This is a genomic window from Candidatus Binatia bacterium (genome assembly GCA_036382395.1).
Taxonomy (GTDB): domain Bacteria; phylum Desulfobacterota; class Binatia; order HRBIN30; family HRBIN30; genus JAGDMS01.
Genome location: DASVHW010000426.1, coordinates 1 through 42,319 on the forward strand (window position 1 = coordinate 1; position 42,319 = coordinate 42,319).

Annotated in this window: 42 protein-coding genes; 30 read left to right on the forward strand and 12 right to left on the reverse strand. The window is 64.9% G+C overall.

The features are described 5' to 3' along the window. Positions 1-480, reverse strand: a 480-nt coding sequence (locus VF515_20975) for an isocitrate/isopropylmalate family dehydrogenase (GenBank protein HEX7410101.1), incomplete at its 3' end; no start/stop codon positions are given. Between the two features lie 169 nt (positions 481-649). Here VF515_20975 and VF515_20980 point away from each other — a divergent pair. From VF515_20980 to tnpA, 6 genes are all read left to right on the forward strand, one after another. Next, positions 650-2,023, forward strand: a complete 1,374-nt coding sequence (locus VF515_20980) for a cation:proton antiporter (GenBank protein ID HEX7410102.1) — start codon at positions 650-652, stop codon at positions 2,021-2,023. Between the two features lie 97 nt (positions 2,024-2,120). Continuing rightward, positions 2,121-3,128, forward strand: coding sequence for a PIG-L family deacetylase (locus VF515_20985; GenBank protein ID HEX7410103.1), 1,008 nt, complete (start codon positions 2,121-2,123; stop codon positions 3,126-3,128). A 10-nt stretch (positions 3,129-3,138) separates the two neighbouring features. Beyond that, positions 3,139-3,678 carry a DUF488 domain-containing protein gene (locus VF515_20990; GenBank protein HEX7410104.1) on the forward strand — a complete coding sequence of 180 codons (540 nt, stop codon included), beginning with the start codon at positions 3,139-3,141 and terminating at the stop codon, positions 3,676-3,678. Between the two features lie 98 nt (positions 3,679-3,776). Continuing rightward, positions 3,777-4,013, forward strand: a complete 237-nt coding sequence (locus VF515_20995) for a type II toxin-antitoxin system prevent-host-death family antitoxin (GenBank protein HEX7410105.1) — start codon at positions 3,777-3,779, stop codon at positions 4,011-4,013. Then, positions 4,010-4,390, forward strand: a complete 381-nt coding sequence (locus VF515_21000) for a type II toxin-antitoxin system VapC family toxin (protein HEX7410106.1) — start codon at positions 4,010-4,012, stop codon at positions 4,388-4,390. The genes VF515_20995 and VF515_21000 overlap by 4 nt, the downstream gene beginning before the upstream one ends. 208 nt (positions 4,391-4,598) lie before the next feature. Beyond that, positions 4,599-5,030, forward strand: coding sequence for an IS200/IS605 family transposase (gene tnpA, locus VF515_21005; GenBank protein HEX7410107.1), 432 nt, complete (start codon positions 4,599-4,601; stop codon positions 5,028-5,030). 354 nt (positions 5,031-5,384) lie between these two features. On the opposite strand, the gene hemG is transcribed toward tnpA, so the two are convergent. From hemG to VF515_21030, 5 genes are all read right to left on the reverse strand, one after another. Then, positions 5,385-6,827, reverse strand: coding sequence for a protoporphyrinogen oxidase (gene hemG / locus VF515_21010; GenBank protein ID HEX7410108.1), 1,443 nt, complete (start codon positions 6,825-6,827; stop codon positions 5,385-5,387). Between the two features lie 3 nt (positions 6,828-6,830). Beyond that, the gene (hemH, locus tag VF515_21015) at positions 6,831-7,823 is read right to left on the reverse strand and encodes a ferrochelatase (GenBank protein HEX7410109.1); all 993 of its coding nucleotides are present in this window, start codon (positions 7,821-7,823) and stop codon (positions 6,831-6,833) included. Between the two features lie 28 nt (positions 7,824-7,851). Then, positions 7,852-8,874: a uroporphyrinogen decarboxylase gene (hemE, locus tag VF515_21020; protein ID HEX7410110.1), complete on the reverse strand. Its 1,023-nt coding sequence runs from the start codon at positions 8,872-8,874 to the stop codon at positions 7,852-7,854. 79 nt (positions 8,875-8,953) lie between these two features. After that, positions 8,954-9,958, reverse strand: a complete 1,005-nt coding sequence (locus VF515_21025) for an MBL fold metallo-hydrolase (GenBank protein ID HEX7410111.1) — start codon at positions 9,956-9,958, stop codon at positions 8,954-8,956. A gap of 96 nt (positions 9,959-10,054) precedes the next feature. Continuing rightward, on the reverse strand, positions 10,055-10,753 hold the full coding sequence (locus tag VF515_21030; GenBank protein ID HEX7410112.1) for a TetR/AcrR family transcriptional regulator: 699 nt from the start codon (positions 10,751-10,753) through the stop codon (positions 10,055-10,057). Positions 10,754-10,868: 115 nt separating this feature from the next. Between VF515_21030 and VF515_21035 the strand changes: the two genes are divergently transcribed. The 4 genes from VF515_21035 to VF515_21050 all read left to right on the forward strand — a co-directional run bounded on the left by VF515_21035 (position 10,869) and on the right by VF515_21050 (position 16,408). Continuing rightward, positions 10,869-12,608, forward strand: a complete 1,740-nt coding sequence (locus VF515_21035) for an NAD(P)/FAD-dependent oxidoreductase (protein HEX7410113.1) — start codon at positions 10,869-10,871, stop codon at positions 12,606-12,608. After that, positions 12,605-14,140, forward strand: coding sequence for an NAD(P)/FAD-dependent oxidoreductase (locus tag VF515_21040; GenBank protein HEX7410114.1), 1,536 nt, complete (start codon positions 12,605-12,607; stop codon positions 14,138-14,140). Before VF515_21035 ends, VF515_21040 begins: the two co-directional genes overlap by 4 nt. A 106-nt stretch (positions 14,141-14,246) precedes the next feature. Beyond that, entirely contained in the window at positions 14,247-15,110 is an 864-nt protein-coding gene (locus VF515_21045; GenBank protein ID HEX7410115.1) for an SDR family NAD(P)-dependent oxidoreductase, read from the forward strand. 35 nt (positions 15,111-15,145) lie between these two features. Continuing rightward, entirely contained in the window at positions 15,146-16,408 is a 1,263-nt protein-coding gene (locus VF515_21050) for a sulfotransferase (GenBank protein HEX7410116.1), read from the forward strand. Between the two features lie 32 nt (positions 16,409-16,440). On the opposite strand, the gene VF515_21055 is transcribed toward VF515_21050, so the two are convergent. Continuing rightward, a complete protein-coding gene (locus VF515_21055) occupies positions 16,441-16,905 on the reverse strand; it encodes a PTS sugar transporter subunit IIA (protein ID HEX7410117.1) in 465 nt (154 codons plus the stop codon). A 151-nt stretch (positions 16,906-17,056) separates the two neighbouring features. Between VF515_21055 and ribB the strand changes: the two genes are divergently transcribed. Continuing rightward, positions 17,057-18,298 (forward strand): 3,4-dihydroxy-2-butanone-4-phosphate synthase, encoded by a 1,242-nt coding sequence (gene ribB / locus VF515_21060; protein HEX7410118.1) that lies wholly within the window; start codon positions 17,057-17,059, stop codon positions 18,296-18,298. A gap of 27 nt (positions 18,299-18,325) precedes the next feature. On the opposite strand, the gene VF515_21065 is transcribed toward ribB, so the two are convergent. Further along, on the reverse strand, positions 18,326-19,177 hold the full coding sequence (locus VF515_21065; protein ID HEX7410119.1) for a hypothetical protein: 852 nt from the start codon (positions 19,175-19,177) through the stop codon (positions 18,326-18,328). 116 nt (positions 19,178-19,293) lie between these two features. Between VF515_21065 and VF515_21070 the strand changes: the two genes are divergently transcribed. The 4 genes from VF515_21070 to lnt all read left to right on the forward strand — a co-directional run bounded on the left by VF515_21070 (position 19,294) and on the right by lnt (position 24,265). Beyond that, the gene (locus VF515_21070) at positions 19,294-21,033 is read left to right on the forward strand and encodes a cytochrome c biogenesis protein CcdA (protein HEX7410120.1); all 1,740 of its coding nucleotides are present in this window, start codon (positions 19,294-19,296) and stop codon (positions 21,031-21,033) included. Between the two features lie 98 nt (positions 21,034-21,131). Beyond that, a complete protein-coding gene (locus VF515_21075) occupies positions 21,132-22,406 on the forward strand; it encodes a DEAD/DEAH box helicase (GenBank protein ID HEX7410121.1) in 1,275 nt (424 codons plus the stop codon). Between the two features lie 55 nt (positions 22,407-22,461). Then, entirely contained in the window at positions 22,462-22,665 is a 204-nt protein-coding gene (locus VF515_21080; protein HEX7410122.1) for a cold shock domain-containing protein, read from the forward strand. 25 nt (positions 22,666-22,690) lie between these two features. Continuing rightward, a complete protein-coding gene (gene lnt, locus VF515_21085; protein HEX7410123.1) occupies positions 22,691-24,265 on the forward strand; it encodes an apolipoprotein N-acyltransferase in 1,575 nt (524 codons plus the stop codon). Here lnt and VF515_21090 read toward each other — a convergent pair. Continuing rightward, the gene (locus VF515_21090) at positions 24,169-25,518 is read right to left on the reverse strand and encodes a serine hydrolase domain-containing protein (GenBank protein ID HEX7410124.1); all 1,350 of its coding nucleotides are present in this window, start codon (positions 25,516-25,518) and stop codon (positions 24,169-24,171) included. The two genes, lnt and VF515_21090, sit on opposite strands and share 97 nt — an antisense overlap. A 174-nt stretch (positions 25,519-25,692) precedes the next feature. Between VF515_21090 and VF515_21095 the strand changes: the two genes are divergently transcribed. The 12 genes from VF515_21095 (at position 25,693) to VF515_21150 (ending at position 39,808) form a co-directional block, all read left to right on the forward strand. After that, positions 25,693-26,760 carry a YCF48-related protein gene (locus tag VF515_21095; protein HEX7410125.1) on the forward strand — a complete coding sequence of 356 codons (1,068 nt, stop codon included), beginning with the start codon at positions 25,693-25,695 and terminating at the stop codon, positions 26,758-26,760. Continuing rightward, complete coding sequence (locus tag VF515_21100) at positions 26,738-29,131, forward strand: MMPL family transporter (GenBank protein HEX7410126.1); 2,394 nt, start codon at positions 26,738-26,740, stop codon at positions 29,129-29,131. The genes VF515_21095 and VF515_21100 overlap by 23 nt, the downstream gene beginning before the upstream one ends. 198 nt (positions 29,132-29,329) lie before the next feature. Continuing rightward, complete coding sequence (locus tag VF515_21105; GenBank protein ID HEX7410127.1) at positions 29,330-30,076, forward strand: MerR family transcriptional regulator; 747 nt, start codon at positions 29,330-29,332, stop codon at positions 30,074-30,076. After that, positions 30,067-30,765 carry a ubiquinone/menaquinone biosynthesis methyltransferase gene (locus VF515_21110; protein HEX7410128.1) on the forward strand — a complete coding sequence of 233 codons (699 nt, stop codon included), beginning with the start codon at positions 30,067-30,069 and terminating at the stop codon, positions 30,763-30,765. Before VF515_21105 ends, VF515_21110 begins: the two co-directional genes overlap by 10 nt. 5 nt (positions 30,766-30,770) lie before the next feature. After that, positions 30,771-32,183 carry an isochorismate synthase gene (locus tag VF515_21115; GenBank protein HEX7410129.1) on the forward strand — a complete coding sequence of 471 codons (1,413 nt, stop codon included), beginning with the start codon at positions 30,771-30,773 and terminating at the stop codon, positions 32,181-32,183. Next, positions 32,183-33,955: a 2-succinyl-5-enolpyruvyl-6-hydroxy-3-cyclohexene-1-carboxylic-acid synthase gene (menD, locus tag VF515_21120; GenBank protein HEX7410130.1), complete on the forward strand. Its 1,773-nt coding sequence runs from the start codon at positions 32,183-32,185 to the stop codon at positions 33,953-33,955. Before VF515_21115 ends, menD begins: the two co-directional genes overlap by 1 nt. Before the next feature lie 4 nt (positions 33,956-33,959). Beyond that, entirely contained in the window at positions 33,960-34,814 is an 855-nt protein-coding gene (gene menH, locus VF515_21125; GenBank protein HEX7410131.1) for a 2-succinyl-6-hydroxy-2,4-cyclohexadiene-1-carboxylate synthase, read from the forward strand. Positions 34,815-34,841: 27 nt separating this feature from the next. Beyond that, positions 34,842-35,660 (forward strand): 1,4-dihydroxy-2-naphthoyl-CoA synthase, encoded by an 819-nt coding sequence (gene menB / locus VF515_21130; GenBank protein ID HEX7410132.1) that lies wholly within the window; start codon positions 34,842-34,844, stop codon positions 35,658-35,660. Positions 35,661-35,723: 63 nt separating this feature from the next. Beyond that, positions 35,724-36,623, forward strand: coding sequence for a 1,4-dihydroxy-2-naphthoate polyprenyltransferase (locus tag VF515_21135; protein HEX7410133.1), 900 nt, complete (start codon positions 35,724-35,726; stop codon positions 36,621-36,623). Continuing rightward, complete coding sequence (menC, locus tag VF515_21140) at positions 36,620-37,714, forward strand: o-succinylbenzoate synthase (GenBank protein ID HEX7410134.1); 1,095 nt, start codon at positions 36,620-36,622, stop codon at positions 37,712-37,714. Before VF515_21135 ends, menC begins: the two co-directional genes overlap by 4 nt. Beyond that, positions 37,701-39,230 (forward strand): o-succinylbenzoate--CoA ligase, encoded by a 1,530-nt coding sequence (gene menE, locus VF515_21145; GenBank protein HEX7410135.1) that lies wholly within the window; start codon positions 37,701-37,703, stop codon positions 39,228-39,230. Before menC ends, menE begins: the two co-directional genes overlap by 14 nt. A 107-nt stretch (positions 39,231-39,337) precedes the next feature. After that, a complete protein-coding gene (locus VF515_21150) occupies positions 39,338-39,808 on the forward strand; it encodes an MgtC/SapB family protein (protein HEX7410136.1) in 471 nt (156 codons plus the stop codon). A gap of 19 nt (positions 39,809-39,827) precedes the next feature. Here the strand turns inward: VF515_21150 and VF515_21155 are convergent, their stop codons facing one another. From VF515_21155 to VF515_21165, 3 genes are read right to left on the reverse strand one after another with little or no spacing between them, the layout of a single operon-like run. Then, positions 39,828-40,013 (reverse strand): hypothetical protein, encoded by a 186-nt coding sequence (locus VF515_21155; protein ID HEX7410137.1) that lies wholly within the window; start codon positions 40,011-40,013, stop codon positions 39,828-39,830. A gap of 18 nt (positions 40,014-40,031) precedes the next feature. Next, positions 40,032-40,760, reverse strand: a complete 729-nt coding sequence (gene pdxH / locus VF515_21160) for a pyridoxamine 5'-phosphate oxidase (protein HEX7410138.1) — start codon at positions 40,758-40,760, stop codon at positions 40,032-40,034. Then, positions 40,696-40,881 carry a hypothetical protein gene (locus VF515_21165; protein ID HEX7410139.1) on the reverse strand — a complete coding sequence of 62 codons (186 nt, stop codon included), beginning with the start codon at positions 40,879-40,881 and terminating at the stop codon, positions 40,696-40,698. The genes pdxH and VF515_21165 overlap by 65 nt, the downstream gene beginning before the upstream one ends. A 40-nt stretch (positions 40,882-40,921) precedes the next feature. Here VF515_21165 and VF515_21170 point away from each other — a divergent pair, with 40 nt between their 5' ends. The 3 genes from VF515_21170 to VF515_21180 all read left to right on the forward strand — a co-directional run bounded on the left by VF515_21170 (position 40,922) and on the right by VF515_21180 (position 42,309). Then, entirely contained in the window at positions 40,922-41,395 is a 474-nt protein-coding gene (locus tag VF515_21170) for a hypothetical protein (protein ID HEX7410140.1), read from the forward strand. A 252-nt stretch (positions 41,396-41,647) separates the two neighbouring features. After that, positions 41,648-41,893 carry a type II toxin-antitoxin system Phd/YefM family antitoxin gene (locus VF515_21175; protein ID HEX7410141.1) on the forward strand — a complete coding sequence of 82 codons (246 nt, stop codon included), beginning with the start codon at positions 41,648-41,650 and terminating at the stop codon, positions 41,891-41,893. Then, entirely contained in the window at positions 41,890-42,309 is a 420-nt protein-coding gene (locus VF515_21180; protein ID HEX7410142.1) for a type II toxin-antitoxin system VapC family toxin, read from the forward strand. The genes VF515_21175 and VF515_21180 overlap by 4 nt, the downstream gene beginning before the upstream one ends. Positions 42,310-42,319: the final 10 nt, after the last annotated feature.

Genomic DNA, 42,319 nt, shown 5'->3' on the forward strand with positions numbered 1-42,319 from the left:
TTCGATACCCACGTAAATGTCCTCGGTGTTCTCGCGGAAGATGACCACGTCGATCAACTCCGGATGACGCACCGGGCTCGGGACGCCGCTGAAGTAACGCACCGGCCGCAGGCAGACGTAGAGGTCCAGGGTTTGTCGCAAGGCCACGTTGAGCGAGCGGATGCCACCGCCGATCGGCGTCGTCAGAGGCCCTTTAATGCCGACCAGATGGTCCCTGAAGGCCGCAATGGTCTCATCGGGCAGCCAGTTGCCTGTCTGATTGAATGCCTTTTCGCCGGCCAGCACTTCCTTCCAAACGATGCTGCGCTTGCCGCCGTAGGCCTTCTGGACCGCGGCATCAAACACCATCTGGCTAGCGCGCCAGATATCCGGGCCGGTGCCGTCGCCTTCGATGAAGGGGATGATCGGATGATCGGGAACCTTGAGTTTCCCGTCCACGCTGCGGATGGATTCACCTGTGTGTGTCTTTGCCTCTGCCATAAGTGATCGCCTCGATCCTGTAGTAGTGACCGCGCCGTCCCGCCAGGGCGGGCGCGCAGCCCGCCGCACCGTATCTCAAATGCGAACCAAAGTGTAGTTGCGCCGAAGCAGCTCCGGAGCTGCGTTTGCTCAGGCCGCCGGGAATCGATAAGCAAGGATCGCTAGCGTAGTGGTAGTGGTTTCCGATCGCGAGGTCGTGGTCTTGAAAGTGATGCTCCCGCCGAAGGGCGTTCTGGCCATCGGGCTGGCCGTCGCCATGTCCGTCGTGACACCTGCGTTTGCCGAGCCTGCGGGTAGTGCGCACGCCAATCCGGTTGCACCAGTCCTGGTCACACTCATCGTTCTCCTGCTCGCCGCCAAATTGGGAGGCGACGTTTTTGAGCGGCTGGGCCAACCGGCAGTTCTTGGCGAGCTTCTGTTCGGGGTGGTGCTGGGGAATCTCAACTTGGTGGGTTACGAGCACCTGACGTATCTCAAGCACGATCAAGCGCTGCAAGTGTTTGCCGAGCTGGGGGTCATCCTCTTGCTCTTCGAGATCGGTCTCGAAACGAACGTACGGGATATGCTTTCCGTCGGGCCGTCGTCGGCGCTCGTTGCCCTCCTGGGCGTGATTGTCCCCATCATTCTCGGTCTCGGTACCAGCTTCATGTTCCATCCGGAGCAATCGATTTACCTGCACGTTTTCATCGGTGCCACCTTGTGCGCGACCAGCGTCGGCGTGACGGCGCGCGTCTTGCGAGATCTCGGTTGCATTCAGAGGCGGGAGTCACGGATCGTGCTGGGCGCGGCGGTGATCGACGATGTGCTGGGGTTGATCGTTCTGGCCACGTTGACCGGCGTCATTGCGGCGGCCCAGGGCGACGGGCCGGGGCTCTCGCTTGGCATGCTGGCGGCCATCGCCGGCAAGGCGCTGGCCTTTGTCTTCGGCGCGGTCACCATCGGTTATTTCCTTTCGCCGCGACTGCTGGCAGTGGCGGCACGTTTTCGGGTACAGGGCATGCTCCTCACGACGGCGCTGTTGATATGCTTCCTGCTCTCGTATCTCGCCGATCGGCTTGGCCTCGCACCCATCGTCGGCGCGTTCGCTGCCGGCCTGATCATCGAGCCACGGCACGCAGAAGTCTTCCGCGAACGCGGTGTGCCCGCGCTGCATCAGCTGTTCAATCCGCTGGTGGCTTTTCTAGCCCCGCTCTTTTTCGTGCGCATGGGGTTGCTGGTCGATCTGCGGGTTCTCGGCGATGTGTCGGTACTGGGATTCGCCGCGGTGCTCACCGCCGCGGCCATCATCGGCAAGCAGGCGTGCGCGCTGGGAGTGCTGGAACATGGCCTCGACCGACTCTCCGTTGGCCTCGGGATGATTCCCCGTGGCGAGGTGGGGTTGATTTTCGCCAACATCGGTGCGGCCATGACACTCAGCGGGGCACCGGTCATCGGTGCAGAGCAGTTGTCCGCCGTGGTGATCATGGTCATGGTCACGACGCTGGTCACGCCGCCGCTGCTGCGTTGGTCGCTGAGCCGCCAAGGCTCAGCTGCCGGTCACTGAAGGGCTTTGGATGCTTGATCGAACCGGTTCGTCGGACACGCCACCACACACGGCAGCACCGTCCCTACGGTTCAAGTGCGTCGGATGGTTGGCGGGGATGTTAGCGGCATTCGCCGGAGTGGGAGTGAGCTTGGCGGCGACCGTTCCGGCTGCTCTCGCTGTGGCTGCGGGCGAACGCCTTCTCGTTGTCGCGCCGCATCCCGATGACGAGACCCTTGGGGCGGGCGGTCTCATCCAGCGCGTCCTTGAGCGTAATGGTACGGTGCGTGTCGTGCTCGTGACGGCCGGTGACGGATACGTCGAGGCGGTGGCGCATGAGACCGGGTTGCCGCGGCCACGGCCATCGCAGTACATCGCTTACGGTGAACGGCGCCTGCGGGAAGCGCGCGCCGCCGTGAGGGAGCTCGGCACCGACCGGATGCGCCTGCAGGTGTTGGGGTTCCCCGACGGCGGGCTCGCATCGCTTCTACACGCGCACTGGCGGCGGACCCACTCGGAGCGTTCGAGCACGACCGGTGTCTCTGAACCGCCCTATCCCGAGGCACTCGACCCCGACGTTGCCTATGATGGCGCCGACCTGCGCCGGGAGTTGCTGCGCCTGGTGCGCGAGACCCATCCCACGATGGTGGCGTTGCCGCATCCGTTCGACAGGCATCCGGACCACCGCGCCACCGGGCTGTTCACGCTCCTAGCCATTGGCGATTGGGCGGGTGAGGCCGCAAAACCGCGGGCGCCGCTCCCGCGCCTGCTGGCCTACCTCGTACACTGGCCTGATTGGCCGCCTGGTTGGAACGCTGCGACACCGCTGCCCGATGCGGCCAAGGCGGCGCTCGAGCTCCCGCCGACTCTCCCGGTGCGCGACGGCACGCGAACGGATCTGGCGCTCTCGGACGCGGAGGTCGCGGCGAAACGTGCCGCCCTCGCCAGGCATGAGAGTCAGCAGGAGCAAACGGCCAGGTTTCTGGCGGCGTTCGTGCGGCATACCGAGCCGTTCGTGCTGCTCACGGCAGCCACGCTTCGGGAAGTCGGGCATATGATCGAGCAATCCGCGGGCACCGAACAGAGCTTGTACAGGCCGCAGGATCGCGGCACGCCGAGCCCCTGAGGTGGTCTTGATGACGCTCTACACTGTCGGCCACTCCAACCGGGCTCTCGATGCGTTCATCGAACTCGTGGAAGCGCACGCAGTGCGGTGTATTGCCGACGTGCGTGCCTTCCCATCCTCCCGCCGCTGGCCGCACTTCAACCGGGAGCCGCTGGCGGCGGCGTTGGGCGCACACGGGGTTGCCTATGAATGGATTCCGCTGCTCGGGGGCCGGCGGCACGGCCTGCCGCGGGCAGATTCGCCGCATACGGCGTGGACCGTCGCGGGCTTCCGTCATTACGCCGATTACATGGACACCGCACAGTTTTCCCAGGGACTCGACCAGTTGCTGGCACTCGCACAGGCGCAACGCACCGCGTGCATGTGCGCCGAGGCGCTCTACTGGCGTTGCCACCGCCGCCTGATCGCCGACGCCGTCGTCGTCCGCGGGCACCAGGTCCTGCACATCGAGAGTTCGACCCGTCTCGTCGAGCATCGCCTGCCCGACTTCGCCCGCATGGTGGAGGGGCGGCTCATCTATAATGGCGGCACGCAGTTGGAGATGGGGTGAGGGGCGGGGCGACAGATCTGACCGCCTCGCCGCAGCGCATTGATTGCACTCAGGACGCCAGATTGACTAATGTTAGCTAAGGCAATATGCGTATGCTTATGGACATGGTGAACGTCCACGAGGCCAAGACGCACCTGTCGCGGCTGCTCGCTCGTGTCTCGCGCGGCGAGGAGATCGTGATCGCCAAAGATGGTCAACCGGTGGCCAAGCTCATCGCGGTCTCAGCGCGTGAACGAAAGCCCGGCCGACTGAAAGGGCGCATCCGCATCGGCAAGGACTTCGACGCGCCTCTGCCGAATGCGATCGCGAAAGCATTCGGCATCAGGACGAAGTGAGGTTGTTGCTGGACACGCACGCGTTCCTGTGGTGGCTCAGCGACGACCGCAAGCTGTCCATAGCAGCGCGCGACGCGATTCGCGATCCGCACGTGATCGTACACGTGAGCGCGGCAAGCATCTGGGAGATCGCCATCAAGGCGAAGCTCGGACGGCTTGGCGTACGAGACGGCGACCTGGCGGCCGAGATTGAGGCGAATGGGTTTGCCGAGTTGGCGATCACCTCGCGTCACGCGCAGAGTGCAGGCGCATTGCCCCGACATCACGATGATCCGTTCGACCGCATGCTCATCGCGCAAGCGCAGATGGAGGATCTGGTCGTCGTCACGCACGACCGCAGGTTTCGTTGCTACGACGTGCAGCTCCTGGCGACATGACGGCGAAGCACCTCGGCCGAGGTGCGGCAGGGGCGCCGGTGAAACGGCCTTCATCGCGGCAGCACGGTGGGACAGCGAGAACACGGTTGAGACAGATGGAACCTACGGTAATACGTGTGAGTCAGGAATGTTGCCCAGCGGTTGAAACCGCGGCTACGAGAAGCGCAAAGTCCGCCTCCGCGGACTCCGCACGGAGAAGGGAGACAGGATGCGTAGCCGCTTCACCCAACTTTACTTGCACAGCGTCTGGGCAACGTGGGACCGGATGCCGTTGCTGGTCCCCGCGATCGAACAGACGGTGTACGCCGCAGTCCTCGCGAAATGTCGTCAACTCGACTGTGAGCCCCTGGCCATCGGTGGCATGGCGGACCACGTGCATCTGTTGGTCCGCTTCCCCACGACGTTGACCGTGGCAGACCTCGTTAAGGAGGTGAAGGGGGCTACTTCGCATCTGGTGACTCACGAAATGCCGGGAGAGCTTTTCAAGTGGCAAGGGTCCTACGGTGCATTCACGGTCAGCAAGGAGTTGGTGCCCCAGCTCAGAGCCTACATAGAAGGCCAGAAACAACATCACGGTAGCGGTGGAATCGTGGAGGAGTGGGAGCGCACCGCCGCCACGGTGAACGGACGATTGAAATGAATCGTGAGGGCCTTGCAAAGTCCGCGGAGGCGGACTTCGTGCCTCTCGTAGCCGCGGTTTCAACCGCCGGGCTACTTATTCTCAGCGGCGATCTCTTCCAAGAAACGCCATTTGCCTCGGCGGCGCAATAAGCTGGGATGATACGCACGAAAACTGAGCGTAGGAAGGCCGCCGTCTACAATCCGGGTCCGCGGAACCACCGAACTGGCGAGCTGGATTCTCAGCCTCGGGCCGTATGTGAAGGTGCTGCGGCCGCTCGATCTGCGGTAGCAGGTCGCCGAGTTGCTGGCGAACGCGGCAGAGATCTACCGCGGGCGGCAGCGGTGAAGACGGCGACCAGCGACGGCCGCCCTGCTAACCTGGGAACAGCCGAGCGAACACCAACTCCGCCGCCAGCTCGCCGCTGTGGATGCAGTCGGGGATGCCGACGCCGCGGTAGGCGTTGCCGGCAACCGCCAGGCCCGGGTGCTGCGCCAGAGACGTATCGATGCGGGCCATGCGTTCGAGATGGCCGACGCGGTACTGCGGCATCGCCTGTGCGTGCCGGTGAATGCGCCTCAGCAGCGGCTCGCTGGTGATGTGAAGCAATTCGCGTAGCTCGCGGCGCACGCTCTCGACCATGGCCGTATCGTCCTGCTCGAACAGGTTCTGCTGCATGGCGCCGCCGACAAAGCAGCGCACCAACGCGTGACCCTCGGGCGCGCGACCCGGGTACTTCATGCTGCTGTACGTGCAGGCTACGATGGAACGTGCTTCCACCAGCGGCACCACGAAGCCGAACCCATCGAGCCTGCCGGGAATGTGGTCATTGCGATATGCCAGGCTCACGGTTGCCGAGGACGCGTACGGGATGCCGCGCAGTTCGTCCGCCAGACGCGGATCGAGGTCGGCCACGAAACGCGCGCTCTGATGCGCCGGGGTAGCCAACACTACCGCATCGGCCTCGACCGTATCGCCTTGGGAGGTCGTAAGTTTCCAGGTTTGTTCTCGCCGCAGCGAGGAGACCGCTGATCCCAGCCGCACCGCGCCTTCCGGCAAGCGTTGCGCCAGCGCATCGACGAGGCTCTGCATGCCGTCGTCGACGCTGACGAACAAGCTCCAGCGCGCGCCGCTCATGGCACGGGCCGCGGCGGGAGCGCGCCGCTGCGCCGTCCACATCGCCCAGATCACGCTGCGCGACTTGCGTTCCATCTCCAGAAAGCGCGGCATGGTGGCGGCCAGGCTCAGATCGTCCGGGTCCGCCGTGTAGATGCCGCCGACCAGCGGCTGCGCCACGCGTTCCAACGCCTGGCGGCCGAGCCGGCGGCTTACGAAAGAACCCAGGCTCTCATCGCTGCGTTGCGGGCCACGCGGTAGCAACAGGTCCATCGCCATGCGCAACTTGCCGGGCCAGGTAAACAGGCGCGTCACCACCAGCGGCCAGAACTGCGTCGGGGCCAGTAGCAAGAATCCATCCGGCAGCGAATGCAGCCTGCCGTTGTGCACCACGTAAGTGCGCCGGTTCTCGTCCCGTGTCCGCACCAGCCGCGGCGTGAAGCCGATGCGCTCGCAGAGCTTGATCCCCCAGGGCTTCTCCGAGATGAACGAATCCGGGCCCGCCTCGATGACGAAGCCGTCCGTACGTTCGGTGCCGATGGCGCCCCCGAGACGCCGGCCCGCATCGAGAAGCGTCAGCTGCATCGGTTGCTGGCGCTCGCGCTGGCGTTCGCGGCTCAGCTCCATCAGTCGGTGCGCGGCAGCCAGACCGGCAATGCCGCCACCAACAACCGCAATGCGTCGTGTGTGTTCGCTTGCCATGCGCTACGAATGCGTGTGAGTCGGGGAGGCAATTCGTCGCCGGACGACATCCGCGAGCATGCGGATGAATGCCGGGTGGTCGCTCACCGTGGCCGCGCGCACGAAACGGATCCCGACCTGCTCCGCGATCTGCCGGGCCTCGATGTCCAGGTCGTACAGCACCTCGACATGATCGCAAACAAAACCGATCGGCGCCACGACCACGTCGCGGCAGCCCTCACCGACGAGTTGCCGAATGACCTCATTGATATCCGGCCCCAGCCACGGTTCACGTGGACTGCCGCTACGGCTCTGGTAGGCAATCGACCAGCGGGTGTGACCGAGCCGTTCCACTACCAAGCGCGCAGACTCGGCTATCTGCTCCACGTATGGCGAGGCTGCCGCCATGGCAGTGGGCACGCTGTGCGCGGTAAATAGCACCAGCACCGACGCTCGACGCTCCGCGGGAATCTCTTTCAACGCCGCGCTGACGTTATCGCTGGCTGCTTCAATGAACGAGGGATGGGCGTGCCATTCGTCCACGTAGTCGATCTGCGGTGCTCCTGCTCCCACCTGCTCTCGCGCCGCCGTGACCTCACGCTCGTAGCGTCCCCAGCTCGCATCCGTCTGCTGTGGCGCCATGATCACACCGACCGCTCGGCGCACACCGTCGTCCATCATGCGTTGCAGCGTCTCGTACAGGTACGGCGTCCAGCAGCGCATGCCAACGTAGACCGGCAGCGCCTGGCCCTCTGCCCGTAACCGCGCTTCGAGCCCCCGCGCCTGGAGGAAGGTGAGTTCGTTGAACGGTGACTTTCCGCCAATGCGCGCGTAATGATGCACCACGATTTCGATACGTTCCGGTGGAACGGGGCGCCCGCGCAAGACGTTGTCCAGGAACGGCCGCACCTCGCTCATGTTGGTCGGGCCCCCGAAGCCGATGAGGAGGACGGCGTCGTAGGAACCCGGGGCCGGAGATTGGGCACTGGGGGCTGGGCTTTCAGGCTCCTCATGCATTGCCAGCCGCTAGCCTCCAGTCTCGGAACTACCTGCTGCTGAGCTCGTGCACCATGTCGACCAAGGCGATGGCATGATCGACCGGCGTATCGGGAAGAATCCCGTGCCCGAGATTGAAGATGTGGCCACGATGACCGCGTGCCTGCTCCAGAATGCGCTTGGTGCGGTTACGAATTTCGTCCAGCGGCGCGAACAGCACTACGGGGTCGAGATTCCCTTGCACGCCGACATCATAACCGACTTGCCGCCAGCCGGTGTCCAGATCGATGCGCCAATCGAGCCCGATCACATCGCCACCACCCTCACGCATCAGTTCCAGCAAGCCACAGGTGCCGGTCCCAAAGTGAATCACCGGGACACCTGGTGTGATACCGCCGATGAGGGTGCGCATGTGCGGTAGAACGAACTGCCGATAGTCGTCCGGCGCCAGGCACCCGACCCAGCTATCGAAGAGTTGGACCGCATCCGCGCCCGCCGCGATCTGGGCGTTGAGATAGCCGACTACGGCGGTGGTCAATCGGCGCAGTAACGCGTGCCAGGCCTCGGGCTCGCGGTACATCATTGATTTGGTGTGCACGTAATTGCGCGACCCGCCGCCCTCGATGACATAGGATGCGAGCGTAAATGGGGCGCCGGAAAAACCAATCAGCGGCACCTTCAGAGCGGCTTTGGCCTTGCGTACGGCGTCGTAGACGAACGACACAGCGGCCGGCGCGTCGACATCCGGCATCCGCGCCACGTCCGCCGAGCTGCGCACGGGATTATGCAAGACCGGCCCGTCGCCTTTAGAGAACTCGAGCCCCACGCCCATGGGTTCGACGATCAGCAGGATATCCGCGAAAATGATGGCGGCATCGACCCCGAGGCGTTCCACCGCCGTCACCGTAACCTCCGCTGCCGCGTCCGCATCTTTGCACAGATCGAGGAAGCTGTACTGTTCACGCACCGCGCGGTACTCGGGCATGTAGCGGCCCGCTTGCCGCATCAACCAGATGGGCGTGAAAGATGTCGGTTCGCGACGGCAGGCTTTGAGAAAGGGAGCGTCGTTCAAGATTGCCAGTAGCTACGTCAGGGCCAGCCGTAGGTCAAGTAACGGGTCAGTTCGAGGCCATTCCCTCGTACGGTCGACCTCACCAGTCGCGACTTTCCCCGACGTTCAGTGTCCAGGCCCGATCGCTTCCGAAGCCACGTCGCGCTGCGGCACGCCGGAAGCGGCGTGGCGGTTCGCTGGGCGGCTCCTCGGTGAGATCGAAGGTGCCGTAGTGCATCGCCACGACGCGATGGGCGCCGAGATCCACAGCCGCCTGGATCGCTTCTTCCGGATTGAGATGGACGAAGTGCATGATGGAGCGTGGCCGATAGGCGCCGATGGGAAGGGCGGCAAGATCGATCGGCCCCAGTCGCTTGCCGATCTCAGCGAAGCCCGCGAAGTAGCCGCTATCGCCGGCGTGATAGAAGCGGCGCGTTGGGCCGGCGACAACCCAGCCAGCCCACAGCCGCTGGTTGGCGCCGCCGACGGCGGAGCGCCCCGAAAAGTGTTGGGCCGGTACGCAGGATACACGCACGCGGCCCATCTGCGCGTCTTGCCACCAATCGAGCTCGACCGCTTGTCCGCCGGCGCTCCGCACCAACTCACCCATCCCCAGCGGCACGATGAAACGTGCGCCACGCTTGGCCAGGGCTTCGATCGACGGAACGTCGGTATGGTCGTAGTGGTCGTGGGAGAGGAGCACGAAGTCGATCGGCGGCAATTCCTCCAGCGGCACGCCCGGTGGCACGAGCCGCTTCGGACCGGCAAAGGCAATCGGGCTGGCCCGCTCGGAGAAGATCGGGTCGGTGAGAAACGTGACGCCATCCATCCGCACCAGCATCGTCGAGTGGCCGATCCACGTGACACTCGGGTTACGTTCCATGGCCTGGCGGTCGAACGGCACCAGGCGCGCCCCGCCGGGCGGCGACACCATCGACCTCCAGGTCTTGCGCAGGAAGAAGCCGAGCATGGTGCGAAACCCGGGCAGGTCCCGCGGGCCCACCAGATTCACGAAGCGGTCTCCGTCCCGCGGCGCACCGGCTTTGGCCATGGCGGGTACCATAGCAGAAAAGAGGATGATGAGAGTTGCCAGGGTTACTCGCATACGCCTGGCGTATCCTAGGAGCAGCGCATCGAGTCAGCAACCAGGCCGTCAGCCATGGCCGGCTAGACAAGTATCTTCCACGGCGCCAGCCGGGAATCAGGTCTTGCCCTCCGACCAGCCGGCGCGTGGTCGTCGTGAAGGTCTCGGTCCGTCCGCCGCGAAGGCCTGCAACAGGGCACTGACCCCGCGCGTGGTGGCGCGCGCCGCTTCCTCACGGCTGAGGACGCCGCTGTACCACTGCTCGAGCGCGGCGCGGCCGGCGGCAACGATCATGGCGGTAACGACGGCGGCCTCGCGCGCGCTGGCACCGATGGTCTCGGCGATGCGCGGCCGCTGGGGGTCCACCAGCCGGTTCTGGATCTTCTGCCCGAGCCGCGCCACCTCGCGGTCGGGGCCCTTCGAGTCGAGCACGTGCCACGGCCCGGCGCCCTTTGCCTCGATCGTGTCGCACACCGCTTCGACGAACATCCGCGTCGCCTCATCGAGGTTGCGGGGGATGCTGCGCCAGGCCCCTTGGCCCAAGCGCCGCGTGAGATCATCCGCGAAGTCTTCCAGCACCGCCATGATGAGCGCCTGCCGGCTGGGGAAGAAGCGGTACACCAGCTGTCGCGTGACGCCGGCGGCGGCCGCGACCTCGGGGAAGTGCACCGCGTCGACCCCGCGCCTGGTCATCAAGTCTGCGGCCACCTGCAGCAGATGGCGGCGGCGCTCGTCCGGCGAGAGACGCTGTCGCGGGGCGGGAGCGCTGATCCGCCGCCGTGCCCGTGTCCTCGCTCGCGTCTTCGTGGTTGACATATGTCTCTTAGTAATTTACCATCTGTAACATAAGGACTGGGGGTTCCGCAATGGCGATGCAGCGGAGGGTCTATGCCCTGGTTTGTCCGCAGCGGCGCGGCATAGGAATGGAAACGTGAAAGACTACGACGTCATTGTCATCGGCGGCGGCATCAACGGCCTCACCGCCGCCGCCTATCTCGCCAAGGCCGGGCTCTCCGTCGGCGTGTTCGAGGCACGCGGTCAGTGCGGCGCGCACTGTGACACGGTGGAGCTCGGGTTGCCCGGCTTTCTCCACAACACGCACGCCGCCTGGCTCGTACCCGCCTTGAGCCCGGCGATGGCCGACCTCGAGCTCGAGCAGTTCGGCCTGGAGCTGCGGGGGACGGACGTCCTCTTTGCCAAGACGTTCCGCGACGGCACGAACCTCGTGCAGGGCCTTGATCCGTCCGTGACGCAGGCAAGCGTGGCGCGTGCCTCCGAGCGCGACGCCGCGGTCCAAGGGCGCATCGCCCAGTACCTGATGGAGCACACCCCCGAGGCGCTGGGGCTCGGCCAGCAGATCATCTTCGGCGCGCCCAGCGCCGATCTCTTCCGCCGCCGCGCCGCCTTTCACGACGGCCTCCTGAAGGCCATCGGCGCGCCGATGAGCGGCGAGGACGTGCAGCGGATGAATGGCTTCGAAGTGCTGGAGAGGTTGTATGAAACCGAAGCGGTTCGTACGCTGCCCGCCGCCTTAGGCGAGTACACCGGGCAGTGGCCGCTGCACCGGGGCATGGGGACGCAGGGCATGGATCTCGCCGGCATGGCGCCCACGGCCGTGCACACCGCCCGCGGCGGATCGCACGCGCTCACCCACGCGCTGGTGAAGTGCCTCGTGTCCCACGGCGGCGAGATCTGGACGACATGCCCGGTCGACCGGATCCTGGTCCGCGAGGGACGTGCTGGCGGCATCCGCCTCTCACCGGACGCGCTGCTGCCGGGCGAGGAGATCAGCGCGCCGACGGTGATCTCGAACATCACGCTGGTTCCAACCTTCGTCCACCTCCTGGGCGCCGAGGCGATCGGCAGCGACTGGATCGAGAAGATCAAGCGGTTCAACTACGACGACCCGCAGCTGATCGCCGTCTACTACGCGCTCAGAGGCGATATCGAGTTCGCCTCGGCGGCGTACGACCCGGCCATCCAACGCGCCTGGGTCGGCTATTTCGGCGGAGAAACCCTGGCGGAGATCCGCGCCGGGATGGCCGATTGTCTCGCCGGGAAGATTCCCGACGAGATGATGGGCGGCTGGTTCCTCCCCACGCGCGCCGACCCCAGCCAGGCCCCGCCCGGCTGCCACACGCTGCTCGCCTGGGTGAGCATGCCACCGTGCCCACAGACCTGGCGTGGACGGAAGCTGCGTGGCTGGGATGCCTGGCGCGAGGTCGCGGACCCCCTCGCCGATGCCATCACCGAGCGCCTGGAGCAATACGCCCCCGGCTTGCAGGACCTGATCCTCGAACGGCACACGAATACCCCGTTCGATCAGGAGCACAACAACCCCTCGGCCATCCGCGGCAACATGATCGGCGGCAGCGCCATACCCGAGCAGTACGGCGCGAACCGCCCGCTGCCCGGTATTATCACCAAGGGCGTCTCGCGCACCTTCCTGCCCGGACTCTACCTGTCGAACTCCACGTACCCGTACGGCGCCACCCATCTCGCCAGCGGATACCTGGCGGCGTGTGAGGTGGCCGAGGACGCGGGTTGCCGCGAGGCGCCGTGGTGGCGGGCTGAGCCGTTTCTCTGGTTCCTGGAGAACATGTGGAGCATCCCGATGAACCTCGGCGTAGGCACCAGCGGCGCACGAGGAGCGGCGGAGGGGCGGCGATGACGACCACCGGCAGGTACGACGCGATCGTGATCGGCGGCGGGCCGAACGGCCTGGTCTGCGCCGCGTACCTGGCCCGGGCGGGGCAGAAGGTTCTTCTGCTCGAGCGCCGTCACGAGACGGGTGGCGGACTGAACACCGACGAGTACCACGGCTTCCGGCTGAACCTCCACGCCATCTACCACATGATGGGCGAGCGCATGCCCGCGCATCGGGATCTCGATCTGCCCGGCTTCGGACTGCGATACATTTATCCACCCGTCGTGGCCGCCTTCCCGTTTCGCGATGGGAGGTCCCTGATCTTCGCCCGCGACCCGCATGAGACGGCGGGCTCGATCGAGGAGTTCAGTCCGCAGGACGCCGTGGCCTTCATGCGGATGTGGGACGAGTTCCAGCCCATGCTGGAGCAGTACCTGATTCCGATGACGTATCAGTTGCCCGAGGGGGCGCTGGATCAGCTCAGCCAGTTCGGCGCGACCCCGGTCGGCGCGCGCCTGGCTGAGATCTCGGAGCTCAGCTGCATCGAAATGCTCGACGCCTACGGGTTCACCGACCCGCGCGTGCGCCTGGCGTTGCTGTCGTTCCCCGCCATGTGGGGTCTGCATCTCGAAGACCCGCTGGGATTTCTGTATCCGCTGTACCTGTGCCGGATGCTGTCGGCTGGGCTCGTCAAGGGCGGGTCGCACCGTCTCTCGTCGGCGATCTACCGCGCCTTCTTGCGCCGCGGCGGCACGGTGCTCGAGCAGTGCGAAGCCACGCGCATCGTCATGGAGAACGGCGTCGCCGTCGGCGTCCAGGTCGCCGGCGGCCCGCGGTTTGCTGCGCGTGCGATCATCTCGACGTTGAACCCGGAGCAAACCTTTTTGCAGCTCGTGGGCGAGCCAGCGCTCCCCGGCAACCTGCGTGACGCGGTACAGTCGTGGCAGTGGGAGGATCGGACGATGTTCGGCCTCCACCTCGGCGTGCGCGGGGATATCGCGCACCGGAGTAGAGATCCCAGAGTGAATGACGCGATGATCGTGTTCTGCGGTCTGGAAACCGAGGACGATCTGCGCGCCCACCTGCGCCGTGTCGACGCCGGCGAAGAGCCCGAATGTCAGTGGCTCCACGTCACGGTTCCGACTCGGTTCGATGCAACCATGGCCCCGCCGGGCCATCAGTTGCTGCGCGCTGAGGCGGTGGTGCAATACGGCGCGTCGTGGAAGACGGCGGGCAACGCCTTCGGCGACAGTTGCATCAAGCTGCTGCAGCAGTACACCGACCTCGGCGAGATCGTCTTGCGCCGGCAGCACACCCCGCTGGACATCGAGGCGAAGCTCACCACGATGAAGCGGGGTTCCATCAAGCACGGTGCCTATACGACACTGCAGCTGGGCTATCTGCGACCGAACGAGTTGTGCTCGCGCAGTGAGACGCCGATCCCGGGCCTGTTCGTAGGCGGCGCATCGGTGTACCCCGGCGGCATGATCCTCGGCGGCCCCGGCTTTCTCGCGGCCGGCGTGGTCCGGAACTTCCTCGCGGCCGGCCTGCCGTAGATCCCGGCCCGTCGCCGCGGTACGACCGCGTTCATTTCCGGCGCGCCTAGCGCTTGTGCTAGCCCTGGACCCGCCGAGATCGACACGGCGAAGGAGAACATCAGCAATGACAGAGAACTCGGTGTTCATCACGGGCGCGGCGACGGGAATTGGCATGGCGATCGCCAAGAGGCTCGATCGGCTCGGGTGGACGGTGTTCGCCGGGGTCAACAAGACGGCGCCGACGGAATTGCTGCGCGGAGTCAGCGCTCGCTTGACCGTCATCGGCGTGAATGTCGCCGATGACGAGCAGGTCAAGCGAGCGGCGGAGACCGTTGGTCAGGCTGTGGGCGGGCGTGGGCTCAAGCTGCTCATCAACAACGCGGCCATGACCGGCGCCGGCGGTCCGGTCGAGACCGTGAACATCGCGGACTTCAAGTATCTGATGGAAGTGAACTTCTGGGGACCGCTTCGCGTCACGCAGGCGTTCTTGCCCCTGCTGCGCCAGTACGGCCACGCCCGCATCATCATGGTGACCTCGGCGTCGTTGTACCTCACCATTCCGATGGGCTGCAGTTACCCGGTTTCGAAGCACGCGCTCGCCGCGCTCACGGACCACCTGCGCATGGAAATGGCCCCCTTCGATATTGAAGTGACGGCGCTGGAACCGGGCGGAGTGGAAACCCCGATGACGGCATTTCGATCGGAAGAGGAGACGGCACTGTGGAACGCCATCCCGCCTCCGCTGCGGCAGCAGTACGATGCCGCGTTCACATACCCGGGGAAGGGGCTACAAGAAGGATTCGAATTCGAATCGCCAGAAACGTACGCCGAGAAGGTATACCAGCGGATCATCAGCGCCAGGACGCTCAAGCCGCGCTATACGCTCGGCAAGGGCGTGGCGGTGCTGCCGTGGATGCATCGCCTGCTCTCACGGCGCGCACTGGAGAAAGTTTTCCGAAGGCTGATGCGGGTGAAAGCACGCGCCTGAGCGGTGCGAGCCGCGGGGCGTACTGAGGAGGAGTCATGACAGACGAACGACCGGCGAGGGTCCGCATCGAGGATTTCGCCAACCCACAGTTTTCCCCGGAGATGGCGCAGCTGCGCGCCTCGGTCGCGCCCCTCGCCGACCAACTACGCCTGGAGGTGGATGTGCTGCTCGCCGACGCGGCGGCGCAGACCGGGCTCGACGACTTCGGCGCCCCCGATTTCAAGGAGCGGCTCGGGGCGCTTCTCAACGGGCTGCGGGAGGAGGCGGGTCTGTCACCCTTCGGCGTGGTGACCAGCTACACGCAAGTGCTGCAGCTACTGAAAAACCGGCTGCTGATCCAGGACCTGCTCAAGCGGCATCCCGAGATCCACGAGGTGCGCATCGAGCGGCCGATCATCATCGGCGGGCTGCCCCGCACCGGAACCACGCATCTGCACAACCTGATGTCGACCGACCCGGGGCTGCGCTCGCTGCCCTACTGGGAGAGCCTCGAACCAGTGCTGGCGGAGTCGGAGCGTCCCGCCCCCGGCGCGCCGGACCCGCGCCTCGCCCGTACGGCGGCCGGGCTGGACGTGCTGGATGCCATGCTGCCCTATTTCAAGCGCATGCACGAGATGACCGTCGAGCACGCGCACGAGGAGATCCAGCTCCTGGCCATCGACTTCTCGACCATGCTGTTCGAAACCATGGCGGTCATGCCGACCTGGTTGGACTACTACCGAGCCCACGACCAGACGCCGCACTACGCCTACCTGAAGACCGTGCTTCAGGTGCTGCAGTGGCTGCGCGGCGGTAGACGCTGGGTATTGAAGTCGCCGCAGCATCTCGAGCAGTTCGGCCCGCTGCAGACGGTGTTCCCCGACGCCACCTTCGTGGTGACCCACCGTGATCCGGTCGCCGTGACGGCCTCGATGGTGACCATGGCGGCTTACTGCGCCCGCATGTACGTCGAACGGCCTGACCCGCTCGCCTTCGGCCGGCACTGGTCGGCGCGCATCGTGGACCTGCTCTCCGCCTGCGTCCGCGATCGCCACCTGCTGCCCGCCGAGGGCTCGATCGACGTCCGCTTCCACGAGTTCATGGCCGACGACTTCGCCATGGTGCAGCGGATTTACACGCTTGCCGGCCAGCCGATGACCGCGGATGCCCGCACGGCCATGGACGCCTTTATGGCTGCGCACCCGCGCGGCAAGTACGGCGCCGTCGTCTACGACCTCACCACCTTCGGGCTCGACCCCGGCGAGCGCCGCGCGGCGTTGCGTTTCTACGTCGACCGCTTTGGCGTGAAGGACGAGTGATGAGCGACCTTTTGACAGCGGCGGCTGGGCGCCTATTCGTTTGTGCGGATCAAGTGCTGCACCTCTTCTGGCGTCGCGGCGTTGCGTACGCTCTGGCGAAAACGAGCCGACTGCAACAGCATCGACAAGCTGGCGAGGAAGTTGAGATGTTCTCCGGCGGACGCGGGTGACGACAGCACCATCACCACGATCGAGATCGGCAGGCCGTTGCCTGCTTGGTATACCGCCTGCGGTGAGACCGCCATGGCCGCCAGGATACTGCTGATGCCCTCCAGACGCGCGTGGGGTATGCTGACGCCGATGTCGACCATCGCCGTGCTCGCCATGGCTTCACGCTCGTGAATGCGTTGGACGGCCTCGGGCGCCAAATGACTGGGTAAGCGGCCCGATGCAACCAGCCGTTCCACCAGGCCGCTGATCGTCTCACCGAAATCCTCCCAGGCCGGACGGACCATCACGCTTCCGGCCACCAATGCCTCGCTGACGCGAATTACCATACCTGCGCTTTCCTTACCGTGTCGGCAGCCTGGATGGGAAGTGCTGGCTGCAACCGCCTGGCTCATATGCCCGCATCTGGCGGACGGCAAGCCCCCGGAGCCAGCAAAACGCTTTTGCGGAGGCGTCCACGGCGCGCTATAAGTTTGGAGCATGTTCACGACCTTTCGCCGGCCGCCGAAGCGACCCCGGCTAATCAGCCCCATTGAAGACGCCATCGCCGACATCCGCAACGGCAAGATGGTCATCCTCATGGACGACGAGAGTCGTGAGAACGAGGGCGATCTCTGCCTGGCGGCAGAGAAGGTGACGCCTGAGGCCATCAACTTCATGGCCAAGTACGGGCGCGGCCTCATCTGCCTGACCCTGACCGAAGAGCGCATCCACGAGCTCGGCCTCAACATGATGGTGGCGGAGAACCGCGCGCCGCTGGGTACGGCGTTCACCGTGTCCATCGATGCGCGGCACGGCATCACCCATGGCATCTCGGCCCCTGATCGGGCGACGACGATTCTCGCTGCGATTGACGGCCGCACGCGCCCCAGCGACCTGGTGATTCCCGGCCATGTCTTTCCCCTGCGGGCACGCCGTGGCGGCGTTCTCGTGCGCACCGGTCAGACGGAAGGCTCGGTCGATCTCTCGCGGCTGGCCGGCCTGAAGGCGGCCGGGGTCATTTGCGAGATCATGAAAGAGGACGGCAGCATGGCGCGGCTGCCGGACCTGCAACGCTTTGCCGCCACCCATGGACTGAGAATCTGCACGGTGGCCGATCTCGTCCACTATCGGCTGCGCTGCGACTCGTTGGTGCATCGTGTCGCCGAAGCGCGCCTCAACAGCCGCTACGGCGGCGAGTTCCGCATCTTCGTCTACCACACCGATGTGGATGACGGCGAGCATGTGGTGCTGCTGAAAGGCGACATCCGCCCCGACGAGCCTGTCCTGGTGCGGGCGCACGCTGAGTTCCTGCCTGGGGATGTCTTCCGCATGGCAGAGCGAAACACCGCGGCCTTGTTGCACGAAGCCATGCGGGTCATCGCCCGGGAAGGCAAAGGCGTGGTGCTGTATCTGCGCCGTGAAGGGCGGGGCCCCGAGATTCTGGAATCTTCCGGCAAGCCGGGCGGGTCGCAGCGCCAAGCGGCACGCACGCCGAGCACGGACCCGGTGACACGGCAGCGTGATTTTCGTGAGTACGGTATCGGCGCGCAAATCTTGCGCGATGTGGGTGTCGGCAAGATACGGCTGTTGAGCAATTCCCCGCGCAACCTCGTCAGTCTGCCGGGTTACGGGCTCGAGATCCTCGACTGCGTCCCGCTGCGACTGGACACCCCGCGCAAGTCGGCACGCAAGGCCAGCCAGACGCGGCCGCAGCGCACCCGCACCGTGCGCCCCGGCTAGCCCCGGGCGAGGCCATCCAAAGCCGTCCTACTCTTGGTTGAAAAGCTTGCTCGGCTCGAAGGTGTAGATGAACCCGGCGCGGGCGCCAACGTCTTCACTGCCGGCGATCAGGCCAACGCTGGCGCCCAGGTAGAGCGTGCCGGCGCCCCGCTGCGCTTGCAGTCCCGCTCGGAATGCCGACTGCGCGTTGTCGTTATGGGTGAATGCCAGCCCGACGAGCTCACCAACTAATCTCACGGTGACGGAACCGGCCTCGACAAGACCGAGCGGCTGCGAGGCCACCGCCACATCATAGTGGAAGGTATCGTCTTGCCCCCCGGCTTTGAACGCATTGCTGTTCGGAATGGTAGGTCCGGAGTTGCCGAGCAGAAGGATTCCCAGGTTGACGTGGGCGGTCACTGGCCCCAGATTCTTGGAGGCCAATACGTCGGCTCCGAAATCGGTATCGTCGGTGCCCAGACGGTCGTTGCGGTTGGCGTCTGGCAGCTTCGCGCCGAAGCGGATGCCGAAAGCGGGAAGCCTCTCTCCCTCGTGCGCCAGGCGCACCTTGGTGAACATGCGCAGGTCACCCGAACCAAACTGCCGGTTGGTCTTGCCGTTGGTGGCTTCCTCATTCAGATAAAGCGTCTCGTAGCTCGCTTGAATCTCCGCCCATCCGCCGGCTCCCATGTGAAAGCTGAACTGCGGAATCGCAACGAGGTCTTGCCGCCGCAACGCCCCGGGCGGCGTGAACGGCGGGAAGCGCAGATTCCTGAAATACTCCACGCCCACAACGGCCTCGGCAATGCCGTGAGGAAGCGTGTCCACCTGCTCGGCAGCCAGCGGCAGGAGCGAATAGCCGCGGGCGGCGGCCGGGAACCAGGCGCCGAGAAGCGCCATGGCCCCCGTCACCGTCCAGTATCTCCAAGAGAATCGCCAGCACATTGCCATCGTTGGACTTTCGCCTACTCTGCGGCAGAATTGCAAGAGTCGAGCTCGTATGCTTGCATTTCGTTGTGCGTCCAGCGCATCGGGTAATCGTCGCGCTCATCTTCATCGTGAGTACTGCGAGCGGTGTCGCGGCAAGGGATCGGGTTACGTTGCGCCTCCTGCTTGACAGCGAGGAGGCGGTGCGTGGCGGCCAGACCGGCCTGGAAATCCTCCCCGAAATCGAGCCGGGCTGGCACATCAACGCGCACCAGCCAACGGAGCCATACCTGATACCCACCGAGGTGCGATTGACTCTGCCACTAGGCGTCTCCACCGACACGTTGACCTATCCACTCCCGGATCGGAAGCCGTTCGCGTTCGCCCAAGGCAAGGAGCTTCTGGTGTACGAAGGGCGGCCGGGCGTCCGCACGGCGCTGAACGTCCCGGCGGATTTCGATGGCGCACGTCTCCGCATCGAAGCCGCCTTACGCTACCAGGCCTGCAACAATGTCACGTGCCTGCCACCGGCGACGGTCTCGGCCGAACTCGTCGTGCCGGTAAGTGCGACCGTTGCGGCACCACGAGCGACGCCGGTGGCGAGGACGATACCGGAGCAGACCGAAGCCGTCTTCGATGCGGGCACCTGGCTTGCGCGTCACGGTCTCGGGACCACCCTGCTGCTGGTTGCGCTGCTGGGTTTGGGCCTGAACCTGACGCCGTGCGTGTATCCGTTGATTTCGGTCACCGTCGCGTATTTCGGCTCACAAGGCCGGCGCCGCGATGCGCACGTGGCGGCGCTGGCGGCGATCTACGTGCTGGGAATCACGCTCAGCTTCTCCCTGGCCGGCGTGGCCGCCTCGCTGTCGGGCGGCCTATTCGGAGCGGCGCTGCAGAAGCCGCCCGTGCTCTTCTTCATCGCAGCGGTTTTGGTCGCGCTGGCGTTGAGTTCCTTCGGCCTCTACCAGCTGCAGCCACCGGCGTGGGCCCTGCGCCGCGTGAGCGGCTCGGTGCACGGCGCCTTCGGAGCCTTCTTCATGGGACTGACGATGGGGGTTGTCGCGGCACCATGCGTTGGGCCGGTCGTGCTGGGGTTGCTGCTCTTCGTTGGCAGCCGGCAGGACGGATTGTTGGGTTTCGAACTGTTTGCCGCGCTTGGCCTGGGCATGGGACTGCCGTATCTGGCCCTCGCCATGGCGGCGGGATCGATCAAAGCCTTGCCGCGCTCGGGCGAATGGCTGGTGTGGGTCGAGCGAGTCTTTGGTGTCGTGCTGCTGGCTCTGGCAGCATACTTGGTAGAGCCGCTGCTGCCGAAGACCATCAGCCGCTTCTTGCTTCCTGGGCTGGCCGCCGCCGGCGGCATCCACCTGGGCTTCATCGACCGGTCTGGCCTGGGCATGCGCTACTTCCCATCGTTCAAGCGACTCACGGGCATTGCTGCGGTTGTCATCGCGGCCTGGGCCGTGATGCCGCAGCGTCCTGAAAGCGCGATTTCCTGGCAGCCGTTCGAAGCCGCGAGCCTGGAGGGGGCACGCAACAGCGGCAGGCCCGCGGTCGTCGATTTTCTCGCCGATTGGTGCGTCCCGTGCCGGGAAATGGACCATACAACATTTCGCGATTCCCAAGTGCGGCAGCAAGCCGAACGCTTCGCCATGTTCAAAGCCGACATCACCCAGGATTCGGAGGGGACAGACGAAATCGTCGGTCGCTACCGCGTACGCGGTGTACCGACCGTGCTTGTGTTCGACAGCTCCGGACGCGAGGTGCAGCGGCTGATCGGCTATATCGGGCCCGAGGAAATGGCGAAGGCCATGCATGGCGTGCAGTGAGCGCCCTTGGCTTGTGGCGCAAGCCGCGCTACACTGCCACCGTAGTGAATGACCCGTCGTCGCCCGCCGGCAGTTCTCCTACACTCAACGAACCTATCGTGAGCTTCCGTTCGTTCGCGCTGCCCGAGGTCGTGCAGCAAGGCATTGATGCCGCGGGCTTCACGACCTGTACGCCGATTCAACAGCGCGCGCTGCCGCCGGCGCTGGCGGGCAAAGACGTGGCCGGGCAGGCGCAGACCGGCACCGGCAAGACGGCGACGTTCTTGATCACGGCGTTCACCAAGCTGCTGCAGCACCGTCCCCCGGCGCTTCCGGATCCCGCCCCGCGCGCGCTCGTTATCGCCCCGACGCGTGAGTTGGTCGTGCAGATCTTGCACGACGCCGAGCAACTGGGCCGCTTCACCGGTCTCTCGATGCAGGCGGTGTTCGGGGGTATCGATTACCGCAAGCAACGCGATCTGCTGCGGCAAGGGTGCGACATCCTCGTCGGCACCCCTGGCCGGCTCATCGACTACTTCAAGCAGCAGGTGTACAGCCTACGGCGTATCGAGCTGCTGGTGATCGATGAAGCCGATCGGCTGTTCGATATGGGATTCATTGCCGATCTCCGCTTTCTTCTGCGCCGCCTGCCGCCGTACAACAAGCGACAATCGATGCTGTTCTCGGCGACGTTGTCCTACACCGTGATGGAGCTGGCCTACGAGCACATGAACGATCCGGTCAGGGTCGCCGTCAGCCCCGAGCAGGTAACGGCGGCTAACGTGGAACACGTGCTGTATCACGTCGGGTCTCACGAGAAACTCCCCCTCCTGCTGGGCCTGTTTCGGCGCGAGCAGCCGACGCGGGTGCTGATCTTCGTGAACACCAAACGTGCCGGCGAATGGCTGGCGCGCCGGCTGAGCGAGAATGGTCTCGCCGCCAAGGCGATCACCGGCGATCTCGATCAGCGGGCGCGTCTTCGCCTGATGCACGACTTCAAATCCGGTGGTTTGCTGATCCTGGTGGCCACCGACGTCGCTTCCCGCGGCCTGCACATCGATGACGTGAGCCACGTCATCAACTACGACCTGCCACAGGACGCCGAGAATTACGTCCACCGTGTCGGTCGTACGGCACGCGCCGGCGCGTCAGGAAAGGCGATCACTCTTGCCTGCGAGGAGTACGTCGAATCGCTCGAGAGCATCGAACAGCTCACGGGCTTCAAGATTCCGGTAGAAGACACGCGCGATGAGTTGTTCGTACGCCCGCTGCCGCCGCACGGTGGCGCGCGCCATCAAGGGCATGCGCGCCCCTCGCCGCCCACGCCCCGTCGCCAGAGCCGGCGCCGTGCCCGGGGCAACGGGCGCCACGGCGTCGGCGCAGACGCATCCTAGGGCCGCAGTGCAAGATCGAAAAGCGCTTCCAGTGTAGAGTACAGAGGAGGGAATCATGTTCGGCACAATCAAGAAGGTCGTCCGGGATAAAGGATTCGGTTTTGTCGTTCCCGACGACGGCAGCGACGATGTCTTCTTCCACCGCTCGCGCCTCGCTCCCAAAGTCGTCTTCGAAGACCTGCGCGAAGGTGACGAGGTGGAGTTCCAGGTGACCCAGGGCGAGAAGGGGCCGCAGGCGAACAATCTGAAGGTCCGCTAGGCGGCTTCCAACAAGGCGTGTGAGCGTGCAAGCGTGGGAGTCTGACGGCGCCAGAGCAGGCCAGCATTCCCCCGCCACAACGTTCCCACGTTGGCACAGATCCACGCTCCCACAGCTTACTGCCGCTGGGCTCAGCGGCGTACTGATCGCAGCGTGCTTTTTGTGGTTCGAGCTGTTTCCGCTCGCGTGGGTGGCGTTCGTCCCATTCTTGTGGGCGATCCGCCGGGTCGCCACGGCCCGTGAAGCAGCCCGGGTCGGTTTGGTCGCGGGGGTGGCGACCAACCTGCCGGCCTTCTACTGGCTCGTCTACACCATCCACGTATTCGGTGGCTTCAGCTACCCCGTCGCCCTCTTCTTCTACGCCTGCCTGACGCTGTTCGCCGCCCTCGAGTTCGTGGTGTTCGCGCTCGCCTTGGCGCGAACGGGACCGGGTCCGTTTGGGCTGGCGGTGCCGATTCTCTGGGTGACGCTGGAGTTTTTCTACCCCAACGTGTTCCCCTGGCGCATGGCCAACTGCCAATTGCACGCGCCGGTGCTGATGCAGATCGGTGATCTCACCGGGCCGTTCGGCTTGAGCTTCGTGATGCTGTGGAGTTCAGCTGCGCTGGCGCTGTTGTTCGATCGCCCCCGCCGGTTTGGTCCGTTGCTCGGAGCGGCGACGGCGGCACTGGCCGTGGCGCTGTACGGCATGATGCGGCTGCCGGCCATCGATCGCGCCATGGCGGCGGCCCCAACGGTCCGTGTCGGCTTGGTGCAAGGCAACGTGGGGATCAAGCAGAAGGGCGATGTCCGCTACTTCGAAATCAATCTGGAGACCTACCAGCAGCTGTCGGAAGACCAGCAAGAACACCTCGACGTCATCGTCTGGCCGGAAACGGTTTCGCAGCGTTGGGTGGAGGTTGGCACGACGCGACTCGAGGCCAAGGACAACCCGTTTGCCGATCTGCAGACCCACCTCATCTTCGGCGGTCTTGCCTTTCGTGGGCGCGGACGCAACCAGGCCGACGAGTTCAACAGTGCGTTTCTCATGGGTCCGGGCGGCGTGGTGCTCGACCGCTACGACAAGCACATCCTGATGCCGTTCGGGGAGTACATCCCCCTGGCGTCGTACTTCCCGGCGATTTATTCGCTCAGCCCGGAGACCGGAAGTTTCACCGCCGGCACAGGCGTTGCTGTCTTCGATGTTCCGGGCAAGGTGCGGATCGGCCAGTTGATCTGCTACGAAGATCTTCTGGCGTCGATGTCGCGCCATGCCACGGCAGCGGGTGCGGAGGTGCTACTGAACATTCTGAATGATGCGTGGTACGGCAACACGGCGGCCCCGTATCAGCATCAAGCCTTGGCCCTCTGGCGGGCAATCGAAAATCGCCGCTACCTGCTGCGCGGATCGAACTCTGGCGTGACCAGTATCATAGATGCGGCGGGCCGGGTGGTTGCGGAAGGGGGCTTGTTCCACGCTGAAGTCGTCACCGGTACGGTGCGCCGTTTGCAGGTGCAGACCTTTTACACGCGATTCGGTGATGCTTTCGCCTGGTTGGTGACGGTGGCAGCGGTGGCGCTGCTGTGGCGTGGCCGGCGTCGCTTGATCGCTGGTGGTTGACCGGTCGGCAAACGTTCCTTCGGGCACGCGCGCCCGATCTCCCGCAAGATATTATAAACGTAATACAACTCCGGATAGACCAAGGGTTTGCCGCTGGTCATGAGGGCGGCGGCCACTTGGCGCTCCGGGTCAGCCCATGACAGGATGTTGGTGAACCCGAGATGGCCGAAGGCATGCTCGGTGTCGGGGCCGTACAAGCTGAACCACTTCGTCCCCAGCATGAACCCCATGGCGTATCGGATGGGCAGGCCGAGGGTGAAGTCCAGCTCGAAATACGACTGCTCCGCCGTCGCGCGTTGGATCGTTCGCGGGTCCAAGATGCGCACGCCGTCGAGCTCCCCGCCGTTGAGCAGGAGCTGATAGAAACGGCTCGCCTCGTTGGCCGTCGCCACGATGTTGGCGGACGGAATGATGCTGGTCAGAAACCGCGGATCGTTGGAGAGCTCTACCGCAGCGCGGAATTCGACGCCAAAGGCTCGTCGCAGCAGCGTGGAGAGTGGGGGCAACGGTGGCGGCCCGGTGAAGTAGTTGGTGGCAACTTGTTTGGCGTCGCGGCGCCGCACGCCGTAATTCATCCAGCGGAAGCCGAGCGGCCGCAGGATCGTTTCGCCGAGCACGGTACGAATGTCCTTCCCGGTGACCCGCCGTACGACTTCGCCGAGGATGAAGCCGCCGGAGATGGCGTGGTACGCGAGCTGGCGCCCGGCCCGTGACGTCGGTTGCGCGTCGCAGAAAATCTGCACGATCCTTTCGGGATGATCGAGCCGATCCAACTCCATGACCTCGGGCGACAGGTTTGGGATCCCGGCACGGTGCGTGAGCACGTGACGGATGGTGATCCATTCCTTGTGGTGCCCAGCAAACTCCGGGATGTACTCGCACACCCGATCGTCGAGGCGGATGAGATTCCGCTCGTCGAGCAGATGGACGACCATCGCCGTCACCGCCTTGGCTGCCGAGAAGATGGTGAATGGGGTGGCCGGTGTGGCCAGCACCTTTGGGGCGTCCGGCGCATCGTGAGGACCGTTCCCAGAGGCATGGCCGATGGCGCGATCGATGAGGATCTGGCCGCGTCGGCGGACACACAGCTGGATAGCGGGGTGCACACCGCTCTCATACAGGCGCTCGACCGCCCTCCAAATCTGTGCCACCGCTGGCGGCTTGACACCCACCTCGCGTGGTTTGATCTCGGCCTGCTTGGAGGTGACCGCCTCCAACGATGAGGGCACGCGGCAGGTCGTGATGAACGGCATCCGCACGGGTTCGTTTTAGCCGATCGATGGCTGAATCGCGAATCCCACATTTTCTTCTTGTCGGGCACTGACTGCGCACAGTATGATCCGCCCTTAGTACGCGGGTACCATCTGCCCTAGGCAGTAAGATTGACATGAATCGCTTGCCTGACTTATAAAGCGCGAGGTTTTCCGGTGAGTGGAGGCGACCTGAAAAAGTCGATGATTGAGAATTACGCGCTAAGGGTGGCAAGTCGTGTCGCCGTGGTTCTTGTTCTGACCGTCATGGCGGTCTCCCGGGCTGGCGCCGCACCGCACAACGGCGTTCGCATCACGGACAACTTGTACGGGGCGCGCTTCGTGGATGCCGACAACGGGTGGACCGTGGGCGCCTTCGGGACGATTTTCCGAACTCGCGACGGGGGCAAGACGTGGCGGCCGCAGGTGTCGCATACCACCGAACTGCTCTTCAGCGTCGACTTTGCTGATGCGCGGCATGGGTGGATCACGGGACGGTCCGGTCTGATCCTGCACACCAGTGACGGCGGCGACACCTGGCAGACGCAGCACTCGGGCACCGACCGACATTTGTTCGACCTCAAGGCCATCGACCAACAACACGTGTGGGCGGTCGGCGACTGGGGCACGGTCATGGCCACCCGTGACGGGGGTACGACGTGGGAAAACCACTCGCTGGAGCGCGACGTGATTCTCAACGCCCAGTCCTGGGCGGATCCGGATCACGGCTGGATCGTCGGTGAGGCAGGCGCCATTGTTGCCACCGGAGACGGCGGCAAGACATGGAACGAGCAGCCCAGCGGTATCGAGAAGTCACTGTTCGGGGTGTACTTCTCCGACATCCACCAGGGATGGGCGGTCGGTCTGGATGGCATCATTCTCCGTACGGTGGACGGCGGCCAGACCTGGAAGGCCCAACAGGGTTCGACCGAGGTTGGGGCGTTGGAACAGGTCGGTTTTCAGGAAGCCCTGGGTAATCCGAGCCTGTACGACGTCAAGGTGTCGGGAAAGTACGGTTACGTCGTCGGCGACATCGGCGCCGTGCTCGTCAGCGAGGACGGCGGCGCCACTTGGCAGCGCAAAGATATGCCCGCCGAGTGGCGGTTACGGTGGATCCGTTCGGTTTCCCTCGTGAACGGCACCCATGGGGCCCTCGTGGGCGCCAATGGCCTCACGCTTCGGATCGTAGGCAACGAAGTCAAAATGCCAGAGGTAGAAGAGCATGCTCTCGAAGCGACTCATTGAGCGCTACCTGAAGTTTCTGCTGCGCCGCCGGGTGCCGATCTCGATCGCCATCGGCATCGGTACCCTGTTCTTCGTGTGGTTCACCGCCATGCGGCTGACCATCTTCACCAACTTCTTCGATCTCTACCCACCGCGGCACCCGTACATTCAGTTGTATACCAAGTACCGCAGCATGTTCGGGACCGCCAACTCGCTGGTCATGGTGCTGGAGGTCAAACAGGGCACCATTTTCAGCAGCACGGAGACCATCGAGAAGATCAACCGCATCACCCTCGACCTGCTGCACAACGTCCCGGGCGTCAACGGCGAGCAGGTCATCTCGATCACGCACCCGAAGCTGAAGACCACGTTGACCTCCGGCTCCGGGATCAAGGTCGTACCGTTGATCTATCCGCGCTTGCCGCGCGACCAGGAGGACCTCGAGTTCCTGCGCCAGAAGATCTACAGCACGGAGGGCGTGCGCGGGTTCTTCGTCTCAGCCGACGACAAGGCCACGCTGATCTCGGCCGGCTTCTGGGAAGAGTACTTCGATCTCACCACCATGTGGCAGAAGATCCAGGAGATCGTCGCGCGCGAGGAGGCGGACGGCACCGTCAAGATTTATGTCGCCGGCCCGCCTGTGCTGTACGCCTACTTCAATGAATCCGTCTCCAAGATGAAGTACGTGTTCGCGGCGACCGGCCTGGCCATGGTCCTGCTGCTGTGGTTTTACTTCCGCAGCTTTCAGGGCGTCATCATTCCGGTGTTCTCGGGCCTAATGAGCGCCATCTGGGGTCTCGGGTTTGCCGGGCTCTGTGGATTCACGATCGATCCGCTGGTGCTGGTGGTCTTCGTGCTCATCACGGCACGCGCCCTCAGCCATTCGGTGCAGTCGATGGAGCGCTATCACGAGGTCTACCACTCGTGCCACGACAAACATACGGCGATCATGCGCTCCTACATCAGCCTGTACAGCCCGGCGTTGGTATCGATCATGGCCGACGGCCTGGCCATCCTGACGATCGCCGTGGCCAGCATTCCACTGATGCAGAAGCTCGCTTTCGTCGCCAGCTTCTGGATCATCAGCATCTTTCTCAGCGTGGTCACGCTGCACCCGATAATTTTGTCCTACGTCAATCCGCCGAAGGATCCGCTGCCGGGACGCCGCCTCTCCGACTCACTGTACGAAGGGGTGAGCCGCGGCCTCATTGCGCTGGGCACGGGCCGCATGCGCTGGGTTGTGGTTGGCAGCTTCGCCATCGTCATGGCCTTCGGCTTGTACTTCGCCCATCAGCTCAAGACCGGCGACTCCAACATCGGTGAAGCCCTGCTCTACCACGACCATCCCTACAACCAGGCCATGGCCAAGCTGAGCGAGAAGTTCGTCGGTGCCAGTCAGCTGGTGATCATCGCCGAGGGCAAGAAACCCGAAGCGATCAAGGACGCGGCCGCCCTCAACAACATCGATCTCTTCGCGCGCCACATGGCGCAGAGCGAAGGGGCCGGCGGCGCGCTCACCGCCGGGACGTTGCTGAAAAAAATCTACCGGACCTTCCACGAAGGCGACCCAAAGTGGGAAATGCTGCCGACCCGTGACGACTATGTCGGCCAGTTGTTCTTCCTCATCACCTCGGGCACCAGCCGCGGTGAAATGGACCGCTTCTTCAGCCCCGACTATACCAACGCCACCATCACCGTGTTCTACAAGAACTACAACAACGAGATCATTCACGACGCCATCAGCCGCGCCAAGGCCTACATCGCCGAGAACAGCCGCCCACAAGACAGCGTGCGCTATCTCCTCGCCGGCGGCCTGCTCGGCATCTTGGCGGCCTCCAACGAAGAAGTGGAATGGTCGTACCGCGTCAACGTGCCGCTCATCTTTTTCGTGGTGTTTCTACTCAGCTTCGCCACCTACCGCTCCGTGGTCGGGGCGCTGATCGTGATGATCCCGTCACTGGTCGCACAGCCGCTCTCGGAAGCGGTGATGTACCTGGTAGGCATCGACTTCAATATCAACTCGCTGCCAGTGGCTGCCGTGGGCATCGGCATCGGAATTGATTACGGGTATTACGTGCTCAGCCGGATCATCGAAGAGTATGAGCTGACCAACGACTTCGACGAAGCCAACCGCCGGGCCATTGCGACCACCGGCAAGGCGATCATTTTTACTGGCACGACGCTCGTGGTGAGTGTGATCTTCTGGCTCTTCTTCCCGCTGAAGTTCGAAGCGGAAATGGCCTTCCTCCTGATGATGCTGATGGTCTTCCACGCCATCGGCGCGCTGGTGTTCATCCCGGCGCTGGTGTCGTTGCTGCGGCCGCGCTTCGCGGTCGAACGGGCAGCGCAGCGCGTCCAACAGTTGGCGGCGCAGGCAGGGGCCCAAGGCTAGCTTCTTCCGTCCCCTGAGAGCCTTACGACGCGGAGTCCCACGCTCGCTTGCCGCGGGCGTGGGCGATCACGAGCAGCCTACGTTGTTTTCCCGGAAGTCCCTGAAGAACTGAGTGACTCCCCGCCTTCACGAAGTCGGCCCGACGGTCGACCATGTCCGGCTTGACGATTCGAGCAATTACTCTTAGATTACCTGCTCATGGAATACCGGGTGGAGGAGCTGGCTGCGGCAGCTGCGGTTCGCGTCGACACGATCCGGTTTTATCAGACTAAGGGATTGCTGCCGCTACCGCGGCGCGTGAAGCGGGTTGCGGTGTACTCGCAGGAGCACCTGTCGCTGCTCAAGCGGATACGGCGCTACCAGTCGCAAGGACTCAGTCTGGCCGTGATCAAGCGCCTGCTGCTTGCTGGCTCGCACTCCCGTGCCGATGCTTTGCTGGTGGCCGTTGCGGAGGAGAGCGGCGAGCGTGGGCTCAGCCGAATGCAGCTAGCGGCCATGTCGGGAGTGCCGGAGCCGCTCCTGGCCTCGCTGGAGGCGGCGGGGCTCCTCAATCCGGCGGCGGTGGAGGGCGAAGCCCGCTACGGCGAGGCCGATCTCCAAATGGTGCGTGCCGGGCTCGAGATCTTGCAGCAAGGGTTTCCACTCGACGAGCTGCTGCGTGTGGCCATCGAGCATGCGCAGCAAATGGGGCACACCGTCGACAACGCCATCGCACTGTTCGATCGTTACGTTCGCAAGGCCGGGAAGACCGACGTGGCAGCTGAGAAAGTGGCGGATGCGTTCCGCCGACTGCTGCCAGCGGTAACCACCCTTGTTGCTTTGCACTTGCAACGCACCCTGCTCGGCCGCGCCTTGGATCGCCTGCGCCAGCACGGCGACCCGGAGGTGTATGAAGCGGCGGCCGCGGTGCTGCAGGCCGGACACTTGGAGGTCAAGTGGCGCTAGGACTGCCACCGCTTGCCGAGAAGGCCGCCGTCGTGGAGGCGATGTTCGACCGCATTGCCCCGCGCTATGATCTGCTCAATCGGCTACTGACCTTGCGCCTCGATCAACGCTGGCGGCGCATGGTGGTTCGCCACGCGGCCATCGGCCCGCAAGATGTGGTGGTGGATCTTGGCTGCGGCACGGGCGATCTGTGCGCATTGGCGGCGGCGGCAGGGGCACGTGTAATTGGCGTCGACTTCGCTGCCGGCATGCTGGTGGCCGCGCGCCGGCGCGGGCTGGCGATGCCGCTGGTGCGTGCCGATGCCGCGGTGCTGCCGCTCCCGCCCGCCTGCGCCAGCGTCGTGACCTCCGCCTTCGCCCTACGGAACTTCGTCTCGATTGCGCCAGTGTTGTCGGAAGCGGCGCGAGTGCTGCAACCGGGCGGCCGTCTCGCCCTGCTGGAAGTCGACCAGCCCTCCGGCGCGCTGACCCGGTGGGGGCACGACCTGTACTTCAAACGGCTCGTCCCCATCGTTGGAGCCCTGCTGTCGGATCCGGCGGCATACGCTTACCTGCCGCAATCCACGGCGTATCTTCCCCCCACCCCGCAACTCCTGCAGCTGGTCACCGCAGCCGGATTTTGCGGTGCGGTCAAACGCCGGCTCAGTGGGGGCATTGCGCAGCTGATCTTCGCGATCCGCCGTCAGTGAGAACCATGCTCAACACCCTGTTACGTGGCGCTGGCGATCAGATTGCGCTCGCGATCGAGCATGCCCGCGAGCGCAAGGCGCGGGTTCTGGTGACACTGTCGGGCTCGATCGCACCCCCGGAAGACTTGCTCGGCCTGGTGCAGCACGCGGGCAGTGCGGAGCGCTACTGCTTCTTGTGGGAGCGGCCCGAGGACCGATTCGCCATCGCCGCGCTCGGCGCCACAGCGACCTTCAGCGCGCACGGGGCGGGGCGCTTCGCGCAGATTGCCGCGGCCTGCGGCAGCATCCTGGATGACAGCGTCGCGGATGCCGCCTCGAAAGCGATTGGGGCACCCTTTTTCGTCGGTGGCTTCGCCTTCGCGCCCGACCCGCCGAAGGAGGAGCCGTGGGGTGACTTTCCTGCCGCCCTGATGGTGCTACCACGCCTGCTTATCGTGCGGCGTGACCAGAGCGCGACGCTCACCGCTACCTGTATCGTCGACGAAAGCAGCGATTGCTCCGGCATCCTGCGCCGCTTGGAATCGGATCTGGAGGACATGCAGCGGTCTGCGGTGTGCCCCCGCCCTGAGCCTTCCAGCGATCCGACTTCGGTCCGCTACGAAGCTGCGCCAACATTGCCGCTTCCGCAATGGAAGCAGGCCGTAGCCGATACGGTCGACGACATCACCCGCGGACGCCTGGACAAGCTTGTGCTGGCGCGATGCTGCACCGTCGCCTCCAACCGGCTCTTTGACTGCGAGCCCGTGTTGCGCCACCTGCGCAAGACATACCCCTCCTGCGTCCTGTTCTGGATCGGCACCCCGCATGGAGACTTTCTCGGCGCGACGCCCGAGCCGCTGGTGCGCGTCAAAGGCCGGGCGATCAGCACCGCGGCCATTGCTGGTTCGACGGCGCCCGGCACCTCGGTCGCGGATGCACGCGCGCTAGCGCAGGCGCTCAAGAACAGCGGCAAGGACCGCCTCGAACACGCCGTCGTCGTGCGGGCACTCGTGGACATCCTGGCGCCCTTGTGCGAACGCCTCGATGTACCGCTTGAGCCGCAGCTTCTCCGGCTGGACAACGTGCAGCATCTCATCACCCCGATTGCCGGGGACCTGAGCGAGTCGCACCACATCCTCGATCTGGTCGATCGCCTCCATCCCAGTCCCGCCGTGGCCGGTCATCCCCGCGCCGTTGCGCTGCAGCTGTTGCCGCAGCGCGAAGCCTTGAACCGCGGCTGGTACGCCGGGCCCATCGGCTGGATGGATGCACATCGCGACGGGGAATTCGCCGTCGCCATCCGCTCCGCTCTCGTGCGCGGCTCGGAAGCATCGCTCTACGCCGGGGCCGGCATCGTCGCCGGTTCCGACCCGGAGACGGAGCTGGGAGAGACGCGCTTGAAAATGCAGCCGCTCTTGTCGGCGCTCATGGAACTCTGATGTACGAGCACGATCCGGGCTTTGCCGGACTCGAGGCGTTCGTGGCCGAGCTGGCGCACGCCGGTGTGGCGCACGCCTGCATCATGCCCGGCGCCCGTTCCACGCCCCTCGCCGTGACTTTCGCGACGCATCCCGCTCTCCGCTCCTGGTCACACGTCGACGAGCGCTCGGGGTCCTTCTTTGCGCTCGGCATCGCCAAGGCGACACGCCGCCCAGTCGCCGTTGTCTGTACCTCGGGTACCGCCGCCGCCAACCTCCTCCCAGCCGCCGTCGAAGCGTTCTACGCGCACGTTCCCTTGCTCCTGCTGACGGCGGACCGGCCGCCCGAGCTGCGCGATTGCGGCGCCGGTCAGACGATCGACCAGATCAAGCTCTTCGGGACGCACGTGAAGTGGTTCGCCGAGGTCGGTACCGCCGAGGCCGGACTGCGCTACTTCCGCACGCTGGCGTGCCGCGCGGTGGCCCGCGCCTGCGCCCGCCCTCCGGGCCCCGTTCACCTGAACTTCCCGTTCCGCGAGCCATTGCTGCCGCGTGTGGCATCCGTTCCTCACGGTGCCGAGCTGTTGGCGAGCGCGACGAATGCCCAGGGTCCGTACACCGTCGTGCACGACGCCTGTGCCGCACCACCCGAGACTGCAGTGCAAGCGCTGGCAGCCACACTGGCCGCCACGCCACGCGGTTTGATCGCCTGCGGGCCGCAGGATAGCGAGGCGGAATTTGCGGTAACGGTAGCCCGGTTAGCCAAGTTCGTCGGCTATCCGATTCTGGCGGACGCGGCGTCGCAGCTGCGTGCCGGGAGTCACGACACCTCGTTGGTAGTGGACGCGTACGATACCGTGTTGCGAGACGAAACGTTCGCCCGGGGTGTCTCTCCGGACGTGGTGCTGCGGTTCGGACCGATGCCGGCCTCAAAGGCATTCGCCAGCTATCTGCAGCAGCACCCCCGTTGCCGTCAGATCGTCATCGATCCGCTCACCTTCTGGAATGATCCGATCTCGATGGCGTCGGAGATCCTGCCCTGGGAGCCGGTCGCGGCCTGCAACGCGCTGTGCCACTGCCTGTCGTCGAATGAGATCGGCTCCGCCCGGCGCGCAGACGAGAGGTGGCGCACGCAGTGGCTTGCGGCCGCCCACCGCGTCCGTGCCGCACTGGAACGACAGCTCAACTCACTGAACGAGATGTTCGAGGGCAAGGTGTTCGGCGAGTTGTCGCGGTTGCTGCCGGACGGCACTTGGTTGTACGTCGGCAACAGCATGCCGATACGGGACCTCGAGAGTTTTTGGCCCACCGGCCCACGCGCCATCCGCTTTCTCTGCAACCGCGGCGCCAACGGTATCGACGGCTTTGTTTCCAGTGGCCTCGGTGCCGCGGCGGTCAGTGACCAGCCGGTGGTCATCGTCACCGGCGATCTCGGTTTCTACCATGATCTGAACGGCTTGCTCGCCGTCAAACGCCACGGGGTACGGGCCACCATCATCGTGATCAACAACGATGGCGGGGGAATCTTCTCGTTCCTGCCACAGGGCGATTGCGATGAGCCGATGGCGGAGTACTTCTTCACTCCGCACGGCCTCGATTTCCGTGGCGCCGCCGAAATGTACGGCTGCGCCTTTACCCGTGTGGCTTCGTGGAATCAGTTCCGCGCCGCGGTGGCGTCATCACTGCAGGCGGAGCGCACCAGCGTCATTGAGGTCCCGTCCGAGCGCCGGCGCAACGTGGAATTGCACCGACAGATCTGGGCGGCCGCCTCCCAGGCGCTGGCGGAGGAATGAAGCGATGCCGCATGTGAGCCTAGGCGATGTTCGCTTGCACGCTGCCGTTGCCGGTGAGGGTACGCCGCTGATCCTGCTCCACGGTTTTACCGGCAGCGGGGCGCAGTGGACGGCGCAGGTCGAAGCCTTTGCCGCCCGCTTCCATACCATCGCCGTTGACCTGCTGGGCCACGGCCGTTCCGACACGCCCGCCGACCCGGAGCGCTACCGCATGGAGCGGTGCATTGGAGATCTCGCCGCGTTGCTCGACGTGCTCGACGTCAGGCATGCCTGCTGGGTCGGATACTCGATGGGGGCGCGCGTGGCGCTCGCCTTTGCGCTGGCGTACCCGGAACGTGTGCAGGCGCTGGTGCTCGAAGGCGTGTCGCCCGGCATCGATGATCCCATCCAGCGCCGCGAACGGATCGCACAGGACGAAGCGCTCGCCGACCGCATCGAGCGGGACGGCATCGAGCCATTCGTCGATGCGTGGATGCAGCAGCCCCTGTTCGCTTCCCAGGTCCGCCTGGGACCCGCAGCCCTGGCGGCGGCACGCGCTGCGCGCTGCGCCAACAACGCCAAAGGGCTGGCGAACAGCTTGCGGGGCATGGGTACCGGTGCGCAACCGCCGCTGTGGGCGCGGTTGTCCACGGTGGCTACGCCGACGCTGCTGGTGGTCGGAAATGAGGACTTGAAATTTCGCGCCATCACCGACGCGATGATCCTTCTCATGTCCGAGGCCGCGGTGGCCGTCATCCCAGAAGCGGGACACGCTGCCCATCTCGAGAATCCGGCGGCGTTCAATGCTCGCGTGCTCAGATTTCTGACCGAGGAGTCTCTAGGAAAAGCCGGTAACGAACCACGCGCCTCCGTCGCGTGAATCACAACAGCAGCGGGAGGAATACACATGTCCGTCAATTGGATACCACGTCGCACGTACACCGACATCCGATACGAAACGGCGGAGGGGATCGCCAAGATCACCATCAACCGCCCCGAGGTGCGCAACGCTTTCCGTCCGCAGACGCTCTTTGAGCTCATGGATGCCTTTGCCGCCGCGCGCGAAGACTCCACTGTCGGAGTGGTCATCTTCACGGGCGCGGGCACCGAAGCGTTTTGCTCCGGCGGCGATCAGCGCGTGCGTGGTTCGGGTGGGTACGTCGGCGATGACGGCGTGCCGCGACTGAACGCGTTGGATCTGCAGCGTCATATCAGAACCCTGCCCAAACCGGTCATCGCCATGGTGGCGGGGTACGCCATCGGCGGCGGACACGTGCTGCACCTGGTCTGCGACCTGACCATCGCCGCCGACAATGCGATGTTCGGTCAAACCGGCCCCCGCGTCGGCAGCTTCGACGGCGGTTACGGCGCGACCTATATGGCCCGCATCGTCGGACACAAAAAGGCGCGGGAGATCTGGTACCTCTGCCGGCGCTATACGGCGGCGCAGGCGTTGGAGATGGGGCTGGTGAATCACGTGGTGCCATTGGATCAGCTCGAAGAGGAAACCGTGCAGTGGTGCCGTGAGATCCTCGCCAACAGCCCAATGGCGATCCGCTGCCTCAAGGCGTCGTTCAATGCCGACACCGACGGCCTCGCCGGCATTCAAGAACTGGCCGGCAACGCCACCTTGCTCTACTACATGTCCGAAGAGGCGCAGGAGGGGCGCAATGCGTTCTTGGAAAAGCGCCCGCCCAACTTCAGCACCTTCCCGCGCTTGCCGTGAGATTCTTCCCTGTTTTCGTAGGGGCGCAGCATGCTGCGCCCCTACAGTCGGAAGGAATCGAGGATGGCCATGCACATGCAGGGCCGTGACTCGTTCTCCGCCTGGATCATGGCGATCCGGCCGGCGACTCTGACGGCGGCAATCATCCCGGTGGTCGTGGGGACCGCCGTTGCCGCCCGAGGCGGCGTGGCGCACCTCGATGCAGCGACGGCGGCGCTCATTGCGGCGCTTCTCATCCAGATCGGGACGAATCTCGTCAACGACGTCGACGACTTCGAGCGCGGCGCCGACTCGGCCGCGCGGCAGGGTCCGACGCGCGTGATCCAGGCCGGACTGCTGTCGCCGGAGCAAGTGCGCCTGGCAGCCTGGATGGCTTTCGGTGCGGCGGCCGTCGCCGGCAGTTACCTCTGCGTCGTCGGTGGCTGGCCGATCATGGCGGTCGGCGTCGCCGCCATCGGCTCCGGGCTGGCGTACACCGGCGGTCCATGGCCGCTCGGCTACCACGGTCTGGGAGACGTGTTCGTGTTCATCTTCTTCGGCGTCGTCGCAGTGGTCGGGACATTCTACGTACAGGCCGGCTGCACGACCAGCTTGGTCGTCGCCGCATCCATTCCGGTCGGGGCGTTAGCAACGGCCATCCTCGTGGTCAACAACGTCCGGGATTTTGACACCGACCGGGTTGCGGGCAAGCACACGTTGGCGGTGCGCTTCGGCCAGGGCGCGGGGCGAGCGGAGTTCATCGCCCTGGTCGCGCTGGCCTATGCGGTGCCGGCGGCGCTGTGGCTTGTATGGCGATCGTCCCTTTGGGTCCTCTTGCCGTGGCTGACGCTGCCGTGGGCCATTACGCTCACTTGGCGCATGGCACGCTGCCGGGACGGCGCAAGCTTCAACGCGGCGCTGCGCAGCACGGCGCGCTTGCACGCGGCATTCGGAGTTTTGTTTGCCGCGGGTCTCATGGGATGAAGCTTCGCCGGATAGAAGTTACGCCGTTCCGCATTCCCTATCGCCGGCCTTTTGTCATCGGGGGAGTAGCCGTCGCTGCACGCACCGGCCTTGTGGTCCAAGTGCACGGTGATGACGGGCGCGTGGGGTTGGGCGAAGTAGCACCGCATCCGACCGCCGGCGACGACACGCTACGCGGCGCCGCACGAGCGATTGCCACAATACAGGAGGCGTTGCTGAGCGCCGGACCGATAGAAGTCGAGTTCCCGCTTTTGGACCGGCTGCCAGTCATCCCGTCGGCCGCGGCACGAGCGGGTCTGGAGATGGCCTGTTGGGATCTGGCCGCGCAGTCGGCCGGAACACGAGTGGCCGAGATGTTGGGATCGATGGTGACGGAAAGCATTCCCGTTAATGCCGTCGTTGATCAGCAGGAGCCGGGCGCGGCGGCGACGGCTGCGCGCGCGTTGGCAGCCGAGGGGTTTTGCTGCATCAAGCTGAAGGTGGCGCGCGACTTCGCCGGAGACGCGGCACGCGTGGCAGCCGTGCGTGCGGCCATCGGTCCTGAAGTCGGCATCCGGCTGGATGCGAACGGAATATGGACGGTTGATGAGGCAATCAACGTGATTCCGCGGCTGGCAACGCATGGGATCGAGTACGTCGAGCAGCCTGTCCGCGAGATGGCGGATCTGGCCCGCGTGCGCCGCACCGTCGAGACAGCCATTGCAGCCGACGAATGTGTGACCGATGCGGATTCCGTCCGGCAGCTCGCGGCAATGGAGGCCGCCGACTTTGTCGTCGTGAAGCCGGCACTACTCGGCTTGGGCAGCGCGGCAGCTGTCATCCGAACTGCGCGTGCCTGCGGTTTGAAGGTGGTGGTGACCTCCGCGCTCGACACCAGCATCGGTATCGCTGCGGCGCTACATCTGGCGGCGACGCTACCGGACCCGGCACTGCCCTGCGGCCTGGCCACCGCGTCGCTGCTGGCAGGCGATCTTGTGCGCCAGCCGCTGGTGCCTCGTGGCGGCTGGCTGAGCGTTCCCCAGGGTCCGGGTTTGGGTGTCCAGTTAGATACGGCGGCCGTGCGGCGTTGGTGTTGCGATGCCGTTCGTTAGGAATGACATCATTCCCGACTGGCTGGAGCAGCGGGCGGAGACCAGCCCTGAGCATGCCGCTCTGATGTACGAGGGGCGGTCCATCTCGTTTGCCGATCTGGCAGCGCGCGCAGCGGCGGTAAGCGGGCGGCTGCGCCATCTCGGGGTGAGCCGTGGTGATCGGATCGCTTTGCTGATCGGCAACCGTCCCGAGTTTGTGGAGATCCTCAACGCGGCGGCGCGTCTGGGTGCCGTCATCGTGCCACTCAACGGACGCCTGAGCCCAACGGAGATTGCCCGGCAACTCGAGGATAGCAATCCACGCGTCCTTCTGTACGACAAGGCCACGCGTGACACCGTCGCTGCCGTTCGCGAGATGCTGGCGATATCGGCGGTCAGCGTGGACGTCGATGCGCTGAACGGTGACCCGGTACTCGACGAGATTGCCGGTGATCCGGACCGCGGCAGCACCACGATCGATCTACAAGCGGGGCACTGCATCGTTTACACCTCCGGAAGCAGCGGCCGTCCCAAGGGCGTGCTGTTGACCTTCGGAAATTTTTTCTGGAGCGCGGTCGGCTCAGCCTTCAACCTCGGCGTCCATCACGATGACCGCTGGCTGGCGTGCCTGCCGTTCTGTCACGTCGGCGGCCTGTCAATTCTGCTGCGCAGTGTCATCTATGGCACGTCGGCGGTCATTCATCACGGCTTCGATCCGGCGCGTGTGGATCGTGCGCTCGATGAGGATCGAGTGACCATCATCTCCGTAGTGGCAAACATGCTCCAGCGGTTGCTGGAGACGCGCGGTGACCGCCCCTTCCCACCATGGTTGCGCTGCATCCTTCTCGGCGGCGGGCCGGCGCCGCCGGCGCTGTTGCAGGCCTGCCGTGCGCGGGGCCTCCCGGTCATGCAGACGTACGGGTTGACCGAAGCGGCATCGCAAGTGGCCACGCTGGCGCCCGCTGATGCCGAACGGAAGCTTGGTTCCGCCGGCAAGCCACTGCTGGGAACCGAGGTCCTCTTGCGCGGCATAGACGGGCCGGTACCAACGGGAGAGGTCGGCGAGATTCTCATTCGTGGGCCGAGCGTGAGTCCGGGCTACCTCAATCCGGTTGGCGATGCGCAGCGCCAGGATGGCTGGTTTTGCACCGGCGATCTCGGCCGTCTCGACGATGAGGGATTTCTTTACGTCATGGGCCGCCGCGACGACATGATCATATCGGGCGGCGAAAACGTCTATCCGGCGGAGGTAGAAGCGGCGCTGCAGGCGCATCCGGCAGTCGCCGAAGCCTGCGTATTTGGTGTGCCCGATGAGCGCTGGGGAACTGCCGTTGCGGCCTGCGTCCGGCTGCGCGCGCACATGACCGCCAGCGCCGACGATCTAACTGAGCACGTCCGCCGCCATCTTGCCCGGTTCAAGGCTCCACGTCACATTCACTTCGTCGACGACTTCCCCCGCACAGCGGCCGGCAAGATCGTCCGCCATCGTGTGCAGCAATCAGCGCTGTCGCGCGTTGCTCGCCGGATCCCGGCGTAATGGAGCACCGCCCCGACGTGAGCCGTGACTGGTCGGACCGATTTGAGCCCCCCTCTTTCAAGCGCTCCGGAAGTTTGATTGACTCCGGTTTCCACAGAGGAGTCGATATGCACGATACCTCCTTGATTCCCGCCGACCAGCTTCACGTCATCCTGAGGCTACTGGCCGCCGCGGCGGCCGGCGCACTGGTAGGCTGGAACCGGCAAATTACCGGCAAGCCGGCGGGGCTGAGGACCCACATGCTGGTGAGTCTCGGCGCTGCGCTGTTCACCCTGATTCCCTTGCTGATCAGCGAAGCCCACGCAGCCGACGCCTTGAGCCGGGCCATTCAAGGCGTAGCGACAGGCATCGGATTCCTGGGGGCCGGAGAGATCTTTCATGAAACACAATCGAAACCGGGAGTTCTGCCGGTACAAGGTTTGACCTCCGCCGCCGCCATTTGGGTGACCGCAGCCTTGGGAATGGTGGCCGGGTGCGGTTTGTGGGTGCTGACCGCTTTCGGAGCCATCCTCACGCTGATCATCCTCGACGTGGCGAGAAGAGTGGAGCCACACCTCAAGGTCCGGTCCGGCGAGTAAACAACCGAGCGCCCAAACTTCAGAGCTTCTTCGTCTTCCAGGTGCCGCGGCGGTACCAGGCGAACATGACCACGGCTTCGAAGACGATCGAAATGAACATGCCGACCGGCCACGCCAGGTCCCAAATTCGACGATACGTGCCCGCTGCCCGTCCCGGAGGCGACTCGCCGGCTGGCGGCGCGACCTCTGCGGCACGGTGGCTCATGGCCGTGGTACTGGCAGGTTACGGTTGGAGAAGTTGCCGTTTCCACCCAGTGCGCGTACGCCTGAACAGCTCGCGTTCGTGCAGCCGTGCCGAGCGCCGGGTCCAGAACTCGATGGTCTCCGGGATGACGCGGTAGCCGTTCCAACCTTCCGGACGCGGGACAGGGCGGCCTTGGTACTTCTTTCGCATCGCCTTCCAGCGCGCGATGAGGACCTTGCGGCTCGCCAGCGGCGCGTCCTGTTCCGACGCCCATGCCCCGAGTTGGCTGGAGCGTGGCCGGGTGCTCCAGTACTCGTCAGCCTCGGCGGCGGAAACCTCTTCGATTCGCCCCTCGAACCGCACCTGTTTTCCGGTGGCGTCCCAGTAGAACGCCCCCGCGGCGCGCGGGTTGGCGGACAACTCTTGGCCTTTGCGACTGCTGGCGTGGGTGAAAAAGACGAAGCCGTTTTCGTCCGCTTGTTTCAAGAGCATCAACCGCACCGAGGGCCGCCCGACGGCGTCGGCGGTTGCCAAGGCCATCGATTCAACCAGCGGCACCCCGGCACGTTGTGCCTGTTTGAACCAGCGATGGAATATCGTGAAAGGATCGTGAGCCATTTGACCGCGCACCATATTCATAGCGCGCCTCGATAGCAACTCCGAGGAGCGCACCTCGGGCTCGGCGCGGTTAAGGCGTCTGACCTCACGGCCGTGCGCCGATGTAATTGCTTGAGTCGAATACCACGCCGCTGAGCGACCCGAATGCATCGATGAGGAAATCGGGATGCGCGGCGCGCAGTGTGGGCTCGGCGTGCACACCGTACGTCACTGCACAGGTCGCGATGCCGGCTGCCTGGCCCATCTCGATCGATATCGAACCTCGCGTCACCGACCACCACCGTCCGTTCCGCAGCCGTCGGAAAATACGCGTGCGCTCGGTGCACCATTTCCGGATGCGGCTTGCCGCGCGTAACGCAATCGCCGCCGATGACGGCATCGATCATGTCGTCGATGGCGCAGTGCCGCAGGATGTCCAGCGTGGTGGCGCGGCGCTTACTGGTGGCGATCACCAGCCGGAGCCCGGCAAAGCGCAGCCCGGCGAGGGTCGGCGTCACCCCAGCGTACAAGCGGAACTGCCGCACGAACTCGGGAGCGTCGGCGTGCAGCCGGTAGCGGGTGCACAATTCGTCGATCGTTTCTGGACCCGGTGCGGCTCGGCGGAACACCTCATCCAAGGGGAGGCCGATCGATGCGCCGACCCCGCGTGCATCGGCGGATGGGTAGCCGGACTCCACCAGCGTCTCATTCACCAACCCAACCAGGAGGGCTTCGCTGTCGACCAGCGTGCCATCGAGATCGAGAATCAGCAAATCAAAGCGGCGGGGCATCAAGCGGGATGCTAGTTTGACTGGGCGATAAACGCCAGCACCGCGACCGTCTCGCATGGGGCGAAGAGGACAGGAGGAGCGGATCCGCTCCTCGAATTCATTGCACTCTTCCGCTCACCCTGAGCCCTTCGACGTTGCTCAGGACATGCTTGTCGAAGGGTGCTCAGAATCTTTTTCAGCAGCCTCCCAGGTGCCGTTGACAGCGACTGATGCGCGTGCCTAATCTGACAACTGACTAGTCTGACCAGAAAGTGGAGATGTGGCTCGATGAGTGATGCGTGGCAATTGCAGCGGGCAAAGGCGGAACTCAGCAAGCTGATTGAGACCAGCATAGCCAAGGGTCCGCAGACCATCACGCGGCACGGCCGGCCAGCGGCGGTGGTCGTGAGCGCCGCCGACTACAAGACACTGAGGCGGCGTACGCCCAACTTCAAAGCCTTTCTCCGGAAGGCACCGCTGTACCAGCTCGATCTGAGGCGGAGCCGCGACCGTGGCCGCAAGGTCGATCTGTGAGTTTCCTGCTGGACACCTGCGCGGTTTCTGAGATCACGAAACCCTCTCCGGATCCTGGGGTGTTGACGTGGTTCGACACGCAGGATTCCAGCGCGCTGTACCTGAGCGTGTTGACCGTCGGCGAGATCGAGAAAGGTATTGCGGGCCTGCGACCGGGGCGGAAGAAACAAGGGCTGACAAGTTGGGTGGCTATACTGCGCGCGACGTATGCCGACCGTATCCTGCCGATCAACACGGCCATCGCCACGACTTGGGGCCGCATGGCAGCCCTCGTCGAGCGACGCGGTGGATCACTTGGTGTTGTCGACGGCCTCATCTCAGCGACGGCGGTTCACCACGGCTACACCGTCGTCACCCGCCACACCGACGATTTTGCGGCCACCGGCGTTGCGTTACTCAACGTGTGGCAGGACTAGCGGGCTGCGC

What these genes read in the sequence shown, in the direction of transcription:
- VF515_21090 (HEX7410124.1), bottom strand. Translation starts at nt 25,518, where the DNA reads ATGCCGTTCATCACGACCTGCCGCGTGCCCTCATCGTTGGAGGCGGTC.
- VF515_21065 (HEX7410119.1), bottom strand. Translation starts at nt 19,177, where the DNA reads ATGGCGCTTCTCGGCGCCTGGTTCCCGGCCGCCGCCCGCGGCTATTCG.
- pdxH (HEX7410138.1), bottom strand. Translation starts at nt 40,760, where the DNA reads ATGCATTCGGGTCGCTCAGCGGCGTGGTATTCGACTCAAGCAATTACA.
- VF515_21080 (HEX7410122.1), top strand. Translation starts at nt 22,462, where the DNA reads ATGTTCGGCACAATCAAGAAGGTCGTCCGGGATAAAGGATTCGGTTTT.
- VF515_21055 (HEX7410117.1), bottom strand. Translation starts at nt 16,905, where the DNA reads ATGGTAATTCGCGTCAGCGAGGCATTGGTGGCCGGAAGCGTGATGGTC.
- menC (HEX7410134.1), top strand. Translation starts at nt 36,620, where the DNA reads ATGAAGCTTCGCCGGATAGAAGTTACGCCGTTCCGCATTCCCTATCGC.
- VF515_21040 (HEX7410114.1), top strand. Translation starts at nt 12,605, where the DNA reads ATGACGACCACCGGCAGGTACGACGCGATCGTGATCGGCGGCGGGCCG.
- VF515_21105 (HEX7410127.1), top strand. Translation starts at nt 29,330, where the DNA reads ATGGAATACCGGGTGGAGGAGCTGGCTGCGGCAGCTGCGGTTCGCGTC.
- VF515_20995 (HEX7410105.1), top strand. Translation starts at nt 3,777, where the DNA reads ATGGACATGGTGAACGTCCACGAGGCCAAGACGCACCTGTCGCGGCTG.
- VF515_20990 (HEX7410104.1), top strand. Translation starts at nt 3,139, where the DNA reads ATGACGCTCTACACTGTCGGCCACTCCAACCGGGCTCTCGATGCGTTC.
- menD (HEX7410130.1), top strand. Translation starts at nt 32,183, where the DNA reads ATGTACGAGCACGATCCGGGCTTTGCCGGACTCGAGGCGTTCGTGGCC.
- VF515_21030 (HEX7410112.1), bottom strand. Translation starts at nt 10,753, where the DNA reads ATGTCAACCACGAAGACGCGAGCGAGGACACGGGCACGGCGGCGGATC.
- ribB (HEX7410118.1), top strand. Translation starts at nt 17,057, where the DNA reads ATGTTCACGACCTTTCGCCGGCCGCCGAAGCGACCCCGGCTAATCAGC.
- hemG (HEX7410108.1), bottom strand. Translation starts at nt 6,827, where the DNA reads ATGGCAAGCGAACACACACGACGCATTGCGGTTGTTGGTGGCGGCATT.
- VF515_21045 (HEX7410115.1), top strand. Translation starts at nt 14,247, where the DNA reads ATGACAGAGAACTCGGTGTTCATCACGGGCGCGGCGACGGGAATTGGC.
- menE (HEX7410135.1), top strand. Translation starts at nt 37,701, where the DNA reads ATGCCGTTCGTTAGGAATGACATCATTCCCGACTGGCTGGAGCAGCGG.
- menB (HEX7410132.1), top strand. Translation starts at nt 34,842, where the DNA reads ATGTCCGTCAATTGGATACCACGTCGCACGTACACCGACATCCGATAC.
- VF515_20985 (HEX7410103.1), top strand. Translation starts at nt 2,121, where the DNA reads ATGTTAGCGGCATTCGCCGGAGTGGGAGTGAGCTTGGCGGCGACCGTT.
- VF515_21155 (HEX7410137.1), bottom strand. Translation starts at nt 40,013, where the DNA reads ATGAGCCACCGTGCCGCAGAGGTCGCGCCGCCAGCCGGCGAGTCGCCT.
- tnpA (HEX7410107.1), top strand. Translation starts at nt 4,599, where the DNA reads ATGCGTAGCCGCTTCACCCAACTTTACTTGCACAGCGTCTGGGCAACG.
- VF515_21115 (HEX7410129.1), top strand. Translation starts at nt 30,771, where the DNA reads ATGCTCAACACCCTGTTACGTGGCGCTGGCGATCAGATTGCGCTCGCG.
- VF515_21135 (HEX7410133.1), top strand. Translation starts at nt 35,724, where the DNA reads ATGGCCATGCACATGCAGGGCCGTGACTCGTTCTCCGCCTGGATCATG.
- VF515_21175 (HEX7410141.1), top strand. Translation starts at nt 41,648, where the DNA reads ATGAGTGATGCGTGGCAATTGCAGCGGGCAAAGGCGGAACTCAGCAAG.
- menH (HEX7410131.1), top strand. Translation starts at nt 33,960, where the DNA reads ATGCCGCATGTGAGCCTAGGCGATGTTCGCTTGCACGCTGCCGTTGCC.
- VF515_21050 (HEX7410116.1), top strand. Translation starts at nt 15,146, where the DNA reads ATGACAGACGAACGACCGGCGAGGGTCCGCATCGAGGATTTCGCCAAC.
- VF515_21150 (HEX7410136.1), top strand. Translation starts at nt 39,338, where the DNA reads ATGCACGATACCTCCTTGATTCCCGCCGACCAGCTTCACGTCATCCTG.
- VF515_21025 (HEX7410111.1), bottom strand. Translation starts at nt 9,958, where the DNA reads ATGCGAGTAACCCTGGCAACTCTCATCATCCTCTTTTCTGCTATGGTA.
- VF515_21100 (HEX7410126.1), top strand. Translation starts at nt 26,738, where the DNA reads ATGCTCTCGAAGCGACTCATTGAGCGCTACCTGAAGTTTCTGCTGCGC.
- hemH (HEX7410109.1), bottom strand. Translation starts at nt 7,823, where the DNA reads ATGCATGAGGAGCCTGAAAGCCCAGCCCCCAGTGCCCAATCTCCGGCC.